Genomic DNA, 57671 nt, shown 5'->3' with positions numbered 1-57671 from the left:
GAGCAAATGAACTGGCAGTTGCCGGACGTTATTTTGTATCCAACCGGAGGCGGAACCGGGCTGATCGGCTTATGGAAAGCGTTTCATGAAATGAAAGCGGCTGGCTGGATCACCGGTAAATTTCCAAAACTGATCGCCGTTCAAACCGAAAATTGTCAGCCCATGGTTTGGTCGTTTGAAGGTAAACATCAAAACGCATCGGCCTATCAGGCCAAACCTTCTGTGGCCAACGGTCTTGTAGTGCCTTCTCCTTTCGCAGAAAGACAGATTATGGAAGTGTTAACAGCGTCGAAAGGATTTGCAGTTTCGGTTACGGAAGATGAGCTACGCGAAGGTGTGAAGATACTTGCTAAAAAAGAGGGCCTGTTTGCAGCGCCGGAAGGCGGCGCGCTCGTACCCGCCATGCGCAAAGCCATGGCTAACAAATGGATCAGCCCGGACGAAACGGTATTGCTGTTAAACACCGGAAGTGGCTATAAATATGCAGAAAAATTGATTTAGCAAGTGGCATACGTTTAAAGCATAACGGTAGGTATATCGATTTTGAAGTAAACCTTCGTATTGTACCGTCGGATTCCTTATTTGTTGAATTTGGCAATATTATTTTGTTAACATCATTTGATGATGTTATTATAAACTTGAGTTTACTATTCAGAGACTCGTTTGATAGCTGTATCGATTGTAATCGGTTGCAATATAGTATTTTATAAAATTTTAAATTTTTCTTGTTCTTTACTTTTTTTTAGATGAAGTTTACATATACTTAACATTATCTCACTATTGGGGTAATGTTGGTTTGCTAGTTTTGCGTTTAACAATAAACCATAAACTCTATATGATCCATTCTTCTACTCATCCCAGGGCCGTATTAATGTTAATGCTGCTCTTCTGCTCTTTTCAGGTATTTGGGCAGGTCAAAGTATCCGGAAAAGTTTCCGATAAAAGTACAGGCGAGCCGGTTCCCGGTGCCAGTGTTATTGTAAAGGGTACCAAGGAAGGTACCGGTACCAATGCGCAGGGAGTTTACGAATTAACTGTTGCCGACGGAAATGCTGTTTTAATTTTTTCTTTTGTTGGGTTTGCAACCGAAGAAGTTGCGCTTAACTCCCGTACCAAACTGGATGTGGTCCTTGGTGTTGATTCCAAGCAACTTAGTGAAGTGGTTGTAACGGCATTGGGTATCAAAAAGGACGTCCGGCGTATTGGTGTCGCGATTCAGTCGGTTGACGGTGCTTCGACCATAAAGGCCCGTGAGCCGAACGCCATCAATGCTTTGGCTGGGAAAGTGGCCGGTTTGACCATCGGTGCACAGCCGGAACTGCTGAGAAAGCCGAATATTAACCTTCGTGGTAACACCGACATACTCTTTGTAGTAGATGGTGTGCCGGTTAATTCGGATACCTGGAATGTCAGTCCGGATGATATCGAAACCTATTCGGTATTGAAAGGTGCCAGCGCGTCGGCACTTTACGGATTCAGAGGTAAAAACGGCGCCATTTTGATCACGACCAAGAGAGGGACAAAAGACAAACGTGGCTTTTTCGTGGATTTTAATTCATCGACGATGATGGACAAAGGCTTTTACTCGATTCCAAAAGTACAGGACGAGTATGGCCCGGGTGATCATGGCCGCTATGCCTTTGGCGATGGAAAAGGTGGTGGTTTGAATGACGGAGATTATGACGGTGGCTGGGGCCCAAAATTTGAAGGACAGCTGATCCCACAGTATGACAGTCCGGTGGATCCTGTAACAAAAGTACGCTCGGCAACACCCTGGATTAACCGCGGAAAGGATAATCTCAGACGTTTTCTGGAACCAGGGATTTTATCGACCAATAACGTGTCGGTTGCTGCATCTGGTGAAAAACACAATATCCGTTTTTCTGTTTCGAATATCTACCAGAAAGGGATTGTTCCCAATACGAAGCTGAATATTACAAACTTCAATATTACAGCGGATTATAAATTCTCGGACCGCTGGAAATTTGAATCTGGCCTGCAATACAACCGCCAGTATTCACCCAATATTCCCGACGTAAATTACGGGCCTAACTCCATTATCTACAACATGATTTTCTGGGCCGGTGCGGACTGGAACGTGGACGATATGCGGAACTACTGGCAGCCGGGTAAAGAGGGTATTCAGCAAATTTATGCGGAATATCAGCGTTACAACAATCCGTATTTTATGAGTTATGAATGGCTGCGCGGTCATCAGAAAACGGATATCATTGGTCAGGCTGCGATGACGTTTAAAATAAACAGCTTCCTGGAAGCCACCTTGCGTACGCAGGTCACCACATGGAATTTGTTCAGGAATGAAAAAATGCCTTACTCCGCTACTTCATACGGAAGGGAAGAAGCCAAGGGTGACTACCGCGAAGACCGCCGGGATTTGTTTGAAAATAATACCGATCTACTGGTTAAATTTGACAAAGATCTTTTTAAAGGTTTCAATGCCAAGATATGGGCTGGTGGTAACCTGCGTACTTTTTCATACAATTCCCAATATGGCTCGACTGATTATTTGAATGTGCCTGGTCTTTACAATTTTAACAACTCTTTAAGGCCGGTTAAAACATCGAATTTTATGTCGGATATGCGTGTGAATTCTGCCTATTATTCGGCTGATTTTAGCTATAAGGATTATTTCACGATTTCAACAACCGGACGTTTGGATAAGCTTTCAACACTGCCAGCGGGAAACAATACCTTCTTTTATCCCTCGGTTGCCGCGTCCACTGTTTTGTCGGATTACCTCCCGGTACCGGAAGTGATTTCTTTCCTGAAACTTCGCGGGTCTTATGCCAATGTGAAAGACGGTCTGACCACCGCAGACATTGGTACTACGCCGGCATTAGGGGGCGGAAATCCGATCGGTTACGGAGATCAGTATTACTCACCTTACGGAGGGCCGAGTTACCAGAATGCCGCGGTGTATTCCACCCCGTTTACCTATAACAATACGCCTGCTGCTTATTTTACAAATACACTAAACAACCCGGGGATTGTACCAAGTACCACTTCGCAAACCGAAATGGGAATTGACATCAGGGTTTTGAAGAACAGGATCGGGCTGGATATGACCTACTTTATTTCCAATGAAGGGCCGCGGATTTATCCTTTGCCGATTTCCTCGACAACCGGTTATAATTCTTACCTGGTTAATGGTGTGAATACCCAAAAAACTGGATTGGAAATTGCATTGACCGGATCAGTGTTAAAAAGCGCTGGCGGACTAAACTGGGATGTTGTGGCCAATTATTCTACCTATAAGGAGGTTTTGAAAAATATTTATCCAGGGGTTAACGAATTAAATACCTTTTTCAAAGAGGGCGACAGGCTGGATAAATTTTACGGTCGCGCCTTTGCTCATACACCCGACGGACAAATTATCAATGATGCATCCGGAAGACCTGTTTATTCGCCTGTGAGTCAGTTCCTGGGTTATATAAACCCCAAGTTTGTGTTTGGTATCAATAACAAGTTTGCTTACAAAAATATCAGTTTCAGCTTTCAGTTCGACGGACGTATCGGTGGGGTTATTTCCAATCATGTGCAGAAACAGACGTTCCGTGGAGGGCGCAATGCACAATTGGGTGAGGGCGCTTTAGGAGAAGCCCGTTTAAAGGATTGGGAAGGATTCAAAGCGGGTTCGAAAGATAGTAAAAACTACCTGGGCGAAGGCGTGCAGATCAGCAATGGCAAAGCACTTAATTTCGATACGGACGGCAAAATTACCAACATGTCGGAGTTGACCTTTGCACCGAATGCAACAAAACAATACGTACAGGATTGGGTGAGCCGCTATTACAATTCGGATGAAGGAAATCTTATGAGCCGTTCTTTTGCCATGCTTAGAGAGGTCGTGATCGGGTATTCGGTTCCAGCAAGCTGGCTGGCGAAATCCAAAATCGTCCGTAACGCTTCAGTTTCTCTGGTAGGTAGAAACCTGCTTTACTTCGCGGAGAAGAAGGATATTGATTTGAACCAGTATATATCTGGCGGAGAATCAAGTCCGCAGACGCCGTCCATGCGCCGTTATGGAATCAATGTTAATCTTACTTTTTAAGTGAATCAGGATACAGATTTAAAAACTTTAACACGACGATCATGCGTTTTCAAAAGATAATATTCCCACTTTTTACGTTCACAGCCTTGTTGCTGACAGGTTGTGAAAAGAGCTTCGAGGAGCTGGAAATTGACCCTAATCGTGCTACTTCTGCACCGGCTTCCCTTATTTTACAGGGGATTGAATTTGATATGTATAATAATACGGGGAGACCTTTCAGTTCGGAAATGCGCTGGAACCAGTTTTATGCCATTAATTATAATTATTATGGCAACAACGAATATCAGTGGTCGGCATTTACGAACCATTATTCCACATTAAAAAACGTGGTGCAGATGGAACTGGAACACAAGAAAACGGGTGCTGCCGATATCAACGGCTATGCAGCTTTGGGTAAATTTTTCAGGGCGTTTTTTATGGACCAGATGTCCGTTCGTACCGGTGATCTGCCGATGAATGAAGCCCTGTTGGGTCGTGAAAATCTTGAACCCAAGTATGATTCACAAAAGGATATTTACATCCAGATACTGAAATGGCTGGATGAGTCTAATAGTGAGATTACGTCTTTGATCGCCAAAGGGGAAACGGATGTTACGGGGGACTTTTATTTTGCGGGCAAATTGGCAAAATGGCAAAAAGTAATCAATGCATTCCGGTTAAGAATGTTGATACGGTTAAGCAAGAAGGAAGCCGAGGCGGGCATGAACGTGAAAGCACAGTTTGCTGAAATGTTAAACAATCCAACGAAATATCCATTACCGGAGGGACTTGCAGATAACCTCGAATTTGTGTCAAACAATTTTAATAAATATCCTTCGAATCCCGATAACTTCGGATTTGACGCAACCCGGCAGAACATGGCCGCTACTTATGTTGGGCTCTTGTCTGAAAGGAAAGATCCACGCGTAATGGTTACTACGGAGCCTGCGGGTGCCCAATTGAAAGCCGGAAAACTTCCATCTGATTTCACCGCGTTCGTCGGAGCGAGTTCAGGAGAGGATTTGGCGGATATGTCGGCCAAGGCGGGTATTGATAATGGGACAGGGTTTGCGCCAGGCGCCTATTCCTTCCAGAGCCGTTCGCGTTATTATACCAATTATATCGGAGAAAGTGCGTATATCATTGGATACCCTGAAATGTGCTTCAACATTGCCGAAGGGATCAATCGGGGATGGGCAACCGGAAGTGCCGAAGAATGGTATCAAAAAGGAATTAAAGCGTCTCTTGGCTTTTACGGGATCAAGGATGGGGCAAATCCCATGCGATATACCAGGACAGGAGGACGGGACGCAGCTGATTTTGTCAGTTATAATGTTAATTTCAACTTTGATGCCTACTATGGCCAGCCCTTGATTAAATATGGCGGCAACAATGTTACCGGACTGGAACAGATTCTGACGCAGAAATACCTGGCTTTCTTTATGAACTCGGGCATGGAGGCTTATTTTAATTTCAGACGAACCGGTTTTCCTAAATTTATGACGGGTGTCGGTACAGGGAATTCGGGACGAATCGCTTCGCGGTGGCAGTATCCTACCTCTGAACGTACTTTCAATCCTGAGAATTACAAAGCAGCAATTGACAGACAATTCGCGGGTAAAGATGATATCAACGATGCGGTGTGGCTGGCTAAATAAACGAAAGAGAAGAAACAGTAATGGGATAGTGACTAGTCCTGAAATAGTGATACAGATTTGAAATAAGCTTAAGTTAGATTAATCGAACCGTTGCATAGTTATTCTTGCAACGGTTCTCTTTTATATGAAAAGTTATCCTAAATTCACGAGAAGTAAACCAATCCATCTAAATTATGAAAAATTTTTACATGGCGATAGCCGTGCTCTTTTGTGTTATCCTTAGTGAAGAAGTACAAGCCCAAGGTAGGCTTTTCCTTAAAGCCACCAAATCGAACGGAAACGTCATCACCACCGGTGCCAGCCCTAATGAGGCTCCCGGGGTGGTCGACGTCGGTGTAGGAGGCAATCCTATTTTGGCTAACTATGCTACGCTTTCAAGTGCGGGATTTGACACAGAGAAGGCCCTCAATATCGGCAGTCCAAGTGCTGGTGCTGGTGCTATCGTTTTTGCACCGCTCACAATTGCCAAGAAAGGCGACCTTTCTTCAGCCAGATTCTTTCTAGCCCAATGCCAGGGGGATTTGATGGACATAGAGATCGTAACCATAGCCTTGGATGGTAGCCCAAAAAGAAATGTGGCCCATAAAATAATTCTAAGAAATGCGGCTGTAAAAGCTTTTTCGACAGACCTTGTAGAGGATTGCAGCTGCCAGGTGGAAGCCATTAGTTTCGAATACGGTAGTTTGGAAATATATCCCTATACTATAAGTAACGCCGGTAAGTTTAGTGCTGGTCAGGCTACGGGATGGAATAGAATCACCAATAAGGTAATAAATCCATGATCCTACTTCAAAAAAGCGCGGGATTATGGGTAACAATACTGGTATTGACTTTGATTTCTACATTCGCAATGTCACAACATTTGCCAAGAGCGGCTGGGCAAATCAAAAACCGAATAACCGGTAGATCTGTTTCAACGGCAAGGCAACCTGGGAATCGATTGGTAGGCAGAAATGAAGCGGGCAATGATAGAATACGTGCCCTAACTGCGCGCAGGAGAAACGTTTTGATCAATGGGCGTGCCAGTGCTACCCAGGATTGTGGTTCTTCCTGTTTACTGGCGTCACCGTTGCCTGTAAAGCTGATTGAATTCAATGGAGTACGCTTGGATCAGTCGCAGGTTTTGCTTAGCTGGACCACCACTGAGGAAGTTAATAATGATCATTTTGACGTTGAGCGAACCTTAAACCCAGCCAATGGTTTTCAGGTTGTTGGTTCTGTGAAAGGCAAAAATTACTCATCCCAAAATGTTTCTTATAAACTAACAGATCCCAATGTGGAGGCAGACTACACTTATTATCGCCTGAAGCAGGTGGATGGGGATGGAAGTAGTTCATACAGCCGCATCATTGGTGTAAAGGGATTCAGTGAAGTGCTTGCTGTGATACCGTTTCCTAACCCTGCACGGGCCAGAGACCTAAAATTCCTTGTCTCAGGTCACACGAAGGGGGAAAGTTTAAGCGTGCAGGTTTGTGATGTGACAGGGAATATCATCTATCAAAATAATGCGTATACCCTTGCGGATGACAAGCAAATTTCCTTGCCTGGCATCAGGAACCAGGCAGGTTCCTTTGTGATTAAAATAAAAAATGCTCAGCAGCAGGCCAGTTCATCATTCGTTATGATGAACTGATTGCCCAGAACCAAGCAAATTCATTATTCATCCGGTATTTAGAAATTGATCGAAACATCAATCTAAATACCGGATGAATGATTTGTAGCATGTATTTACTACAAGATATTAAGTCTTTGGCACATCAATGCGCTTCAAGCCAGTTGGCCCCAACGCCGATTCCTGTTTCCATTTTAACGGCTAACGGAATAGCCGTACGCATCAGCTCGTCCACTTTTTCTTTGATCAGTTCGATTTCATCGCGATGAACATCGAACACCAATTCATCATGCACCTGCAAAATCATGCGCGAACGAAGTTTTTCCTGTTTGATAAAGTTGTGGACGTTAATCATCGCCACTTTGATCATATCGGCCGCGGAACCCTGAATGGGCGCATTGATCGCATTTCGCTCCGCAAAGCCACGGTTGGTCTGATTGCGTGAATTGATGTCGGGCAGATACCTGCGGCGTCCCAAAATCGTCTGGACATAATGATTTTCGCGCGCGTCGATAACCACCTGATCCATATAGCTTTTTACCGCAGGGAATTCTTCGAAGTACGACTTGATAATCTCGGAAGCTTCACCTCGCGGGATGGCAAGGCGCTGTCCCAAACCAAAGGCCGAAATACCATAAATAATACCAAAGTTGACCATCTTGGCCTTCCGCCGCATATCAGAAGTTACATCGGGAAGATCTACTTTAAACACTTTACTTGCCGTTGTCGCGTGAATATCGCGTCCCTGGTTAAAGGCCTCGATCATACTGGCATCTTCGCTGAACGCTGCCATGATACGTAGCTCAATCTGCGAATAATCGGCAGAAAGAATCTGGAAGTCTTCATTATCCGGTACAAAGGCTTTCCTGATTTCTCTTCCGCGCGGCGTGCGGATCGGAATGTTCTGAAGGTTTGGATTGGTCGAACTAAGTCGCCCCGTCGCCGCGACTGCCTGGTTATAGGAAGTGTGGATACGCCCCGTGCGCGGACTAACCAGCGTGGGTAGTGCATCGACGTAGGTTGATTTCAACTTCTGCAACTCACGGTAATCCAGGATTTTTCTTGCAATTTCAAACTGGCCTTCCAGTTCCGAGAGAATTTCCTCGCCCGTCGCATATTGCCCGGTCTTGGTTTTTTTAGGCTTATCGATCAGTTTCATTTTATCGAAAAGCACTTCTCCCAATTGTTTGGGAGAACCGATATTGAAGGATTGTCCTGCTATTTCAAATATCTCGGATTCTGTTTTACGCAAATCGCCTTCCAACACCTGCGACATTTCAGCTAAAGCATTGGTATCGAGTCTTACACCAGTGTTTTCCATCGATGCGAGCACCTGAACCAAAGGCATTTCTACCGTTTCGAACAATTTTTGTGCGTTATACTTTGGCAGCTCTTTGGCAAAAATAGTATTCAACTGTAAGGTAATGTCGGCATCCTCCCCGGCATATTGCGTCGCTTCGGGAATGGAAACGTCACGCATGTTGCCTTGTTTTACGCCCTTTTTGCCGATCAGTGTTGTGATCGAAACGGGTTCATAATTCAGGTAAGTTTCCGCCAGAATATCCATGCCGTGGCGTTTGTCGGGTTCCAGCAGATAATGTGCCAGCATGGTATCCTGCAACTTGCCCTTTACCTCGATGTTATAGTTTTTCAGAACAAGAATGTCATATTTTACATTTTGTCCGATTTTTTCAATGGATTCATTTTCAAATACTTCTCTGAAATATTCGACAATTTCCTGTGCTTTCTCCTTATTTGCGGGAACTGGCACGTAAAAAGCCTCACCGGGAATATAGGCAAAAGACAAGCCTACCAGATCGGCATCGATCGTTTCCAGAGATGTTGTTTCGGTGTCGAAACAAAAAGCCGTCTGAAGGCTCAGGTAGTGCGCCAGGCTTTTCATTGTTTCCGGCGTATCAACCGTGTGATAACGATGGAAGGTATTGTCAATGGTTTTTCTCGGGGCAGTAATCGTAGATTCTTCCTGTTCTTCTCCAGAAGCCTCAAAATTGGAAATATCTTTGTCCTGCTGGGTTGGCGTTGCCATTTCGGCAGCAGCCGGGTTTCCAAACAAATCGTACTGGCCTTTTTTATCCACCACCTTAACCTGCGGCGCTGGGGTACTAGAGGTCGGTGCATCACTTCCGAGAATCCGCTGACGTAGCGTTTTGAATTCAAGTTCGTCAAAGAGTGCATTTACTTTGTCACGGTTCGCACCGCATATCGTCAGGTCTTCCGCATCGAAAGGAACCGGGACCGTGATGTCAATGGTCGCTAGCTTCTTGCTCAGAAGTGCCTGATCCGCATGTTCACGGACTTTTTCACCCAGTTTACCCTTTATTTCATGGCCATGAGCGATCAGATTTTCAATGGTATCGTATTCTGCAATGAGTTTTTGGGCGGTTTTCTCACCAACACCGGGGATCCCGGGAATGTTATCAACGGCATCACCCATCAGCCCCAACATATCAATCACCTGATCGATGCGTTTGATCTGCCAGCGTTCCAGGACTTCATTGACACCCAGCTTTTCGGCTCCTTTACCCATGAAAGCCGGCTTGTAAATATGCACATGCTCTTCCACCAGCTGTCCAAAGTCCTTGTCAGGCGTCATCATGAAAACCTCAAAGTTTTCCTTGGAAGCCTCCTTGGCAATGGTTCCGATAATGTCATCGGCCTCAAAACCGTCCAGAACAAGAATCGGTATGCACATGGCTTCCAACAATTTCTTGACATAGGGAATCGCGACGCTAATATCTTCCGGTTGTGCTTCACGCTGCGCTTTGTAAGCCGGATACTCAATATGCCTGAATGTGGGAGCAGAAGTATCAAAAGCTACACCAATGTGCGTCGGTTTTTCCTTTTGTAAAACTTCCAGCAACGTATTGGTGAAGCCAAATACGGCGCTGGTATTCATTCCCTTGGACGTGATTCTGGGAGCTTTTATAAAAGCAAAATGTGCACGGTAAATCAACGCCATGGCGTCGAGTAAAAATAGCTTTTGGGTGGGTTTCTCCATAAGATTTTTGATAAACGAAAACCAAAGATAATGTAACCCGGACTATTTTGTGACTACCGCGATCCTAAATCCGGCTCATTTTTTGCTTATGACCGGCCAAATCAGCATCTTCGCCTTAATTTTTAGCAGAAAACCATCCGAATAAGAGAAAATGAGAGCAATGAAAAAACAATTTACGTTAGCAATTTTAATAATAGGCTTGGTGTTTGTACAGGCTTGTAAGGGCCCGGAAGGACCACAGGGGCCAGCAGGCGTTAGCACGCCAGGAAAGGATGGAGCCGCAGGACCGGCAGGACCGGCAGGGAGTGCCAATGTTTTTTATTCAAGCTGGGCTAAGGCCGGGACATGGAGCAAAATGGATTTCAACAGCATCGTTCGTTCCTATATTGACGTGACGGCGCCCCGCATCACGCAGGACATTCTGGACAAAGGTGTTGTGCTTGTTTATGCAAAGGTTAACCTGGGCGACAATAACGTTCGTCAGCTTCCATTGAGTATTAAGTCTAAGTTTACAGAAGAATACATCGATTTTTCTTTGAATGTCGAAAAACTAAGAATCTGGTCGACGCCGATTGAGGCGACTGTTGAGCCATCGACAACCTACGAATTCCGTTATGTTGTGATACCTGGAGGACAGGCGGTGCGGATGAATTATGAAAAACTTAGTTATGAGGAAGCAAAGGTTTTGTTCAATATTAAGGACTAAGATTTCGCCTAGCTTTTTTTGAAAATTATTTGTAGGCAGAAAACTGCCGGTTCCGGATATGGAGCCGGCAGTTTTCTTTTTGAGATAACATGCCAAAAAATAGGTGAATGCGAATTTTTTTTGTGATTTTCGCAGTTATCGTTTTTTGATGTAACCCTATTTAAAGTGAAACAAACATATAATTGGCCAAATATAACCCCTCCCGTTGCTGATCAGAAACCCTACGATACGGGTATGCATGGTGATGTACGCATCGATGAATACTACTGGATGGCCGACTTTTTTAGCGAAGGTCCTGATCGTGATCAGGTTGTCGGGTATCTTAGTGAGGAGAATGCGTATAAAGATGCCATGATGGCCGGCACCAAACAATTTCAGGAAGATTTGTTTGCTGAAATGAAGGGGCGAATCAAGGAAAAAGATGAGTCGGTTCCGGTTTTCAAAAATGGCTATTTTTATTATACCAGAAGCGAAGAAGGGGAACAGTATTATAAATATTGCCGGAAAAAGGGCAGCATGGATGCGCCTGAGGAAATACTGCTGGATGTGGATGCTATGGCGAAGGATCATGCCTACTATTCTGCCACAGGATTCAATATCAGTCCGGATAACAAGTTGCTTGCCTATGGCGTAGACACGGTTTCGAGGCGCCAGTATACCATTTTTATCAAGAATCTTGAAACGGGAGAAATCTACAAAGATTCGATATTTCCTGCGAGCGGCGGTTCTGTATGGGGAAATGATAACCGTACATTGTTTTACACGGCGACCAACCCCAAAACGCTGCTGAGTGAAGAAATAAAAAGACATACCCTGGAGCAGGATTCGGAGGAAGATGTGGTGGTGTATAAGGAAAAAGACAACAGTAACTATATCGGCGTTGGGAAAACCAAATCCGGGAAATATATTATTATTGGCTCCTCTGCAACGGTTTCTTCCGAATATTATTTATTGGATGCAGACCAACCGGAGGGAGAATTTACTGTTTTTCAGGAGAGGATCAAAGATGTTCTTTACGATATTGACCACCAGAATGATCGGTTTCTGATCGTGACGAATCAGGATGCGTTGAATTTTAAACTGATGGAAACCCCGCTGGATAAAACCGGCGTAGCGCATTGGAAAGAAGTAATTCCGACCAGCGATGCTGTTTTGATTGAAGGCATTGAGGTTTTTGAAAAATATCTTGTCGTTACTGAACGGGAAAATGGCTTGCTGCAACTCCGGGTCAGAAATATCGAAGCAAATAGCGAATATTATGTTGATTTTGGTGAACCTGCCTATGCAGCCTACATCGGTTCGAACCCTGAGTACACCAGTGAAATGCTCAGGTATTATTACACGTCATTGACCACACCTGGTTCAACCTATGATTATGGGATGGGTTCGAAAGAAAAGGAATTGCTCAAACGGCAGGAAGTAGTCGGTGATTATGATCCTGAATTGTATTTAACGGAAAGATTGTATGCGACTTCACATGACGGGTTGAGAATACCAATTTCTCTTGTCTATAAAAATGGCACTGTGCTGGATGGAAACGCACCTTTATTACTTTATGCATATGGCTCTTACGGAAACAGTATGGATGCCGGTTTTAGCACGAACCGGTTGAGCTTGTTAAACCGCGGATTTATTTTTGCCATCGCACACATACGCGGCGGGCAGGAAATGGGGAGACAATGGTACGAAGACGGTAAATTGTTCAAAAAGAAGAACACGTTCCGCGATTTTATCAGTTGCGCGGAATATCTGGTGGAAAAACAATACACTTCGCCTGCACATTTGTTTGCCGAAGGTGGTAGTGCCGGAGGTTTGTTAATGGGTGCGATTGCCAATCTGCGCCCGGATTTGTGGCGTGGTGTTTTGGCTGATGTCCCTTTCGTTGATGTAGTAACCACGATGCTTGATGAGAGTATTCCATTAACTACCAATGAGTTTGATGAATGGGGGAATCCTAAAAACAAGGATTCTTATGATTATATGAAATCCTATTCTCCGTATGACAATGTTGAGAAAAAAGACTACCCGAATATGCTGGTGACAACGGGGTTGCACGATAGTCAGGTACAATATTTTGAACCTGCCAAATGGGTGGCACGGTTAAGGACGCATAAAACGGATAAAAATGTGCTTCTGCTGCAAACGAATATGGAAGCCGGACACGGTGGCGCTTCGGGAAGGTTTGAATACCTGAAAGAAATTGCGCTGCAATATGCCTTTATGTTTAGTCTGGAAGGTATTCGAGAATAGATTAGTACATGATAAAAAGATTGCCCGGTCGGGTAGTCTTTTTATCACTTTTTCGATATCTGGATTTATTTTAGTTTCAGATTGATTAACGCAAACAGATTTTCCAGAACAAGAGCAAGTGACTGATTCAAAGATCGGTCTATCACTTCTCCATCCGTACCGAGTTTGTGTTTGATGTTCGGGATGGATAAGGAAGATTTTTCATTTTTTACCGTTCCCAGCGCCGTCAGTGTGAGCAGGAGCGAGGCAAGCGCCTTATCTCCTCCACCATTAAGGGGTGATGCACTGATTGCGGCAACCGGTTTATCATTAAGTTCTCCGGTGGAGACGATCCAGTCCAGGGCATTTTTTAAAACGCCGGGAACGCCAAAAGCATATTCGGGCGTGCAGATAATCACACCATCAGCGTTTTGTATTTTTTGACGAAAATCGGCAACATGGACATTGTCTTCATCGAATCCTGGATTAAAATGAGGGAATTTTTCCAGGCCTTCAAAAATCTCAAAGTCGATGCCTTCTCCTGTGATTTTTCCAATATTTTTTAAAATATTTGTATTGGCAGCGTTGCTTCTTAAACTGCCTGAAATGGCAAGAATTTTAATTTTTTTCATGCTTCATTGAATTTAAGGAAGATATTAAACTCTGCATATCCTGGCTGACCGACCGGATTGTGGATTGCAGTTGATTTAGCATCGTGGCCCGGGTGTGAAGGTTATCAGCGTCATAAATCCCTCCGTTTTTGAACAACAACTGCACGGTGGCATCGTCCATATCTTTATCCAGTTCAAATTTATCCCACCTTGACTTAATGGTTTGTACCAGTGGTTCCTGCTGATTATTACTGAAACGTTTTTCTTTGAGCATGTACCACATAAAAGGCGAGTAAATCCGCGATTGTTCCGGCGCGAACCATATATCTTCCAGGACATTTTTAAAACCGAATCTGTATTTTGATAGGGCAAATAAGAAGCATCGTACCGGTAAGGAATCGTTGGTGCGCAGTACTGGCTGGATACGTTCAATTTTAAATGGCTGACCTGTCGCGAATTTTGACACGACGTAATGAAGAAAATCGAGGTTGCAGAGCAAAGAAGTCCTTTCAATAATTTATTCATAAGTGTCAGAATCAAAATCAGCCAGACCTCAATATATTTATTATGGTAAAACTACAACGATTTTAGCTTTTTCATAAACACGCCAAACGTCGGCATCAGCTCTTCAAACAATGGATTGTTACGGTTTTTGATCATGATTTCACTGAACATTTTCAATCCGATCGCGAATTCCACTGCCTGATCTTTATTCTCAAATGGATCTTTTTCTTTCAGAATTTCGATGATCGCGAGTATGTTGTCATGATTTTCGAATTCGATTTGCACGGGATCTGTCTGCTGTTTTTCTCCGTTGTTAGCAGTAAGATAATCGAGTTGCAGACGATATTTATGACTACGTTTTTCCATGGTGAAATCAGTTTGATGGTCCTATAAAAAAGTAACCTGACACAGTTTCTGTTGAACGGCATCAGGTTACTTTCGCGATTGTTTTTCTTAATAGCCGATCACTTTCCCCTTACATTGTAAAAATTATAATCTGTCATAGGCGCGTCGGTAATGCCCAAAATTCGTCCCATCGTTACCACCTGACCGCGATGGTAAGTGCTGTGGTTCATACATTGTACAATATATTCAAAATTAGGATAATTACATTCAAACCATGGATTCACGACCAGATTGTTTTCCTGAACGTTTTCGCTGGTCATTTCTTGAATGTATTGGACCATTTCTTCAGACTGCGCAACGAGTATCTGAAAAACCTCCTCCACCGGGCCGTCGGGCGACTGACTTACGAAGTCAGTGTCCTTTTTAATTACGGAAAACCAGTAACGCTGGGTCTGATAAATATGGATCAGCGTTTGCTTAATCGTTGGGAAACTCGATGTCACATCCTGTGTCATCAATTCAGTCGGCTTTGTTCTTAGCCAGGCTACAAGGGTTTTATTTGCCCAGTGGTTGTATGATGCGTAATTCGTCATCAAATAAGTCAGACTATTTTCCATGGTTTCTATAGTTGTTTTGTGTAACAGATTGCTGTCATTTTTTTGCACATTACAAAGTAAATGCCGAGGCGTGACAAGGGTATGTCAGCAGGTACTGGAAATTTATAGATTATCCAAAATAGTACTCAGACGTTTTTTAAGTTTATCTTTAAGTACCGGGGGTTGTATGATCTGGGCAAAGTCCGCATACATGACAAACCATCTTGAAAATGCTTCGAGCGAAGCACATAGAAAGCTGACTTCAAATTCGTCCCCGGTTTTTTTTTCGGAAACAAACCCATGGAAGTACTTGTCGTTCTGGATGTAAGGCATGATGTGTTTTTTTGCGCGTATCACCACCAGTTCCAGGTTTTCCAGTTTTGGCAAGCTATCCAGATGCTCCTTAAGCGAAGCGTGCTGTTTGCTGAATATCGTTTCTGTTAATTCAATATTTGAAATTCGGTCAGTTCTGAAATTACGATAGCTTTTTCTTAGCAAGCAATATGCGACAACGTACCAGTAATTATTTTCGTGATAGATACCAATGGGCTCTATCTGTCGTTCCGTAGCTTCGTCGGTATTAAAAGCAGCATAGCGCATACGAACGACCTTTTTGTCCGCGACGCTTTTGAGTAGAATTTCCAGCGTATTGTTTAGCGTCGGGTTAAAGGGCTTGTACTTTTGCCGGACTTCAATGTGCTGCTCCATGTCTTCCAGTAAATTCTTTTCGGTACTTTTTAATACTGATTTTACCTTAAACATGGCCGACTGATAGTGCGATTTTGTCGATAAATCGGTAAACTTTTCCATCAGTTTTTCGGCCGTTATGAAAGTTCTTGCCTCTTCTTTCGTAAACATAACGGGTGGGAGCCGGTAACCGTCCATGATGGAATACCCCACACCGGCTTCGCCAATAATGGGCACTCCCGCTTCTGCGAGGGTATTCATGTCCCGGTAAACCGTGCGCAAACTGATCTCAAACCGGTCGGCCAGGTCTTGTGCCTTAACTATTTTCCTGGATTGCAGCTGTATAAGTATTGCTGTGATGCGGTCGAAACGATTCATGTAAACGAAGTTGGTTATTTCAATGGGCTAATTTATCGAAGTTAAAAACTTTCGCTACCAATTCAATAAGAATGTAATCAGATTGGTTTCCCTATTAAAATATCGTTCACGGTGAAACGTTATCTTTCGAACCTGGCAATAGCATTGAGGCTTGTATTTTGGAGAGAAGATTAAAACAAAATGGTTCTTTGTTGATGAATTCGTTTGTAATTTGAATGTCAGTATGTTATGTTTTGAAAATCAATAAGTTAATGACTTGGTAATGTCGGCGTTACTGCCAGTTCTGATTGCCAAGGTATAATGCAAAAATGCCAAACAGCAAACCCGGAATTGCCATGAGCGATACAACCACTTTTGCCCACATAAGTTCGTTGTTGGATTTGAGGATATAGCCAAGACCCATGATCACGGCCGGAATCAGTAGCAGCACAAGCCACAGTCCGATGTTGGAACCCGAAATGGTATTGTCTGCGAGGCCCTCGCCGAAAAAATACAGCACGGTAAGCGCGATAGCGGCGTCGATGCACCAGAATATCCAGAAGAAGATCATTCGTTAACAGGTTTAGTTTTGATATCTGATCGGAGCGCCGTAAGGTTCTGATTCACAGATAATTTTATGAGAATTTATCACCGTATTTTTTCTAAACCTACATGAATTGAGTTAACGGCAAACCACTTGATGATTACCGTATGTTACTTTAAACGAATTGGAATTTCTTCGGATTTATTGGTGATTTCAAAAACAGCTTCATTGAAATTCGCAGCGCGCGTAGCGGGCAGTACGTTATTCGAAAACCCATATTGTTCTTTTGGAATGCCAAGAAAATTTGTATCCATTTCATTGTTTTCGTTTTCGTCCAGATACACGGAAATTGCATATTTACCGGATGGAATATTGTCAAAAACGACGGAAACCTGGGACTGCCTGTCGATAGCAACTTTCTTTTTGAAGATTGGATTTTTCTTTTCATTATAACTGGTTTCATTGTTGTATAAGCCAATCATCAATTGCCCCTTTTTGCTTTTAATATTGCTTACAACAATGGTCTGTTTGCTGTTTTGCGCCAAACAACCGGCAAATGCCGTCGTTGAGAGTACGATCAATAAAAATAATTTTGTGTGTAGCATAAGTAGTTAATCGATAGAAGTTTAATTTTTAACTGCAAAAAACCATACCCAAAAAATAAGTAATAGCTGCATGGGGATACGAAACCACAGATAACCAGGTCCCTGTCCGTCAAAAGTTCCTTTTTGGTAGTCAATGTGATGGATGGCTGCGAAGACATTGGCGGGCAGGACCAGGATAAAAAAGAGTATCAGTAACAATCCTGCGGTCTGGCGCAACGCCGGAAATAGTAAGGCAATACCCGCCAGTATTTCTAAAATGCCGGTGATCAAAACAAATTCTTTTCTGAGCGGAACAAATTTAGGGATCATTTGCTGCATACCTGTTAAAAATTTAAAATGCCCGGCTGCCGTAAAGCAAAGCATCAGGAACATTGCGATGTTGCCGCTGAGGATGTATTGATAATCACCGGAGACAAATTTGTTAATTCCTGCACTTGCCGCAAAAGTGGCAATAAGAATAATAAGTACGATCATGGTTGCAATGTTTGGTTCATGCAAATCTGAGCAAACTAATATTGAGCCGGAATAACATATGTTAGTTTCGTGCAAATTGTTTCCGGATCCTGCTCAAACTCTCCGGCTGAATGCCCAAATAGGAAGAAAGGTGTTTGATGGAAATGCCTTGGATCAGCGTCGGATTGCGTTCCATTAACTTGGCATAACGCTCCTCGGCCGTTAGTGACAACAATTCCATTTCTCTTTGTAGCCTTTTGAGGTATTGCGCTTCGGCAATCAGCCTGCCTATTTTCTCTCCGGTTTTGAATTTGTCATAAAAATCATAGAGAAATTTGCGCGGAATTAAAAATGCGCTTGCATCCGCTATAAGTTCAATTGAAACCGGAGAAGGCTCACGGGTTAGGAAAGAATAATAAGCCGTAATGAACTCATTTTCAAAATGAAAGCCGACCGTGAATTCCTTTCCATCTCGTAGAAAATAATTCCGTGTCGCACCGGTCAAAAGAAAGTAGACGTATTGTTCAACCTGCCCCTCACGGCAAAAAAAATCGCCTTTTTTAAATGACTTGGTTTCCAGGTTCGTACTGAAATACTGAAACTCATCAGTCGAGATTTCGGTAATTCGAGACAATGCCTCTTTCAGTTGATCAACAGGAGTTATTTGCATTTAGGGAAAGTTATTCGTAGATTTTCCGTGTTTACTTGAAGGGATGCAGAGTCATTGTGGAAATGTGAAAAGTTATATTTAGCTAACAGACATTGCTTGCTATTAGCGATATCTGTTACTTTATTCTCCTCATACTAATGATTTTGACGGGCGTTTTTAGCGATTGTATTTTATCTCCTTGTCCTGTTTTTTCTTGCTGAATTTTTAGCACAACATCCATGCCCGAAATTACTTTTCCGAATGCCGCAAATCCTTGTTTGTCAGGGTTTCTTTTTCCGTTGTAATCAAGTTCGGGCTGGTCGTTGATACAGATAAAGAATTCTGAAGTAGCACTTCCTGGGATTGTTCGTGCCATAGACAATGTGCCGTTTACATGTTTAATCCCCGTCATGTTGGTTGACTCGTGAGCAATCGGCGGAAAATTTCCTATGGTGTCGTTTTGAAGGCCGCCTTGGATAACCTCAATTTTTACTTTGTTGGTCGGCTGGTTGTTCAAGCGTACAGCCCGGTAGAAGACTGCGCCGTTGTATTTGTTTTCGTTAACATATTTCAGAAAATTTTTGCAGGTAAGTGGCGCCTTTTCGGGATACAGTTCCAGCTGAATATTTCCTCTGTCCGTGCTGACCATAATTTTCTGGGCAAATGAAATTGAGAAGAAAGCGAGAAAACTGATTAAAAGAATGCCGGAAAATTTGCTGGTTGGTTTCATTTTTAATGGTTAAAGCAATGGATCGGGAATAGTTGCAATTTGAATATTTTTCAGATAACATGCAGCTGATTTTTGGTCTGTTTATTCAGAAAAAAGTCTTTGGTAATAAATGAGTATGTATTGAAATGACTCACTACATTTACAACCGGATTATCACATGTTAAAATTTTGTCATGAATTACCCCCTGATTGCCCAACAAACCAGTATTTCTGAAAAACAGGTACGCAATACCATACAATTATTTGACGAGGGCGCCACGCTTCCTTTTATTTCCCGTTACCGTAAAGAAGCAACCGGAGGGCTCGATGAAGTACAGATCGGCGCCATCAGAGATGCTTATGTGAAACAGCAGGAAGTTGAAAAACGCCGGGAGGCTATTTTGAAAAATATTGAAGAACAGGGAAAGTTAACTCCGGAGTTAAAAAAGCAAATTTCCGGGGTTTTCTCCATGGTTGAATTGGAGGATCTTTATTTACCCTATAAACAAAAAAGAAAAACGCGCGCCTCGATGGCTGTGGAAAAAGGGCTTGAACCTTTGGCTCAGCTTATCTTTGCAGGAAAAGAAGCCGATCCTGAGCGCAAAGCAATGAGTTATCTGAATGATCAGGTTGAAAATGCTGACGCTGCATTGCAGGGAGCGCGGGATATTATTGCCGAATGGATCAGTGAAAATCAGGATGCGCGGAGCCGTGTGCGTTCGGTGTTTCAGCGTAATGCTGTGATTACTTCAAAAGTGAAAAAGAAGAAAGAAGAAGAGGGAGCCAAGTACCGGGATTACTTCGAATTTTCTGAACCACTTTCCAGAATTCCGTCTCACAGGCTTTTGGCTTTAAGACGGGGAGAAGAAGAAGGGTTTTTGAGTGTAGATATTTCACCTGATGAAGATCAGGCAATCGAAAATCTTGACCGGATTTTTTTGAAAGGAACACCCGGAAGCAAAGATCAGTTGGAGTTGGCCATTAGCGATAGTTATAAAAGATTGCTAAAACCCAGTATAGAAACCGAATTTTCGAACCTTTCGAAAGAAAAGGCGGACCAGTATTCAATTCAGATTTTTACCGAAAATTTGCGTCAGCTTTTACTTGCTTCCCCCTTAGGACAAAAAAATGTACTGGCTATTGATCCCGGTTACCGAACCGGGTGTAAGGTCGTGGTTTTGGACAGCCAGGGAAATTTATTGGCAGACAAAGTAATTTATCCGTTTGATAAATCAACAGAGGCAAATTATACCATAGCGGAACTGATTCAAAAATATAAGATTGAGGCGATCGCTGTGGGTAACGGGACTGCCGGAAGAGAAACCGAAGATTTTGTTAAGAAGCTTCTGTCGTCGGCCGGGAAAGAAAATGAAATTGGTTTGTTTATGGTGAGTGAGCAAGGTGCTTCCATTTACTCGGCATCCGATGTGGCTCGGGAAGAATTTCCGGATAAAGATGTAACCGTTCGTGGATCTGTTTCAATTGGCCGCAGATTAATGGACCCTTTGGCGGAACTTGTAAAAATTGACCCAAAGTCAATCGGTGTCGGTCAGTACCAGCACGACGTAGACCAAAATGCATTGAAGAATGCTTTGGATGTAGTCGTAGAAAGCTGCGTAAATTCCGTAGGCGTAAATCTCAACACGTCCAGTAAGCATTTATTGCGCTATGTATCGGGCCTGGGACCCGCTCTGGCGCAAAATATCGTGGATTTTAGGGCAAAAAATGGAAATTTTAAATCGAGGCAGCAACTGTTAAAAGTGCCGAGGCTCGGGGCAAAAGCGTTTGAACAGGCAGCCGGTTTTTTGCGGATTGAAAATGGTATTAACCCGTTGGATAACAGTGCTGTACATCCGGAAAGTTACCCGATCGTTGAGCGTATGGCTAATGATGTCGGTGCAACCGTGAAAGATCTCGTTCAAAAACCGGAATTGCGTAAGCAAATTAACCCGGCGAAGTATGTAACTGATACTGTGGGGCTTCCTACTTTAAAGGACATTTTGCAGGAGCTTGAAAAACCATCGCGCGATCCACGGGCGCCAGTGAAAAAATTTGAATTTGATAGTGCTGTGCGCAAACCTGAGGACTTACGCGTTGGGATGGTGCTTCCCGGAATTGTTACGAACATTACTGCGTTCGGGGCGTTTGTTGATGTTGGGGTTAAGCAGGACGGGCTCGTTCATCTTTCACAGCTGGCTGACCGCTATGTGAAAGATCCGAACGAAGTGGTGAAGTTGCAGCAGGTCGTGACGGTTAAGGTTACGGAGGTTGACTTGGGGCGAAAGAGAATTGCATTAAGTATGAAAGGTGTTTAGCAGCAACTTGCTGAAAAGAGACTCTTTGAGGCCCAAGCGTGAACTCAAACCAAACTTCATTTTCAATGCAGGAATTATATTTTACGCAGCAATTGCCAATTTCATTGGATGAAGCATGGGCGTTCTTTTCGAATCCGGCAAATCTCAAAGAGATCACGCCGGTGCATATGGGATTTGTGGTTACATCTAATCATCATAGAGAAAAAATGTATGCGGGGCAGATAATCCGCTATATCGTAAAACCAATTTTGGGAATTCCTCTCAATTGGTGCACGGAGATCACTCAGGTGGTCGATAAGAAGTATTTTATCGATGAGCAACGTTTCGGCCCTTATGCTTTTTGGCATCATCAGCACCATTTTACAGAAGTTAACGGAGGTGTGTTGATGGAAGATATTCTGAACTATAAACTTCCTCTCGGATTTTTAGGTAAAATCGTTGATGCTGTTTTTGTGAACAATGAAGTAAAAGAAATTTTTGCTTACCGGAAGAAAATCCTGCTGGAACGGTTTGGCGCCTGAAAAATGTCAAACCGGTTTAAACCACAAATGGCTGTAAGCTCATAAATGCTTGCGGCCATTTGTGATTTGCTTGTAACTTTAAAAATTATATTGTACCCGACAGGTAAAAACGTCATCCGGTGCATCGCTGGTAAAACCGGGTAATCCCGATTTTTCATTCTTTACATTTTCGTAATAGAACATAAATTTAAGGGATTCATTGGGACGGTAAACATAACCAACACCCAAGGTATTGTAACGCAAATCACCTTTACTGAACCCATTTGCCGTGCTTATTTCTTTGCCGGAAACTTTTTTATTAGGATCATACCAATCATATTTTAATACGAACTGGTGGTCGACACTGTTGAGATTTTGCAGAAAATAAAAATAAGCGCCGTCGAAGTTTCGTACATAAAGTGGATCCTTGAGGCCATTGCTGACGGGATATATTCCTGGTGTTTCACTGCTAAGTGCCGTTGCCGTTTGTGTTCCTTTGATGTATTCTGCCCTGAATTCTGTTTGACCTCGTTTGTTTGGAATGATAAGCTGGGCGTCGGCCCCGGCATAATTCCGCGGTGTTGCTTTTCCAAGATTCCGTTGCGAAGAATCCCGCATCATCATATAATTTTCATTTTTCTTTTCCACCTTGTATATAACTTCGGACTGGCTGGTGATTCCGCCCGCATATCCGGAAATGGCTGCCGAGAATAGCACAGGTGAAAAATTACTGATCCTTTTTGGTTTCATGCTAACCTTGGCGATAATATCTTTATGACTGTCGTAGTCGTTTGGTCCCGACATCCCTTGCCCGTTAAACACACCAATATCCAATTTGAAATCCGAAGTTTTTCCGTCTTTTCTTCGTTTGTTCAGCGTTAACATCGCTCCAATATCACGTTCGGTTTTCATCAGAATTTGTGACATCCGGCCTCGCTCGGGCGTCTCGCGATTGGCGGAAGAAAGGTTAACTTCGTAGCCGAAAGGACGGGCAAACATACCGGTTGTCAGGGCAAACAGTTTGAACTTGTTTTCATAAAACCTTCCCCAAAAATCCCGGATCGCTACGCCTCTTTCGGTCCCGTCAAACTGGAAAACGAAGTAGGAGGTAGGCTCGCCTTTGTCATTTAAGTGGGCATAGTCGACACGGAGTCGTCCCCGGCGCAGCATAAAACGGTTGTTGGACATGTCGGAGAAATTCCCTCCGTTATAAGTGTCAGCTCCTTTTTCTGTGATGTATTGAAACTGCGGCTGGATGTATCCGCTGATCCGGACACGGTTGTAACGTTCATATATAGATAACATTCCCTTGCCCATCTGGTTGGTTGTATCGACCAGATCCATCAGAAAACGTTGTGCAAAAGTATTATCGGGCTTGCATAATATGAGTAGAAATAGGATTACGGGGATCCATTTTTTCATTGAAAAATAAAATTAACTTAATGGTGGTGTCAGTTATAATTAGGATATGTTCTTGCTAATTATCTGATATTTAGCGAATTAGTTTAAATTGACGTATTGAAAGAAATATACTTTAAATATGTTTTATAAGCATATAAAGTATTTAGCTTTTGATACTTATTTATGTTAATTTAAATACTAAAAGTATAATACTTATTAAATGATATATTCATATAAAATGTATATTATTTATGGTGTCCGTATTAAAAGGTGCAAAGAACTGTATTTAATATTAATAGTATGTTAACTCAGTGTTAAATAATAAATTTCTTTACGAGCATTTTCAATGACGTTTGTTGCCTTTTTACGATGCTTAGTGGAAGTACTACCGCGGATTTTCAGTTGGCAGGTCGCCGAGAAATTTTGATGTACGTGGTTTTCTTAGAAGGCTATAAGTTTTGCTTTTTTGCCGTTTTGGGCGATGCTCTCTTTTTGAAAATCAGGCGCGCTTTCGGAGCTTTCGTTAAGCCAAATGCAGAATCCTTCGTCTGATATGATCAGACTTGCAGACAAAGGAACGGCTTGCTATTAAAAAGGTGAAATAATGTTAAAGCCAGTGCGCTCCAAGTAGGATTTTGGCACCGGCTTTACATTTAATGCGCTTTCAGTTCAAGGATTTTTTTTACTTTTATCAATGTCGCCATCCAGTTTTCTTCTGCTTTGATCACTTTGTCTTCGTCTTCTAAGTTATCCTGAGTGACCGTCAGGGTGGTTTCATCATCGTAGGGAGAAACGTGGTAGGTGATAATCGCGTAATTGTCCTCGAAATCTTCTGTTCCAGATAATGAGCTCCAGTAACTGTAACTTAAAACTCTTTCCGGAATAATATTGACGATCTCGCCCTTATCTACATAAGAAACGCCTTCCCATTCTCCCGTAAAAGTGATCGGGTCGTGCAGTTTCCAGGTCGTGTCTGTTTCGGTTCCGTACATATATTGTTTGATGATCTCGGGGTCTATCAGGGCTTTCCATACTTCGGAAGGGCTTACAAAAATAGAAATTGAGGTCGACGCCATCAGTTTTCGGTTCATGATTTCCTGTTTTTAGTTTATAATGTCTTACAAAATACGAAGAAAAATCATGCGATGGAACGGATTAATCCAGTTAATGCATGGTTGTTTGTGCGAGGTAGTCGTTGAGACTGATGTGATCTGATTTTTTAAAACTGGTACTGGTAGGATATAATTTAATGATACGGGATGCCCGGAAATCCCGGTATTCATTCCGGATCCAGCACCAGGCAATTACATGCCAGTTCATCGCGTAAAATAGTAATCCGATTGGCTCCACTTCGCGTACACTGAGCTCGCTGTTGTAGTTTTGATAGTCCAGGCGGAGTATCGTTTTGTTGGAAATAGCACTTTGTATTTCAGATAAATAGGCAAAATCATTTTGCAGAACGTCCGGTTTGAAGGTTTTTATCTGCTGCGCGAAGTCATGGAGGGAATCTTTCTGTGACGTTTTAAGGACAGAAGTTACCTTTTGCAGTGCTGTTTCGTAATGTTTCTGGATCGAATTGTCCGTAAAACGATGGGCGATTGCACCCATCAGCGCAAGTGCGTTGGCTTCTTCCGTCGTGAAAGTGACGGGCGGTAAAAAGTACCCCTGAACAATGTTGTAGCCCTTGCTGGGTTCAAAAGTAATAGGGACACCGATTTCGTCGAGTGCGCGAATATCGCGGTAAACGGTACGCGTACTTATCTCAAAGCGTGTGGCCAGATACTCGGCTGTTACAAACTTCTTTGACTGTAAAATAGTCAGTATGCCCAATAATCGATCGACTCGGTTCAAAGAGAAAAAATTTAGGTCTTCGGAATTAATTTCCAAAGACCTAAATTACTTAAACACTTACTTTTTTCTAAATTCCTTCGTTTTCTATATTTACCCGATTCGGATAGAAGTCATTGTCAGAGAGCCCATTACTGCTTTGTCATTAAAAATACTGACTGAATCTTTTTTATTTTGGAGGCCCAGCGAATAGAGCAAAGGGTAGTAATGATCTGGTGTAGGGATGGCATATTGTGCTGCGATGCCAAGCTTTTCATAATGGATAAGCGGGTCGTGGTTTCCGTCGAGAATCAGTTCTTTAAATTTTGAATTCAGTTCGATGGCCCAGTCATAACCAAATTCCGGCTCCTGAACTTTATCCCACGCAACCATCCGGAGGTTATGCACCATGTTTCCACTGCCGATTATCAGGACTCCCTTTTTCCTCAGTTCGGAGAGCTCCTGGGCCAGTGCATAATGATAACCCGCAGGCTTTCCATAGTCAATACTCAGCTGCAGTACGGGAATGTCGGCGTCCGGATACATTTGCTTGACGACAGACCAGGTCCCGTGATCCAGTCCCCATTCATGATCCAGGCCTACATGGGTGGTTTTTATAAGACCGGCTGTCTCTTTTGCCAATTCAGGATTGCCGGGTGCGGGATATTCTACGTCAAATAATGCCTGTGGAAATCCGCCAAAATCGTGAATTGTTTTCGGAGAAACCATCGCGGTAACCTTGGTTCCTTTCGTTAACCAATGCGCAGAAATACACAACACCGCCGTTGGTTTCACGATTTCCTGGCCCAGTTTTTTCCAGTAATCCGTGAACTCGTTTTCTTCAATACCATTCATCGGCGAGCCATGTCCTGTGAATAAAACAGGCATCAGATCGCTGCTTTTGAACTCTTCCGTGATATTTTTCAGATCGTTTAATTTCATAGATTGCAATGTAAAAGGTAATAGCGAAACCGTCTTGATAAAATGCGCCCTGTCCATGCCCCGAATCTGTAATGCCGTTTAGTACGCCGCAGTAAAACGTTTTTTAATGTATTTTGGTTGTTCCGTTTCATCCACAATAGCAACAGCCAGATCCTCGACAGAAAGTATACTGCGGCCGTTTTCGTCAAAAACAGGGTTGTTCAAGGCTGTGCGATACGTTCCTCTGCGGACACCTGCTGTTCCCTGGTGCATCTCGATGGCGGGGCTCAGGAATGTCCAGTCAAGTTCCGTTTCGTTTTTCAGGATGTTAAGATATTCCCTCGCAGCGGTTGCGCCTGGTTTGTATGCTTCGGGAAATTCCGGTGTGTCAACAAGTTGCAGGCCCGGAGCGATTTCCAAACTTCCTGCGCCACCCACCGTTAAATACCTTTTTACACCTGATTTTTTGGTAGCTTCCTGGATGGATGCTGACCCTTTCAGGAAGTCGGCATAAATATTTGGATTGGTCCAGCCTGGATTGTAAGCGCTTATGACGATGTCGTTTCCTTTAAAAATAGCTGCAAGTTCCTCTGTATTAAATACATCGCCTTGTTTTACGGTGAGCAACGGACTGCTCAGGGTTACTTTGGACGGGTCACGGACGATGGCTGTAACTTCGTGGCCGCGGTTTGTTAATTCGGTTAAAACATGTGAGCCTACAAATCCTGTTGCTCCGATTAGTGCTACTTTCATTTTGGTCTATTTTTTTTAGTTATAATTTACTACTGAAATGAAAATTGTTACAGTTTTAGGTAAAAAATTAATTGAATTTTTGACAGAATTCAGCCAATGTCATTTTACCTAAACTGGCGAGTAATACCCTTTCGGATTCTCTATAAAGGCCTTCAAGATGCTGATTGATTTGCTGTCCAACAGGGCAGTTGGGATTGGGTTCATTGACACTTTTTCCCAAAAAATGATTGGGACGAACAGCCTCATAAATGTCGGACATGGCAATGGAAGCTGCCGGTTTTGCCAAAGCACTGCCGCCGGATTTACCCTCTTTGCTCAAAACCAATCCATGGTTTCTGAGGTTAATTAATTCTTTACGTACCAGAACGGGGTTGATATTTATGCTGCCAGCCAGATATTCTGATGGACACCATTCGCCGGATTCTCCGGCAAGCAGTGTCAAAATATGTACCGATATTGCAAACCTTCCGTTACTCATACTGTAATTTTAATTATTACAGAACAAAGGTAAAACAACTTTTTATTAAAACAAAAAATGGATGAAAAAAAGATTTAAACCTAGTGGATGTAGCTGAATGTTTTTATTTTTTTTGTCGTAACTTTCTATTAATTAGTGAATTGTATATTTTTAAGTATAGGATGTTTAGTATTTATTATACTATTTATAAATATTAATATAATGAATTTATTAATAATCTAAATTGTATGATAAATATCAAACTAATAATATGTTAAATAAGTATATAAAGTATTGTTAGTTTGATATGTTTTTAATGGTATTTAAATATTAAAAATACTATTAGGTTGTCGATTTGATTCTTGACAAGAACAAATCGACGGCGAAAAAATTGTATTCCTTTTCGAAGATCAGCAGGACAGAAAAGAACGCTACATGAATGAGTTGAGAGCCCAGGGATCCCCATTCTTCGATCATGGTTGTGCCGAAAATAAGCGCGATCATCACAAGTGCTCCTGCAATGAGTGACTGCCTTGTAAACAAGCCGATCAATAAAAATACGCCTACCAGAAATTCGGTAATGGGAAGGATATAACTGAACGGGATTACGACAATGTCCGGCAGCACGGATTTTTCGAATTGGTCAACCATCCAGGCGCTGAATCCGGCCAGTTTGGGGAGCCTGACAAGACCGTGTCCGAACATGCTCATACCGATGGCAAGCCGGCCAAATAGAAAAGATAACTGTTGAGAAGAATTCATAAGGGAATAGAATTGATTTAAACAGTTACAACAGCGAAAATGTACGTGAAGGTTTCGTTGTTTGTTATTAAAAAGAATACGAAAGGAAGATCTTTTTACTTATCAAAAGTTCAATAAGTAATATATTATCTAAATTGAAATAAACATATTATACTTATTCAAAATAATGAAAAGTATAATAAACTAAATTATTATTTAATGTATTATACTTTTCATTATTTTGTATTTATAAATTACTTGTAATCAATCGATTGTGTTTTATGGTAGTGACTAAAATTTCCGCGTATGCTTGCATCTGCTATTTTAAAACAGTCAATCCTCCCTTGTAAGATTGTTGTGTATATTGGATCACATAGAAATAGTAACCCGCGGAAATGGAATCAGGACACCAGCTCTGATTTTTGTTTTTTGTGTAGTAAACCTGTTTTCCCCAGCGGTTAAAAACAGTTATATCCTTAAACTGATCGTTGCAGCTGCCGGTCGGAAGTTCGTTAAATAGCAGGCAATCGTTTTTGTTGTCGCCGTTGGGGGTGATCACATTGGGGAAATTTACCACCGTTTTTGCTGCAAAATCGCTTAGTTTTATGAGAACCGAGGTTGTGTCCCGCGCAGCCGCACAAGTCTTGTCCTGCGTAATAAAATCGACGGTAAACGTCTGGTCTGTGTCTCCGTTCATGATTGCACAATCAGGGTTCCAGGAAAATTGGGACGAGATTTGTTTAACGCCCGACTTACTGGCAAAGTGCATGCCTGTTTTTCCGAGATCAAAGCCTCGTCCCTGAGCCGAAAGCGTAATCGTATTGGTGTCCGGATCGATGGCGGTCACGTCAAAGGTTATTCCGCCGTTGGTTCCTATGGAATAACCCACCGTCGAGGCGTTTAATGATGTACTTACCGCTGGCGGGTGGTTTGGCGATTCGTCAATAATAAAAGAAATTGTTTTGGAGGTTGCCAGGGGATTGCCAGTACAGCGCAGATCTTTTGCCGTAAAATCTACTTTCAAAGTATCACCTGGGGCAGCATTGCAGGGAGGGATCCATGTGAAATTTTGTTGGACCGAAGTCTTTCCGTTGACTGGTTTGAAAACCATGGATTTGGAGGTCAGCGTAAAATTTTGCCCCGCACCCGATAAGCTAAGGCTGTCGGCATCCGCATCCTTCCCGAAAACCGTAAAAGTAACCGGGACACCGGCCGCTACACGCACATAGTCGCTTGGCAGGGAAGTGGTGACAGCCGGCGCATTATTTCCACCGCCTTCACGTCGGATGTAGATCACGAGCGTATCCATAAGCGGAACGGGACAGCTCTCGTCCTGGGCAATCAGTTCGATATGGATGGGGCGGTTGTCATAGGTCACAAAACATTCGTCGAGGCAAATCTGAAAACGCATCGTGTCGTTTACAACGGTGGTCCTGTATTGTGCAGGCAAAAGGGAAAAATAGTTTTTGGAATGATCGATCGCCTGTCCTTGTACGTGTATCAGGTCGTTCAGGGTCGGGTCGGTGACCATGACTTCGAAACAGTTCGGATCGTCTTTTTTTATTGTAAAAATCTGGTTGCTGTTGTAAAAAGTACTTTTTCCTTTTGGCTTGAAAAGTAATTTGGGTTTATCCATTTTCGGGCAGTCGACGACCCTCAGCTGAAAATCCCGTGTCAGCGTTCCAATTTTCACCCCGTTTCTGAATTCATCCACCTGTACCGAAAACACATACAGGCCGATGTTGCCCGGCGTGACCGAAAGCATTCCCGTTTTGCGATCTACGGTCAGGGGTTTTGGGCCGGGAATAATGTTTGCAGTGGTGATGCCGTCGATCCAGTTTAAAGTGGGGTAATTCGATGAACCGATTGCCTGCACATTGGGTTGGGCTTTCGTGGAATATCCCTGCCTGGGTGTAACCAGGGTGTAAGTCAGACTATCGCCATCAGCATCGGTACCGCCAAAATTGAAAAAGAACGGGGAATTGACACAGGCATAATCACCCTGAATGTCCGGGAACTTTGGAGAGGAATTATGGAAGGCTGCGTTGTTTTTGAGAATGGGTGGAAATTCGAGATAAAACAGACTTCCGGCATCACCCGGTGATTTTATATTGGTAATTGTACCATTCCGGCAGCAACGGTCCCAAACCATGTAATACCCCCCAGGATCGTCAAAACTGACCGATTCTGCCCTTACATCCAGGGCATATGTGATCATAATTGTTTCGGTGGATGTTATTCCGCAGAGCGGATTGGTGTAAGAGACAGATTTTCGTCCTATTTTTGGGACTTGAACGGTAGCCATGCGGGCATTGTCCCGCTTGCGAAAAACATAAATGTTAACAAAATCGTCCTCTGCGCCGGGATCACCATTGCGTGCATCGAAGTACATAGTAAGCCCGATGTTGTAGTTGTAATAGGCTCCTTTGTTTTCCGTGAAGAATAATTGTCCGCCAACGATGTGGGTGGCATGAGCTTCGATAAAGCATAGCAGAAGCACGAAGGATAAAATCAATCGGTTTTTCATGGCGGCCGTTACAGTAAAAATTATACGATAGTATTTGAGTTTAGCAATAAAATAGAGAAAAATGTCAAAGGGTACCAGGTATGAATACGTTGAAATTACTGATTTCGCAGCAGAAGGCAAGTGTATTTTCAAATCGGAGGATGGGGTAATTTTTATAGAGGGAAATGTTGCACCGGGGGATATTGTGGACCTGGAAGTGGTAAGGACAAAAAAGAAATTAAAGGAGGCCATTGTTACAAAAGTGCATTCCTACTCTTCTTTGCGTACGGATCCGTATTGCGAGCACTACACGGTTTGTGGGGGATGCAAGTGGCAACATATTGGTTATGAGCATCAATTGCGTTTCAAAAGACAGCAGGTTGTTGATCATTTTCAAAGAATTGGCAAGATTCAAGGCGTTGAAATAAGTCCGATTCTCGCGGGGCCAAAAACGGAATATTATCGTAACAAGCTGGAATTCACGTTCTCTAATTATCGTTGGGTGACAAAAGAACAGCTGGATACCGGGGAGAAATTTTCGAGAAATGCCCTGGGATTTCACGTCCCGAAACGTTTTGATAAGATTTTTACCGTGGATACCTGCCATTTACAGCCGGATCCGTCCAACGCGCTGAGGAACTCGTTGCACCGGTTTGGGGAAGAACAGCAGATCCTGTATTATGATGTAAAATACAATGTCGGGACTTTGAGAAACCTGGTGGTGCGTACGGCAAACACCGGTGATATCATGGTGATCGTTCAGTTTGGCGAGCAAAATGACGAGGCGATAGATAAGGTGATGAACTACATGAAGGACAACCATCCTGAAATAACGTCATTAAACTACATCGTGAACCTGAAAGGAAACGACTCTTATCAGGATCAGGAAGTGATCAATTTTGCAGGTGAGGCTACGATCAGGGAAACGATGGAAGACCTGACCTTCCTGGTTGGCCCGAAATCGTTTTACCAGACAAACTCGGAGCAGGCTTACAACCTGTTTAAGGTGACCAGGGAATATGCAGGCCTGACAGGCAATGAATCTGTTTATGATTTGTATACCGGAACGGGAACGATCGCAAACTTTGTGGCGCGCCAGGCAAAAAAGGTGGTAGGGGTTGAGTATGTTGAGGCAGCGGTAAAAGATGCTCGAATTAATTCTGCTTTAAATGGTATTACGAATACCGAGTTTTTCGCCGGTGATATGCGCAGGATCATGAATGAATCATTCCTGGCAAAACACGGAAGACCTGATGTGATCATCACAGATCCGCCGCGTGCGGGTATGGACCAACCGGTGGTGGAAACGATATTGACAGCCGCTCCGGACAGAATTGTTTATGTAAGCTGCAACACGGCTACGCAGGCGCGTGATTTGGCCCTGATGTCGGACGACTATGAGGTAACCAGAGTTCAGCCGGTTGATATGTTCCCCAATACGCACCACGTAGAAAACGTAGCGTTGCTGGTGAAAAAAGATCGCGGGTGATAGAGATCTATTAATAGTATTATTTCGATACGAATTAAGAAAAATTTCGATAAAACACTTTTTTGAATTGTATTTTACCAATAATTGAGAAAACCTCCGGGAAATATTTCCCGGAGGCTTTCTCAATTATTGGTGTTACTATATTTTTCTAATGTTGATCAGAACGGAGGCTCACTATCGGGGCCTTTGTAATCGAAATTGCTTAGATCATTGGCACGGCTTCTCAGCGTACCACCGGTAGCACTTGGCGGTTGGGCCGTGCTTCTGCTTTGGCTTTCAAAAGAAGAGATAGGATTCGGATTATTGATCGGACGGTCCGTTGTAAAGGGTACCGGCGCGAACTGAGAATCCAGATCGGCAAACTTGGTGTATTTACCAATAAACCTGAGCTGAACGGTTTCAAGAGAACCAGCCCTGTTTTTTGCGATGATTACTTCACCGATACCAGCCACGGAATTCCCGGTTTCGTCTTCTGTAATGCCGTAATATTCAGGTCGATATAGGAATATTACCATATCCGCATCCTGCTCAATCGATCCGGATTCACGTAAATCTGAAAGCTGAGGTCTTTTTTCTCCACCCCTCGTTTCCACGGCACGGCTTAACTGCGAAAGTGCAATCACCGGTACGTCCAATTCTTTTGCAAGGTTTTTTAACGAACGCGAGATCATCGCAATTTCCTGTTCACGGTTTCCGGCTCCTTTTCCACCGGTATCACCGGTCATCAGCTGGAGGTAGTCAATCACGACCATCTGGATATCGTGCTGGGCTTTCAAACGACGGCATTTGGCGCGCAATTCCAGGATGGAAAGGGCAGGGGTGTCGTCAATGTAAATCGGCGCGTTGGTAAGCCTGTGGATACGATGGTGAAGCTGTTCCCACTCATGCGGGGCAAGGCTTCCCTTCCGTATTTTTTCACTATCAATTTCAGCTTCGGCCGAGATAAGACGATTGACCAGCTGCACCGAGGACATTTCGAGCGAGAAAATAGCCACGGCCATATTGAAGTCCACCGCGGCATTTCGGAGTGAGGAAACCACAAAGGCAGTTTTTCCCATACCGGGACGTGCCGCAAGAATCGTCAATTCTGTTTTTTGCCAGCCGGATGTAATTCGGTCCAGCGCACTGAAACCGGAAGGTACACCCGTCAAACCGTCCTTGTTATTTTTCTTCTGATCCAGTTCTTCCAGCGCCTGACGCATCAGCGAACCCATATCCGAATAATTTTTCTTGATATTGGATTCCGAAATCTGGAACAGGGCCTGCTCGGTTTTGTCGAGCAACTTGAAAACATCCGTTGTGTCCTCAAAAGCTTCTTTCTGTATTTCGGAGGAAATGGTGATCAGCTCACGACGAATAGAGGCCTGGGTGATAATCCGGGCGTGAAATTCGATGTTCGCCGCCGAGTTCACCTTTGAAGTCAGTCCCACGATGTAGGAAGAACCGCCAACGAGTTCAATTTCACCTGTATTCCGCAATTTGGAAATTACGGTAAGCATATCGATCGGCTCCGAATCGGCGAATAGAGTCAGGATCGCCGCATAGATGCGCTGGTGCACATCCTTGTAAAAACTTTGTGGTCTTAATATATCTACAACGGCTGTCAGCGCGTCTTTTTCGATCATTAACGCACCAAGAACCGCCTCTTCCAGGTCAATGGCCTGAGGCGGTAATTTGCCGTAATTCTGCTCAAAACTTTGGGTACGTGCAACAGCCGGTTTCCGGTTGGGAATGCCTGATTTATTACCTGTTTTGTTGTACTGATTGGTTGACTTGTCATTTTCCATGTAACACAAAATTAATCATAACAAGACTGTGAGAAAAGAAGTATTTTTTTTAAAATTTTAAAAAGTACCTGTTTGCTTGATTATGAAACAGTTGATCAAAATATATTTATTTTACATTGTTAACTTTGCTATGGAATTTTTAATTGCTGCATCGTTATGGTTTAAATCTTGGTTATTATTACTAAATTTTAGAGTAATTACTTAAACACTAACCGGTCATTCATTTGCTAGAAAAAATAATCACGCTCGAAGACGTCTCAATGGTCGATTTTTTGGGCATTCATAATTCGAATATTAAAGAAGTGTCCGCGGCTTTTCCAAAAAGCAAAATTATTTCACGCGGAAATGAAATCAGGATTCAGGGAACAGCACCTGAAATTATGCGTATCACGGATGTCCTTGAATCCCTGGTCGCTCATTATCAGAAGTATGGAAAGGTAACCAATGAAAATGTCAGGGTTTATTTGAACGGGATTTCAAAACCTGCCGTCCAGCACGCCGAGGATGACGCGGATGTGATTATTTACGGAAATAAAGGGCTGGTGGTAAAGGCCAAGACGGCGAACCAGAAACTTTTGGTGGAAGCAGCTGCAAAATTTGACCTTGTTTTTGCCGTGGGGCCTGCCGGAACAGGAAAGACATATACAGCTGTGGCCATTGCGGTCAGGGCTTTAAAAAATAAAGAAGTACGCAAGATCATCATTACCCGGCCGGCCGTTGAGGCAGGGGAAAACCTGGGTTTTTTACCGGGAGATCTGAAAGAAAAGATCGACCCGTATCTGCGGCCGATCTATGACGCGCTGGACGACATGATCGCGCCTGAAAAGTTGAAACTTTATCTGGAAAGTCGTGTCATTGAAATCGCTCCGCTTGCTTACATGAGAGGAAGGACGCTTAACAATGCTTTTATTTTGCTGGATGAGGCACAGAATACGACGCCGATGCAGATGAAAATGTTCCTTACCCGGATGGGGCCAAGTTCCAAGGCGATTATCACCGGTGATAAATCACAGATCGATCTTCCTAAGAACCAGAAATCCGGTTTGATCGATTCACTGAGCATTTTGAAGGGCATTAAGGGCATCAGCTTTGTCGAATTGGACGGTTCGGATGTTGTACGCCATCGGCTGGTTAAGGATATTCTGGCTGCTTATGAAAAAACGGATCAATAGTTTTACGATTTTTACGGGCATGGTTCTCCTGGGGATTTCTTCTCCCGGGAGAACTTTTGCGCAAGTAACGGACTCTTTGCCGATCCGTTGCGTTACGCACGAACGCGAGGTGTTCCGGGGCAGTAGAAGCCCTGGATTATTACGCGACAGGATCAATACCGAAAATGCGATTCAGGAATATTTGCATGCCAACCGGTCGCGGCTGCGAACGGCGGCTTCGGAAGAAATAATCCGAATTCCCGTGGTGGTGCATGTGGTGCATAACGGAAGGAACGGTGTGATTGGCGGCGCTGATAATCCTAACATCACCGACGAACAGATCAGAAGCCAGATTGCCATTCTGAATGAAGATTATCGCAGAAAAGCGGGTACAAAAGGTTTTAATTCCGATCCGGTGGGAGTCGATACCGGTATTGAGTTTTATCTGGCCGAGTACGATGAAAATGGCAAAGGCACAACGGGCATTACGAGAACTTCTTATCCGTCCAAAGACAGCTTTAACCCGATCACGGACGATGCCCTGCTTTCCGATATTGTTTACTGGCCATCAGATAAGTATCTGAATATCTGGGTGTGCAGGTTAACTGGGACCTATCTTGGTATTGCACAATTTCCTTCCGTTGAAGGTTTGGACGGGCTTAATACTCAGAATGAAAATTATGATAAAACAGACGGTGCTATTATTGACTTCCGTTATTTTGGTAGAAACTCCGCTGCGAATTCCAGTAAAATTTATAATCTGGGAAGAACAACCACCCACGAAATAGGCCATTGGCTGGGACTTGTCCACATCTGGGGTGACACCTTTTGCGGGGACGATTTTTGCGACGATACACCGACGGCCGAAGGCTCAAACCAAACGAGCTTTTGTACGGATAAGTTTTCAAACTGTTCGGGATTCAGAACCCGTAATATGATTGAAAACTACATGGATTATTCGCCCGATTCCTGTATGAATATTTTTACGGCTGATCAGATGGGACGTATGAAAGCGGTTTTGGCGCTAAGTCCAAGACGAATAAAATTGATTGAATCCGCTAAAAAGGGCAGGCTGGATCCCACTGAAAATCTCACGGTCGACGTTTTCCCAAACCCGGCAAGCGAGGAAGTTAACGCCAACATTCGTTTCCGTGATTTTCAGAACTTTAACCTTTCCGTTTACGACCAGCGGGGTAATCAGTTGCAGTCACAAAGTTTTATAGACGTCTGGAGCCGGAAGGTTACCGTTGATATTAATAAATATAATACCGGATTATACATATTTAAAGTGACCACCGACAAAGAAACCGTCACAAAGAAGTTCGTAATTAAATGACAAAAAAGCATGCTCTCGCGCGTACCTTTTGTTGGATTGGTTCTGACTTTAATGACTGGGATTTTAGTTGGTGACTGGTTGCTGACCTATCATCCGGCACTTTATTTTTCTGACCCGAATATTCAGGCGGCTGTGATCATAGCGATTACAGCCGCTTCTGTTTTGTTTTACCGGAGGAAAAAATTTACTGCTTTCAGCATTACGCTTTCGTTGTTTGTGTGCGTGTCGGGGTTCAATGTGCTGTGCTGTCATGATCAGGATTTGCGGAATACTGTCAGTCAGTTATCGCAACTGAAATATGATCTGTACCAGGCGAAGGTGCAGTCTATTCCGGAAAAAAGACAAAAAACCATACGGATTGACGCAGTTGTCAGCCGTATCCGGGTTAAAGGAAAATGGGTCAAGGTGCAAATGCAGGCGTATTTGAGCATCCCTAAAGACGCGGCGCAGGTTCCAGAAGTGGGTGATGATCTCGTTGTTGCCGGAAATTTGGAGCGACCTAAGCCGCCGATGAATCCCGATGAATTTGACTACCGGAAATATTTATGGAATAAGGGTGTCGCCTGGACGGCTTATCTGCCGGATCATACCTATCGTGTTATTAAATCTGCGGATAAACCGGGTGGTATTTATGTCTGGAGTCATTCCATTTCCCAGTGGTCGGACCGGCAGTTTCGTGTTTATGTTGAAAATGATAAATCTTACGGACTGGTTAAAGCGATGCTGCTTGGCAGGCGGGATGATCTGAGATCGGATCAGATTGATGATTATACGACTTCGGGGACGGTCCATATTTTGTCGGTCTCGGGCATGCATGTGGCCGTAATATTCTTTGTGTTAAAAAGTCTTTTGGGATGGCTTAAACATCTCAGAGGAGGGAAATATATTTATCTGACCCTCATCACTGCGCTGCTTGGGTTTTATGCCCTGGTGACCGGCCTGCCTCCCTCCGTTCAACGGGCAACCCTGATGTGTGTCGTCTTTGTGATCGCCGAGGTATTCGGCCGAAAGCACCATGCCATGAACACGCTGGCGCTGTCTGCTTTCATAATCTTGCTGATTGATCCGCGGGCTTTGTTTGACGTAGGTTTCCAGCTGTCATACCTGGCCATGACCGGGATTTTTCTTTTTTACAAACCGCTGTACTCGATTTTGTCACCCGCAAACTGGCTCTTTAAGTATGGCTGGCAGGTTACCGCCATGTCTTTTGCGGCGCAGCTGGCCACCTTTCCGTTAAGTCTTTATTATTTCCACCAATTCCCGTCTTACTTCTGGCTGGTGAATCCGTTTGTCATCACTTTCACGAACTTTTTACTGCCTGCTGCGTTATTGCTCCTTTTTGCCTGCCTGGGGCCATTTTTGTGGATGCAGACGTGGGTTGGCTTATTTGTTGATTTTTGTGGTCGCCTGACAAATGTTTCGGTTTCGCTTCCAAAAATCCTGCCGGGTTATCTCCTTGACAATTTATCACTTGACAAAACTGAGGTTTTATTGCTCTATCTGACCTTGTTTTTGGCCTGGCTGGCTTATGAATTGAGGGCTTATGTCTGGCTAAAATCTAGTGCCGGTCTGGTGGCTTTGTTTGTTTTTTACGCTGTTGCAATCAGTTTGCAAAAATATGTGGTGTCAAAGGGCGTGATACATGCCGTTTCCAAACATACGGTAGTCAGTTTCAAGGAAAGGGACCGGTTGTATATTTATTGCGATGGCGGGTTTCTTGCCGATACAAATGCCTATGATTTTCATATCAAAAATTACGCGGTCAATGCGGGTGTTTTGAAAACGGTCTATCTAAATACAGAAGAAAATAATCTGCCTGAAAGTATTAAAATACAGCATGGTGGTTCGGGAGAATTACTCGCGTGGCAGGGCAAAACAATTTACAAAGGCGGCATTATTTCAGGCAAGTTGGCTACGGACTATCAAATCCTGACTTCATCGGGTTATCCGGAAATTTCGCAAGTCAGCGCAAACCCCATGACCACTTTTTTAATAAGCGGCGAAGTTAAAAAACGGGCTGCGGAACGTTGGTGGCAGATCATTGCTAAGAGTGGAAACAAAACACACGATTTGCTGCGCAATGGTGCGCTGTTATTGCCTTGAGTAAATGTCAGCAATTTCTTTCGCAATTTTTCTTTCCCATTCCGCCTGTGCGGCGTTGTTAAGGCCGTGGTTTGTCGCCCGGTCATAATTTTCCTGCTCGGTATTCATTTCCCGAAATGATTCCAGAAACTGATACTGGATTTCGCTGTCATAATCTTCAATGGTCAGTTCGCCCGATTCGAGGTTCTTTTTGAATCTTTCCACAACAAGCCTGGTGATGTCGAAATGGAGCTGCTCATGTCTTAATGTGCCGTTATTTTTAGCGTCGGATAAAGCCCAGGACATGCTTTTGACCATGAAAATTTTCAAACCAATTTCCAGTATCAAATCGTCATCTTTGGGATAGGAGTATCCTTCATAAGCAAAACTTGTGAAGACGGCGGCGGCATAACGGCTGCCCGGTCTGCTTCGCTGGCCCTGGAAATCGTCCCATACGAGTGGTCTTTTAACACTGTAAAAAACGGTATCAGCCTTATCCGACGGTACGATTTCCTTAAAAACGATTTTGAGGTTTCTAGCAAGTGCCGGATTTTTACCCATATTGGAACCCATCCATTTTTGAAAATGAATAAGCGACTGATCCAGCAATTGCCTGATTAATTTCTGGTGATCGAACTCTTTTTCAGGGCGTGTGTAAGTGGCGGAGGTCTGGTAGGTGGTCAGATCCACCGGTACCATATCCCGATACCAGCGAAATGACACGTTCAGTTTTATTTCTCCGGCAACCCGGTTAGGCCCTAAACGTCTCTCGCTAAGCTGTAAGTCCTTGACGCTGATATACAGGGGCAAAAGATCGTTATTAACTTTTGGTACGGAATAAGACCAATACGCTGTCAGCTCTTTTTCTAATGGATTGGGCATAACAGCGTTTTTTTCTTTTCCCAGAAAGATAACGTTCCCGATGCTGGCTCCCTTTATTTTTCGTTTGTCTTCTACTTCCTGAATGAAAAATTTATTCGCCCGGATAATGGATGACGCGTCCCGGCCAAGTGTGATAACTTCCGGACTGGTTTGCGCAAAAGAAAACTGGTTCAGACCAATAAATAAGCCGATCAGCATCAGTGTCCTGATCTTATTTACTAATCTATATTGAATCCAACGCATGCTTTATCTAAGTTTGCAGGTAATTTAAGTTTTACCAATCGAATGACTTTACTAACAACGAAAAACCGGCCGGAATTTGATGATATTTTCATGGATCTGGCAATAAATCTCGCCAAACGGTCACATTGCATTAAAGCACAGGTCGGTGCGGTCTTAACCAAAGATACCCGTATTATTTCAATTGGTTATAATGGTCCGCCTGCCGGAACGCACAATTGTGATGAGGAATTTCCGGAGGAAGGTTGTCCGCGGGATGCGAAAGGAAGCTGTTCGCTGGCACTGCATGCTGAGCAGAACGCCATTCTTTTTGCCGTGAAAAATGGCTCAAACATTGAAGGCGCAACGCTTTTTGTAACCCTGGCGCCATGCATTGCCTGTGCCCGTGTTATTTATACGATGAAGATCAGTAAAGTGATTTTTCTGCATTCTTATGCAGCTTACAAAGGAATTGGCAGGGAGGAAGGTGTCGAATTTCTGAGAACTTTCGGCGTGGAGGTTGCGCAGTACATTCCTTTAGTTGAAAGTTGAAAGTTGAAAGTTGAGAGTGGTCCGCCACTTTCAACTCTCAACTATTAACTCTCAACTATTAATGATGATGACCACCCTCGCCGTGTACGTGGCCGTGGCTGATTTCTTCATCTGTTGCAGCACGGATTGAAAGAATTGAGCCTTCAAAGTGCATTTCTTTGCCTGCCAACGGGTGATTGAAATTCATTACAACGATATCTTCCTTCACTTCAACGACCTGACCGTGCATGCGTTCTCCGTCTTCGTTGGTCATAGGAACGATATTTCCGATTTCAAGAAGCTCTTCCTGATCCACACCTTCCATCTGGAAAACGGCCTTGGGAAGTTCAACAATTGCCTCAGGATCAAATTCTCCGTAACCTTCTTCAGGTGCCACGACAAAGTCAAAAGTATCTCCGGCAGCAAGTCCTTCGATCTTCTCTTCAAAGCCTTCCGGAAGTCCGCTGATGCCTTGAATAAAATACATCGGCTCTTCTTCCGTTACTACTTCTACGATATCCATTTCGCCGTCATTGTCAGGGATTCTCAGGCTATATATGAGTGCTACGACATTATTCTTTTCGACTTTCATTTGCTTGTTTGGTTAAAATAATGGTTGTTGTAAAATAATTGTTCCATGGTGATTTGGTGAGAACAAACGTACGGGAATTTTGCCAAAATGTCTTTTTTTATGAATTTTTTAGCGCATTTATTGCTTTCCGGAGACGATGAGAAGGTTATTGTAGGAAATTATGTCGGAGATTTTATAAAAGGCAGATTGACGGGTGACAAAATTATCGGCTGGAGTGACCGTTTTTTGCTGGGCGTAAAACTGCACCGGCATATTGACATGTTTACAGATGGACACCCAACCGTCAGAGAAGCAAAGAGAAAGGCGGCGTTGGTGCTTGGAAAAACGGCCGGTATAGCGACAGATATTTATTTCGATTACTTTTTAGCCAAATATTTTAACCAATTTTGCAACGAATCTCTGGAAGATTACAGCGCGCGCATGTATCAGGTGATCCGTGAAAACGATCCGTTGATTCCGGTGCATATGAAGTCAATGGTGCGGACCATGATCAAGCAGGACTGGCTCAATACCTATCAAACGCTGGACGGTATTAGGCTTACATTCAGCCGTTTGTCAGGCAGAGCTGATTTTCTGGCGGTCCTTAATCTGGCTGAGGAGGATTTGGAAGCGAACGAAGCGTTTTATTACGATAAATTCAGTGTATTTTTTCCGCTGCTTCAAGCCGAAGCGTCGCGTTTTATTTCAGAGTATGGAAATTAACCGGATTTTCAGCGCTTATTATTTATTAAAATTCAGATTAAAAAATGGCTCAAACGCCTGATGCTGCCCTTAAAGAAATTAAATCTAAAAAATTCAAACCCGTGTATTTTCTGCACGGAGATGAACCGTTTTATATCGATGTTATTGCCGAGTCGCTCGAAGCACGCGTGGTTCCAGAGTCGGAACGGGGTTTTAACCAGTTTGTACTTTACGGAAAAGACACGGACGTGGCCGGTGTGCTAAGCCATGCCAGAAGATATCCGTTTATGGCAGAGCGCCAGCTGATTATCGTGAAAGATGCCAATAAACTGGGCGGAATTGAACAGAAAGAGCAGCAGGCAAGACTGGAAGATTATGCCCTGAACCCGCTGCATAGTACGGTGCTCGTCCTGTGTTTTCATGCCAATGCCGACGAGCGGAAAACTTTTGTGAAGGCTTTCAATACCCACGGTCATGTTGTGCAGTCGAAAAAGATGTATGACAACAAATTGCCGGACTGGGTTGCGTCTTATTGTCAGTCAGAAGGAGTGAAGATAAGTCCCAAGGCCGTGCAGATGATGGTTGACAACATCGGCAATGACCTGAAACGGCTGACGAATGAAATCCGTAAAATCATGGTAAACCTGCGGGTAGATCAGGGGATTGATGCCGAAGTTGTGGAGCGTTTTGTCGGTATCAGCAAAGAATACAACGTTTTTGAATTCCAGAAAGCATTGCTCATGCGGGATGTTGTTAAGGCAAACCGCATTGCAAACCACTTTTCTGCCAATTCAAAAGATAACCCGCTGGCCCCGATCCTGATCATCCTTTTTGGGTTCTTCTCAAAAGTATTGCTCGTTCATGCGAGTGCGGATAAGTCGGAAAAGGGCCTTGCGACGGCACTTGGCGTCAATCCGTTTTTTGTCAAAGATTATTCACTGGCAGCGCGGAATTATCCTTTGCCCAAGGTTGCACATATCATTCATTATCTACGCGAATCAGACAGCCGTTTAAAGGGGCTAGACGGCGTAAGCACGCCGGAGGGAGAGTTGCTGAAAGAGCTTGTGTTTAAAATCGTTCATTAAACAGATAGCGCAATTGAGGTTTTGTTTAACTCAGGGCGTCATGGAAAATGATGCCCAGGGTATATCGGTTTCCCTCATGGATTTCGCTGACACCGTGTTTCATATTTACCCGATGATATCCTTTGCTCCCTTTTACCGGGCGGAAATTGGTCGTGAACAAAAGTATATCTCCTTTTTTTGGTTTCAGTACAATGGCTTTTGACTGTGCCCGTGGCGTTTGCTGCATAAGTACAAATTCTCCGCCGGTATAATCGATTTCCGGTTCGTTTAAAAATAGCACCAGCTGCATCGGGAAAAATATTTCACCATACAGATCCTGATGCAGTGTGTTGTGACCTCCTTTGCCATATTTCAAAATCAAAACCGTTGGTTTGGTCTGATCGTTTTCGTGGCAAAGTTGCTGAAGCGCGGCAAAAGTATCGGGGAATTTCTTCGGGATATTCAGCACCTTCATCCAGTTGTTGGCGATCGGAGCCAGTTTTGGATAAATAGATTGTCTGATATTCTGGATCAGCTCCGGCAAAGGATATTGAAAGTATTTATACTCACCCAGGCCAAATCGGTATCGCTCCATGACGATGGTTTTTCGGTAAAATTGCGTTGCATTGTACTGATTAATAAGCTGATCGCAGTCTTCGGGTGCGAGCATATCTGAAAGTAATGCATAACCGGTTTTGTTCATGTTCTCAGAAACGTTTTGCCAGTCAATGGTATCCAGGTTGCGGGAGGTCGTGTTCATTTTAGCAGATTTAATGTTTGATAAACAAAACTACCGTGTCGCTTAACCAGAAAAAACCTGAATCTTGCGCAGTTGTACCGGCCCGATTCAGGTTTTCAAATATATGAGCATGTCGTGTTTTTATGCTTCCAGAACATGAACGTCTTTGCGCTCGCCGATCTGTTGCCGCCACATGGCGTAGTAAAGCCCTTTTTCTTCAAGCAGCGCGCTGTGGCTGCCCGTCTCTATAATATTTCCCTTTTCAAGTACGTAAATGCGGTCAGCGTACATAATCGTGGAAAGGCGGTGGGCGATCATCACCGTGATATGCTGGCGCTGACTTGTAATATTCCGGATGGTATTAGAAATTTCCTCTTCTGTCAGCGAATCCAGGGCGGAAGTTGCTTCATCAAAAATCATCAGGTGCGGATTGCGTAACAATGCGCGTGCGATGGACAAACGCTGGCGTTCGCCACCGGACAATTTAAGTCCGCCTTCCCCAATAACGGTGTCGATACCGTTTTCTGCCCTTTGCAGCAAATTATAACAAGCCGCTTTTTTCAATACTTCGGTGATCATTTCATCCGTGGCCGAAGGATTTACAAAAAGCAGATTTTCCTTGATCGTTCCCGAAAAAAGCTGCGTGTCCTGCGTCACAAAACCGATCTGATGGCGTAATTCATCGAAATCTATGCTGCTTTCACTGTGGTCATTGTAGTATATCCCTCCCGTGTTCGGGTGGTATAGCCCGACCAGCAATTTAACCAGCGTCGTTTTTCCTGAACCCGACGGACCGACAAAAGCAATGGTTTCTCCGCGTTTTACTTCAAATGAAATTCCATCGAGTGCAGGTCTTTTTGCGGTTTGGTGCTGGAAATGTACTTTTTCGAAACGAAGTGTTTCCACGGCATCAATTTTTTCAGGATGTTCCGGCTTGCGTTCAATAGGGCGGTTCAATAACTTTTCAAGGTTGCTTAAAGACGCTTCTGCCTCCCGGTAGGACAGGATAATATTGCCCAGTTCCTGCAAAGGCGTAAAAATGAAGAAGGAATAAAACTGCATCATCATCATTTGTCCGACCGTGATCTTATCGTGAAATACGAAAAACAGCAGGGAGAACATAATACATTGTTGTAAGAAATTCACGAAAGTACCCTGGATAAAACTGATGGAACGGATGCTTTTCACTTTCTTTAATTCCAGTTTCAGGATTTTAAACGTGGTCGTATTCAGTCGGCGGATTTCCTGCTGGGTTAACCCAAGACTTTTTACGAGCTCGATATTGCGCAGCGATTCGGTCGTAGAACCCGCAAGTGCCGTAGTTTCCTTGACGATGTTTTTCTGTACTTCCTTTATTTTTCTACTTAACAGGCTGGTAAGCAACGCAAGCACCACCGATCCGACGAGGTAGATCACGGGAAGCATCGGACTTAATTTAAAAGCGACGATGGTTACGAAGACAATCCCGACGATGGTGGCGAACAGTACATTGACAAAATTGGTGATGAATTTTTCACAATCAGCCCGTACTTTTTGTAGCACGGATAATGTCTCGCCACTACGCTGATCCTCAAAATCCTGGTAGGGAAGGCGTAGGGCATGGCGTAATCCATCGGTATATAAATCGGCCCCAAACTTCTGAATGACCACATTGACCACGTAATCCTGGAAAGCCTTGGCGATACGGGAAACCATCGCGGCACCGATGATCATCAGCAATCCCATGGTAATGCCCCGGAAAAAGTCATTGTCCAGGCCGTTATCGCGGAAATGTTTGGCTTTGTTTGCGTAAGGGTCAATCAGCACATTCCCTAAAATGTAGGGGTTGAGCAGTGAAAAAATCTGGTTGATGGAAGCGAGAAGCAGTGCGAGTAAGATAAGCCCTTTGTAACGGCTTAAGTATTGTAATAGTAATTTCATAGCACGGTGTAAGGACTTGAGTATTTGGGCTGGTAAGTATTATTAACTTAAAGTTGGTGAATTTAATTCTTTCGAACGGATGGAAATTCACAGAAAGCAGGCTGTGGTTATAAATATGTTGTTTAGCCCAAAAAAATAGTCACAAAAAACTGACCTATTGATCCGCAAAATCCAATTCCAGACCTTCGTTCAGCAGTTTCTTTCAAGATACCGCAAAGCATGATAACAGTAACATCAGGTTTATGAATATGGAAAATAACATCAACCCACTTTTATGTGATCCGGAAACCGGGTTATGCGAGCTTCCGGGCGCCAGTAATACGTTAGCCGCACATGCGCCCCAGGAGGTTGCCGATAAGGTAAAGATCATTTACTTCACTGATCCTATTTGTTCGTCCTGCTGGGGAATAGAGCCGCAACTCCGTCAACTGGAACTGGAATATGGTCATGCGATCGAGTTCGATATCCGCATGGGCGGATTGTTGCCGGACTGGAGTTATAACAGCGGCGGAATCAGCAAACCAAGCGATGTAGCGCATCATTGGGATGAGGTCAGCCAGCATTACGACATGCCGATCGACGGGGATATCTGGCTGGAAGATCCACTGGATTCTTCCTATCCACCTTCCATCGCCGTCAAGGCAGCGCAGTTTCAGGATCCGAAGAAAGCCGTGGTTTTCCTGAGAAAAATGCGGGAATTTCTGTTTTTGGAAAAGAAGAATATTACACGCTGGGAACACCTTGCAGCCGCAGCCGTGTACGCTGGTCTGGACGAGCAAAAGCTGAAATTAGATTACACAGGGCGGGCCAGGGAATCTTTTCAAAAAGATCTTCAATTGGCTGCGCAGCTTGGTGTGCGTGGATTTCCTACCATGATTTTCGTCGGTAGCAATCAGCGTCAAACCATCATTCGGGGATCGCAGCCTTACCGGGTTTATGAAGACGCTGTGATGGCGTTGGGTGTGGGAACCGTAAAAAAAGAGTACGACAGGTCCGTTGACGGGCTGTTTGCGGAATATCCAACGCAGACTGTAAGAGAATTTGCTGAGTTAAGTGGAAATACGAGAGTTGAGGCGCTTATTCTTTTGAGAACATTGGTTGAATCAGGGGAATTAGCGGAATCGCAATCAAAAAATGGTCCGCTTTATCATGTTGAATTTTGAGACCGGCGTTTTGCCAGGCGGTTCCAAAGTGCTAAATACCTTCCAGTTGCCGGAAAACAGCAATCAGTGTTTTCCCTTTCTCAGACAAATTATACGCAATATGTAAAGGTTTGAGTTTGATCACATGCTTTTCCAGCAAGCCCTCGTGCTCTAATTCCTTTAGAGCCAGGGCTATGCTTTGCTTGTTTGAATTTTCAAGGGTTTTGAGCAAGCTGCTAAAGCGCAAAGGGCCCTCGATTGCCAGTCTGAAAATCTGCGGACGCCATTTGCCTGACATGATTTTGAGTAAATCTTCGGCAGGACAAGTTGGTTGGCTGGGTTTGCAATGCGGTTCCATGGGTCTCGTTACGTTTTAATATATCCTATAAACTCCGGGCAGTTCTGGAAAAATCCTATGCACTCCACAAGTTATTGATTTGATTCCGATTTTCTTGTCCACCCATCGAACACTAAAAAGAATTAAGCAAAAAAGGCATCCATTTGGATGCCTTTTTTCGTAGCGGGGAGCAGAATCGAACTGCCGACCTTAGGGTTATGAATCCTACGCTCTAACCATCTGAGCTACCCCGCCGTACCGTTATCGTGGTGCAAAAGTATATTAAAGGAATTTAGAATGCAAGTGTTTTTGGAAAATTCATTGAAAAAAACTAAATTACAAAAAATCAGAAAATCAGGTTTCTGATTTTTATTAGTGATTTGTGCTATATTACAACTTTTAAGATCAGCAGGTTAACAATTTCGCAATGGAGAAACCCATAACCCCAGTAACAATGGAAAAATTTAAGTTTATTACTGAATTTGAATTACGATCGTCGCCAAAAGTTTTATTTCCATATATCTCCACGCCCTCAGGCCTGGAACAATGGTTTGCAGAAAAGGTAACCGTTTTACCCAATCAGCGATTCGATTTTCAATGGGATGGTGACAGCCATGTGGCCAAACAAACAGGATTAAGGATAAATAAGGCTGTCAAATTTGAATTTGAGAATACCAGTGAAGATGACCTGGATAATAATCATCTGGAAATAAAGCTGGAAGTCAGTGAATTGACACAAACAACGTTTTTACGCGTGGTCGATTATTCATCAAATAAGGATGAAGCTGAACTAATTTCGCTTTGGAATGGGTTTATGGATAATCTTAAAGAAATTGTCGGGAGTTGATGAAAAAGCTGGATAAGCTTATACTAATGTCCTTTTGGGGGCCATTTATAGTTACGATGTCGGTAGTGGTTTTCATATTTTTAATGAAAATCATGATTTTTTATATTGATGATTTTGTGTCGAAAGATCTGGGGCTGTGGGATTACGCACGGCTGTTCTTTTTCTTCAGTCTCATTACAGTCCCCACTGCGCTTCCGCTGGCCATGCTGCTGTCTTCACTGATGGCTTTCGGGAATCTTGGCGAGTTCTTTGAGCTCACGGCGATCAAAAGCGCCGGTATCTCTGTGGTGCGGGCCATGGCACCGTTGTTTATTGTGGCAGTGCTGGTCAGTATTTTTTCCTTCTATTTTAATGACCGGGTCTCGCCCTGGGCGAATTTAAAGGGTTATAGTTTACTCTATGACATCAAAACGACCAAGGCCACGCTTAAAATCAAAGAGGGGATATTCTATAATGATCTTCCGGGGTACAGCATTAAGGTCGATAAAAAAATGGCCGATGCACAGTCGATGAAGGGAATGGTTATTTACAAACACGATAACCGTTCGTACGAGCGCGGAAATACGCAGATCATTCTGGCAGATTCAGGTAAGATGTATACCATCAACGAAAACTCCAATCTGGTTATCGAATTGTATAGTGGCACGATGTATACGGAGGAAAATGACGCGGGAGGCGGAACACCGGCCTATATTTCACCGATGGCGTCGGGAGCGGCCAAGCCGGTAAGTTCGAAGTTTACAAGAAATGCGTTTGATCATTTTAAACTTGTGGAGAGTTTGTCGTCATTTGGCATGAGGCGTACGGATGAAGGGCAGTTCAAGTACCATGAGTTTATGAAAAATATTGATGATTTGAACCACACGGCTGATTCGATCAAGACTTCTTATAATGAAACAAAGAAGAATCTTTTACCGAACAGTCAGCAGTATTTCTCTTATAATTACAAACAGGGAACTGATAAAACACTCAAACCCGGGAAATGGATCGACTCCCTACTGACCCGTCCGGTGACTGACAGTTTAAAGAAAGAAATCCTGACAACTGCCAAAAGTTCGGCGGCCAGTATGCAGAGTTATGTAAAATCCAATCAGGATTACCTTCAGGCGAAATTAAAGGATGCCAGTAAATATGAACTGGAAAAACATCATAAATATACCAATGCGTTATCCTGTCTGATCATGTTTTTGATCGGTGCCCCGCTGGGCGCTATTATTAAAAAGGGAGGGTTTGGGGTGCCCGTTCTCGTGTCCGTGTTGTTTTTTATCCTGCTCTACGTCCTGATCAATCAGGGGGATAAGTGGGTGAAGGAGGGGTTGTTGAGTGTGCCCGTGGGGGCTTGGATGGCCAATACGGTTTTATTTATAGCCGGGGTTTATTTCATAGAGCGTGCCCGCAGCGACTCGCGTCTTTTTGATAAGGACGTTTATCAGATGCGTATCAAAAGAATTAAATCTTTTTTGGCAAGTAGATTTGGAAAAACGCGGCTTATCAATTCATAGTAAAATTATATTTTCGTTATATCAGGAATAATTCTTAATTTTGCGTCCTTGTTTTACAGCATAGTGCTGTAATTTATATTCATTTATTTAATCTGTTGTTACAATCATGTATTTAACTACGGAAAAGAAGAGAGAGATCTTCGAGACCAAAGGTTTTAAAAAAGAAGGCGGTGATACTGGATCTGCCGAGTCACAAATTGCTTTATTTACGTATCGTATCAATTATTTGAACGAACACTTGAAAACGCACAAAAAAGACAACGATACTCGTCTGGGTCTACTTAAAATGGTAGGTAAGCGCAGAAGATTATTGGATTATCTTTACAAAAACGACATCGCTCGTTACCGTGCGATTATCGCGGAATTGAACATTCGTAAGTAATTTACTAAATCAGGGAACTTGCCTTTACAGTAAGTTCCCTGATTTTTTGCGGAATTTAATCAGAAAATTATACAGGAAACGTTCTGGTGACGTTTTCACAGCTACCCAAACATTACATATTCTATGCTATTTAACATAGTGACCAAGACGATACCATTGCCTGATGGTAGAGAAATTACAATCGAAACAGGAAAATTAGCAAAACAGGCAGATGGATCAGTTGTGGTACGTATGGGTAATACCATGCTTTTAGCTACTGTTGTTGCCAATAAAGATATTAGAGAGGGGATCGATTTCTTGCCTCTTTCAGTGGATTATCAGGAGAAATTTGCTTCGGCAGGTAGAATTCCGGGTAGTTTTATGCGTCGTGAAGGTAAACTTTCTGACCATGAAGTATTGGTTAGCCGCTTGGTTGACCGCGTTCTTCGTCCTCTTTTCCCGGATGATTACCACGCAGAAATTCAGGTTAACCTGATGTTGATCTCAGCGGATGCGGAGGCTTTGCCAGATGCATTGGCTGCATTGGCTGCTTCGGCTGCGCTGGCTGCTTCTGATATTCCTTTCGGCGGACCTGTTTCTGAGGTTCGTGTGGCGAAAATTGACGGACAACTGGTCATTAACCCAGGCGCATCTGCGCTTGAGAATGCTACTTTGGAGCTTATGGTAGGTGCTACTTACCAGGATATCACCATGGTAGAAGGTGAAATGGACGAAGTTTCGGAAGAAGACGTGATCGAAGCCCTGAAATTTGCGCATGAAGTGATCAAACAACAGTGTCTTGCGATTCAGGAATTCGAAACGACTGTTGGGAATACGGTAAAAAGAGAATACGTAGGAGATGTACAGGATGAGGCGCTTGAAGCACGCGTTCGTACGTTCTGCTATGATAAGGTTTATGCCGTTGCCCAATTGGGTTCTAAAAACAAAAACGTTCGTAAAGAAGCTGCAAAAGCTGTTTTGGCGGAATTTTTGGAAACAATCGGTGAAGAAGAAGAAATTAATCTTGGTCTGGTAAAAAGATATTTCCACGACCTGGAATACGATGCATCACGTCGTTTGGTACTTGACGAAAGAAAACGTCTTGACGGTCGTGCACTGGATGAAGTTCGTCCTATCGCGTCAGAAATTGACTTCTTGCCAAATGCACACGGTTCTGCCTTGTTTACCCGCGGGGAAACACAGTCATTAACCACGGTGACATTGGGTACGAAAAACGATGAGCAAATCATTGATACGCCTTTGAAATATGGTTACAGCAAGTTCTTGCTTCACTATAACTTCCCGGGCTTCTCCACAGGTGAAGTAAAACCAAACCGCGGACCAGGGCGTCGTGAAGTAGGTCACGGAAACCTTGCTTTGCGTGCTTTGAAAAAAGTATTGCCTGCGGTTGAAGATAATCCATACACCATCCGCATCGTGTCTGATATCCTTGAATCAAATGGTTCGTCATCTATGGCAACGGTTTGTGCCGGTTCTTTGGCGCTTATGGACTCAGGGTTGAAAATCAAGGCGCCTGTGTCAGGAATTGCCATGGGATTGATCTCGGATGAAAAAACAGGCCAATACGCTGTGCTTTCAGATATCCTTGGGGATGAAGATCACCTGGGTGACATGGATTTCAAGGTGACTGGTACTGAAAAAGGTATCACGGCCTGCCAGATGGATATTAAAGTAAATGGTCTTTCGTTTGAAGTATTGTCAGAAGCGTTATTACAGGCAAAAGCCGGCCGTCTGCACATTCTTGGCGAAATGAACAAAACGATTACAGAATCACGTGCTGAACTGAAACCGCATACACCGCGCGCTGTCATTATCAAAATTGACCGTGAGATGATTGGTGCGGTAATCGGGCCAGGTGGTAAAGTTGTTCAGGATATTCAGAAAGAATCCGGTGCTACTGTTTCTATTGAAGAAAAAGATGGTGCAGGATTTGTAAGTATATTTTCGGCAGACAAGACTTCCATGGATAAAGCGGTTGCCAGAATTCGCGGAATCATTCTTGTTCCTGAAATAGGCGAGGTTTATTCAGGTAAGGTGAAGTCTATCATGCCGTTTGGCGCGTTCGTTGAATTCCTGCCAGGAAAAGACGGATTGCTTCATATTTCGGAGATTAAGTGGGAGCGTATTGAAAATATGGATGGTGTTCTCGAAGTGGGAGAGGAAGTTCAGGTAAAATTGGTTGAAGTTGACAAAAAAACAGGTAAATACCGGTTGTCACGCAAAGTATTACTTCCAAAACCAGAGAACAAAAACGCATAAAAATGTGTTTTCATCAACAAGGGCATTTGTAAATGTCGTTATTTATACATATTAATATTTGAATTTAGATGAGACAGCTAAAGATCAGTAAGCAAATTACCAACCGTGAAAGTCAGTCGTTAGATAAATACTTGCAGGAAATCGGGAAGGTAGATTTGTTAACGCCGGATGAGGAAGTGACGTTAGCTCAGAAAATACGGGACGGTGACCAACTTGCGTTGGAAAGGTTGACAAAGGCAAACTTGCGTTTTGTGGTTTCGGTAGCGAAACAGTATCAGAATCAAGGGCTTTCTTTGGGCGACCTAATCAATGAAGGTAATTTGGGGTTGATTAAAGCTGCGCAGCGTTTCGACGAAACGCGTGGTTTTAAGTTCATTTCTTATGCTGTATGGTGGATTCGCCAGTCTATTCTTCAGGCGCTTGCTGAGCAGTCACGTATTGTACGTCTTCCGCTAAACCGGGTAGGTTCTTTAAATAAAATATCAAAGACTTTCTCTGAACTAGAACAGCGTTTCGAGCGTGAGCCTTCTCCTGAGGAGCTTGCCGAAGTGCTTGAAATCTCTTCTTCTGAGGTTGTTGATACCATGAAAATCTCGGGACGTCACGTATCCATGGATGCGCCGTTCGTTCAGGGTGAAGAAAACAGCTTGCTTGACGTTCTTGAAAATGATTTGGAAGACAAACCAGATTCCGGTTTGGTGAACGAATCATTGCGTAAAGAGGTTCAGCGTGCACTTTGTACTTTGACGCAGAGAGAAGCAGACGTTATTGCCCTTTATTTCGGCTTAAATGGCGAGCATGCGATGACTTTGGAGGAGATTGGGGAGAAGTTCAACCTAACCCGCGAACGCGTGCGTCAGATCAAAGAAAAGGCTATTCGCAGATTGCGTCACGTGTCAAGAAGCAAGGCTTTGAAAACTTATTTAGGATAAGTTAAAGAAAGTTAAAAAGTGAATACAGGGATTTTCATCGGTTTTGAAAATCCCTTCTTATATCAGAAATTTAAAATGGCCTCTTTTTGAGGCTATTTTTGTATACGAACAAAATGGCACTATTACAGCCCTTAACAGATTTAGCCGAAATATGCTACGCCCACGGCATGCGGCATGTGGTGATATCGCCCGGATCCAGAAGTGCGGCTTTAACCCTCGCTTTTGCACGCCATGAGGGCTTTAAAAAGCACGTGGTGATGGATGAGAGGTCTGCGGGTTTTATCGCCCTTGGAATGGCTCAGCAATTGAAGGCCCCGGTGATTTTGATCTGTACTTCCGGAAGTGCTGCCTACAATTACGCACCAGCCGTGACAGAAGCTTTCTTTCAGCAAATATCTTTACTGATATTAACCGCCGATCGTCCCTTAGAATGGGTTCACCAGCTGGATGGACAGACAATTTATCAGACTGATATTTACGGAAAACATGTAAAAAAATCCTTTGCAATTCCGTCTGATTACACGCACCAGGATGCCCGTTGGATGATCAACCGGACAGTCAATGAAGCGGCTATTCTAACGCACTCGAAACCCTTCGGTCCGGTGCACATTAATGTGCCCATCCGGGAACCTTTTTATCCGTCAGAAGGTGAGAAAATTTCGGTTTCTCAGGCTATAAGAGTAGTCAGAAAAACGGAATCGGAAGCGATTTTGTCCGTTGAAACCTGGCATGATCTATTGAATGCCTGGGATGATTTTGACCGGATTTTGATCGCAGGCGGACAGCATCGAAGCGATGAAAGGCTGAATACAGCGCTGGCTAAAATCTCGGAAGAACTGGATATTCCTGTTCTTGGAGACAGTCTGGCCAACCAAAAGGGATATCCGGATTTTTTAACGTACCAGGATGTCTTTTTACCTCATGCTAACACCGATAACTTACGTCCGGATTTGCTCATTACCTACGGGTTGTCTTTCATCTCAAAAGCTTTCAAACAATTTTTACAGAAAAATCCGGCGATACAACACTGGCATATCAGCGAAGACAGCCATTTGGTTGATACTTTTCATTCGATAACACACCAGATTCCTGTTTCTGCTGAATATTTTTTCGAAAACTTATTTGAGAAGATTGATTATCAGTTGTTTGTTCAGGGTTCTGATCCGGAAAATGACTCGTCTTACAAGGCCTTATGGAAGCAAAATGATGCAAAGTCAGCGGCAGTTTTAGGTCAATATTTGAATAATCTATCAATGTTAAATGATCTAACATCTGTTAATTTACTCATTAATTCACTTCCTGACGGAGCTCAGCTCCACATTGCCAACAGCATGCCCATCCGGTATGTAAATGCTTTGGGAAATCGGGTTTCTCGGCTCGAAATTTTTGCAAACCGGGGTACAAGTGGTATTGATGGTTGCGTGAGCACTGCCATCGGCGCAGCCATGATTACCAGCAAACCGGTGTATTTACTGGTCGGCGACGTGGCGTTTTTGTATGACCGGAACGGACTGCTGATCCAGCCGTTACCAGACAATTTAAAGATCTTTGTACTGAATAATAGTGGGGGGAACATATTCCGGATGATCGATGGTCCGGCGGCTTTGCCTGAGCTCGAAAATTACTTTGAGACAAGGCACACCTTTACAGCAAAAAGGACGTCTGAAGATTCCCATATTACCTACTTTGAAGCAGGTAATATGGGATCATTTCAGGATGTGCTACCTGCCTTTTTACAGACGGATAAAATAAGTGTTCTGGAAGTGTTTACAGATCCGGTTGAGAACGCAAAAGCCTGGAAAGGACTGAAAAGTTATGTAGGTGAAAATTGGTAAATTACTTGCAGTTTTTAGCCAGCTCTTCTTTCGCGACTGAATCTTTAAGTACGACGCCTTTTTTCCAGACCTCGCAGGCTTTGGCCTTATTGTTCTGGCTGTAATAGAGACGGCCTGTAAAGCCATAGAGCAACTCCACCGGTTCGGCGAGCGCTATGGCTTTATTCATTTCAGCAAGGGCCTTCTCCGGCTCATTACTGGCCTGGTAATAAAGCCCCAGATTACGCAGTGCGTAGCCATTATCAGGCTGCGCTTCCAATGTCCTGTCTATGAGCTTTTTTGCTTCGTTTAAGGCGCCTGTTTGGATCAGGACGTAGCCTTTGTTGTTTAACGCCAAAGGATCGGCAGGATTGAAATTCAGGATCCTGTCAAAATAGAAAACCGCATCTTTCCAGTTCTTGTTGTTTGTGGCAATCAGCCCCAGGTTGTTGAGGGCTTCCGGCTGAGCGGGGTTAAGTTTAATCGCAGCTACAAAATCTTCCTTTGCCAGGGGATAGGAGTGGAGCTTGTAATAGACCGCGCCCCGGTTTACAAACGCTTCAACATTTTTTGGATCAAGCGAAATGGATTTGTCAAAATCTGCAAGTGCTTCCGATGTCCGGCTGACGGCGTCCATCAGATTGCCTCGGATCAGAAAATATTTTGATGAGTCGGCGTATTCTTTTGAAATTTTTTTCAAATCTTCTTCCGCTCCTTTAAAATCACCCAAACGGAGCAAAGATTCGGATCTGACGAGATTTGCCTGTACCAATGTTGGGTCCAGGTTGATTGCTTCTGTCAAAACCTCGCGAGCATCACTTATTTTGCCTATTTTCATTAATGCAATGGCTTTGTTTAGGTATGCATCCGGGAAATCCTGATTTTTGGCAATGGCTTCATCGTACAGACGAATGGCCTCGGTATAATTGTTTTTTTTTAAAGCTACATTCGCTTTTAAAAAAAAGTCGGCCGAATCTTTTTTATCCTGACCACTACAAGATAAAATATTTAGCACTATAAAAATTAGCAAACTATGTTTTAGCAATGAATTCATCCCAATTTTCTATTGATTACTTTTGCAAAAATTTTTTTACCTATGCGATACATTAAAGACATTCCCCATCAACAATTCAAGATTAGTATTTACCAATGGAACAATAAGTACATTATTAAGATCGAAGCCGGTATGTTCGAGCAAACTTACAAAATCGATGAATACGAGATTACAAACCTTGAAGAAATCGAAAAATGTATGGATGTGCCGTTTCTAACGAAAGTCGCGGGCAGGTTCGAGGCTATGCAAGGCGATTTTGGCGATACATTGCAGCGTAACGACGTTGTATTCTAGTCCTTAGGACACGGGAAAGAATATCATTTAACATCAATTATACGGTTTGCAAGGCCTTTACGTTAACTACCAAATAAATATCAGCAGGTAACAGCCGCATGGCTTTGTCTTTACATTATTTATGATTAAACAGATTAAATCACCTCAGAAATCCACAAAACTAACCCCTATGCTTTTAAAACATGGCACTTACGCGCTCGGTTTAGGCTTATGTGTGGGTTCGTATTCGGTTAATGCTCAGAGCACATTGAGTTATACGGAACCGGAAGCGCACTTTCGCAATGGTCTTGAATATTATGAAAAATCCAATTTCGTCGCTGCCAGACAGGAATTCGGAGAATATCTCAATACGAATGATAAACTCCTTAGTACCAGTGATTATAACAAAGTCACGGCAGAATATTACGTGGCAGTCACGGGATTATACCTTAATTATCCGGAAGCGGAAGTTCAGGTGGATCGTTTTGTAAGAAACCATACCGAACATCCCAAGGCCCAACAGATCTACGGCGACCTTGGCCGTTATTATTACGAAGCAGGGCAGTATGATAAAGCGATCACCTACCTTGAAAAGGCTGTAAAGCTTCCTGGTAATGGCGGCAAGAAGATGGAGAACACGTATCAGCTAGCCATGGCCTATTACAATACCAAACAGCCGGACGCCGCTTTACCGTTGTTTAACGAGGTAAAAAAAGACCCATCGTTTGCCAACGCAGGAGACGCGGCATACTATGCTGGGGTAATCAATTACCAGAAAAACAATTTTGAAGAAGCCTACCAGGATTTTTTACAGGTAGAAAACCATCCTTACTACAAAGAGGAAGCTCCAAACTGGATTATTTCTTCTCTCTATCAGCTAAAACAATACGATAAGTTATTAGCATATGGGGAGAAAATTCTCGCTCAGCAACGCGGCGGAACAAAGATTGCCGAAGTAGCATTGTATGTCGCAGAGGTTTACTATGAAAAAGGGGACTACGCTGCGGCCGCAAAAGCCTACGAGCGGTACAATAAAATGAAAGCCGGATCAGTTCCTCCATCTGTTGCTTTACATTACGGACACTCTTTGTTTCGTACAAACAATTATCAGGGAACAATTTCCACACTTAAGGGCGTTTCTGCTGGCAAGGACTCTGTATCGCAGTACTCTTCATATCTACTGGGAATCAGTTATTTAAAGACTAGTAATTTAAGTTATGCTTTAACAGCACTGGACAACGCAGCACGGTTAGACTTCAATCAGGTGGTGAAAGAAGAAGCCACTTATAATCATGCGAAAGTGCAATTGGATCTTGGCAACAACAATGACGCTGTTAAGGAATTCAACGCGTTCATTGCTAAATATCCTAATAGCAAACATCAGGAGGAAGCGTCGGAACTTGTGGCAGAAGGTTATTCAGGAGCAAGCAATAATCTTGGTGCCATCACCTACATCGAAGGCCTGCCAAAAAGGAATACGAAAATCAATACCACCTATCAGCGGCTTACTTTCAACCAGGGTGTTGTTGAGTTTAACCAGGAGCGCTTCGAACAGGCACTGGCCCTTTTCAATAAGTCGATCAAATTCCCGGTTGATGAAGACATTTTCCTGGCGGCCACTTTCTACAAGGCAGAAGCGAATACGGGCTTGAAAAAAATGGATGATGCGGTTTCCATTTACACGCAGCTTTCCAAGAATTCCAAAGCAGGCATTTATGCAAGGAAAAGTTTGTACGCGTTGGGTTACGTTTATTATAACCAAAAAAAATACAGCCAGGCGCTGGGCTACTACCGGGACTTTGTAAGTAATACCGAGGGGATGGAGGCGAATATTATCGAAGATGCCCACGTTCGTCTGGCCGACTGTTACCTGGCTGCCAAAAACTACAATGAGGCGATC

Annotated in this window: 51 protein-coding genes and 1 tRNA gene (2 of these 52 only partly in view); 25 read left to right on the top strand and 27 right to left on the bottom strand. The window is 43.5% G+C overall.

Annotated features, from left to right (window positions below; genetic code table 11):
* From RB622_RS07620 to RB622_RS07600, 5 genes are all read left to right on the top strand, one after another.
* On the top strand, nt 1-501 hold the 3' portion of the coding sequence (locus tag RB622_RS07620; RefSeq protein ID WP_308045960.1) for a threonine synthase. It extends 690 nt beyond the left edge of the window; only the last 501 of its 1191 coding nucleotides appear in the window; the start codon falls outside the window, past its left edge; it ends in the stop codon at nt 499-501.
* A 334-nt stretch (nt 502-835) separates the two neighbouring features.
* Nucleotides 836-4072 (top strand): SusC/RagA family TonB-linked outer membrane protein, encoded by a 3237-nt coding sequence (locus RB622_RS07615; RefSeq protein ID WP_308045959.1) that lies wholly within the window; start codon nt 836-838, stop codon nt 4070-4072.
* A gap of 41 nt (nt 4073-4113) precedes the next feature.
* On the top strand, nt 4114-5709 hold the full coding sequence (locus RB622_RS07610) for a SusD/RagB family nutrient-binding outer membrane lipoprotein (RefSeq protein WP_308045958.1): 1596 nt from the start codon (nt 4114-4116) through the stop codon (nt 5707-5709).
* Nucleotides 5710-5897: 188 nt separating this feature from the next.
* Nucleotides 5898-6491, top strand: coding sequence for a type VI secretion system tube protein Hcp (locus tag RB622_RS07605; protein WP_308045957.1), 594 nt, complete (start codon nt 5898-5900; stop codon nt 6489-6491).
* A complete protein-coding gene (locus RB622_RS07600; RefSeq protein WP_308045956.1) occupies nt 6488-7342 on the top strand; it encodes a T9SS type A sorting domain-containing protein in 855 nt (284 codons plus the stop codon). Before RB622_RS07605 ends, RB622_RS07600 begins: the two co-directional genes overlap by 4 nt.
* 124 nt (nt 7343-7466) lie before the next feature.
* On the opposite strand, the gene polA is transcribed toward RB622_RS07600, so the two are convergent.
* Nucleotides 7467-10340 (bottom strand): DNA polymerase I, encoded by a 2874-nt coding sequence (gene polA, locus RB622_RS07595; protein WP_308045955.1) that lies wholly within the window; start codon nt 10338-10340, stop codon nt 7467-7469.
* A gap of 160 nt (nt 10341-10500) precedes the next feature.
* On the opposite strand from polA, the gene RB622_RS07590 reads away from it, so the two are divergent.
* Nucleotides 10501-11046, top strand: coding sequence for a hypothetical protein (locus RB622_RS07590; RefSeq protein WP_308045954.1), 546 nt, complete (start codon nt 10501-10503; stop codon nt 11044-11046).
* A 165-nt stretch (nt 11047-11211) separates the two neighbouring features.
* Complete coding sequence (locus RB622_RS07585) at nt 11212-13296, top strand: S9 family peptidase (RefSeq protein WP_308045953.1); 2085 nt, start codon at nt 11212-11214, stop codon at nt 13294-13296.
* 65 nt (nt 13297-13361) lie between these two features.
* On the opposite strand, the gene RB622_RS07580 is transcribed toward RB622_RS07585, so the two are convergent.
* The 10 genes from RB622_RS07580 to RB622_RS07535 all read right to left on the bottom strand — a co-directional run bounded on the left by RB622_RS07580 (nt 13362) and on the right by RB622_RS07535 (nt 19356).
* On the bottom strand, nt 13362-13907 hold the full coding sequence (locus RB622_RS07580; RefSeq protein WP_308045952.1) for an NAD(P)H-dependent oxidoreductase: 546 nt from the start codon (nt 13905-13907) through the stop codon (nt 13362-13364).
* Nucleotides 13894-14385 carry a hypothetical protein gene (locus RB622_RS07575; RefSeq protein WP_308045951.1) on the bottom strand — a complete coding sequence of 164 codons (492 nt, stop codon included), beginning with the start codon at nt 14383-14385 and terminating at the stop codon, nt 13894-13896. Before RB622_RS07575 ends, RB622_RS07580 begins: the two co-directional genes overlap by 14 nt.
* A 77-nt stretch (nt 14386-14462) precedes the next feature.
* Entirely contained in the window at nt 14463-14756 is a 294-nt protein-coding gene (locus RB622_RS07570; RefSeq protein ID WP_308045950.1) for a DUF3861 domain-containing protein, read from the bottom strand.
* 98 nt (nt 14757-14854) lie between these two features.
* Nucleotides 14855-15352 (bottom strand): DinB family protein, encoded by a 498-nt coding sequence (locus RB622_RS07565; protein ID WP_308045949.1) that lies wholly within the window; start codon nt 15350-15352, stop codon nt 14855-14857.
* A 102-nt stretch (nt 15353-15454) separates the two neighbouring features.
* On the bottom strand, nt 15455-16396 hold the full coding sequence (locus RB622_RS07560) for a YafY family protein (RefSeq protein WP_308045948.1): 942 nt from the start codon (nt 16394-16396) through the stop codon (nt 15455-15457).
* A gap of 271 nt (nt 16397-16667) precedes the next feature.
* Nucleotides 16668-16946: an osmoprotectant transporter permease gene (locus RB622_RS07555; RefSeq protein WP_308045947.1), complete on the bottom strand. Its 279-nt coding sequence runs from the start codon at nt 16944-16946 to the stop codon at nt 16668-16670.
* Between the two features lie 143 nt (nt 16947-17089).
* Complete coding sequence (locus RB622_RS07550) at nt 17090-17524, bottom strand: DUF2141 domain-containing protein (protein ID WP_308045946.1); 435 nt, start codon at nt 17522-17524, stop codon at nt 17090-17092.
* A gap of 21 nt (nt 17525-17545) precedes the next feature.
* On the bottom strand, nt 17546-17998 hold the full coding sequence (locus RB622_RS07545; protein WP_308045945.1) for a hypothetical protein: 453 nt from the start codon (nt 17996-17998) through the stop codon (nt 17546-17548).
* A gap of 61 nt (nt 17999-18059) precedes the next feature.
* Entirely contained in the window at nt 18060-18647 is a 588-nt protein-coding gene (locus RB622_RS07540) for a Crp/Fnr family transcriptional regulator (RefSeq protein WP_308045944.1), read from the bottom strand.
* Nucleotides 18648-18762: 115 nt separating this feature from the next.
* Complete coding sequence (locus RB622_RS07535) at nt 18763-19356, bottom strand: peptidylprolyl isomerase (protein WP_308045943.1); 594 nt, start codon at nt 19354-19356, stop codon at nt 18763-18765.
* A 173-nt stretch (nt 19357-19529) separates the two neighbouring features.
* Here RB622_RS07535 and RB622_RS07530 point away from each other — a divergent pair, with 173 nt between their 5' ends.
* The gene (locus RB622_RS07530) at nt 19530-21650 is read left to right on the top strand and encodes a Tex family protein (RefSeq protein ID WP_308045942.1); all 2121 of its coding nucleotides are present in this window, start codon (nt 19530-19532) and stop codon (nt 21648-21650) included.
* Nucleotides 21651-21715: 65 nt separating this feature from the next.
* Nucleotides 21716-22171 carry an SRPBCC family protein gene (locus RB622_RS07525; RefSeq protein ID WP_308045941.1) on the top strand — a complete coding sequence of 152 codons (456 nt, stop codon included), beginning with the start codon at nt 21716-21718 and terminating at the stop codon, nt 22169-22171.
* A gap of 78 nt (nt 22172-22249) precedes the next feature.
* Here the strand turns inward: RB622_RS07525 and RB622_RS07520 are convergent, their stop codons facing one another.
* From RB622_RS07520 to RB622_RS07485, 8 genes are all read right to left on the bottom strand, one after another.
* Nucleotides 22250-23572, bottom strand: coding sequence for a porin (locus RB622_RS07520; RefSeq protein WP_308045940.1), 1323 nt, complete (start codon nt 23570-23572; stop codon nt 22250-22252).
* 632 nt (nt 23573-24204) lie between these two features.
* Nucleotides 24205-24642: an SRPBCC domain-containing protein gene (locus RB622_RS07515; protein ID WP_308045939.1), complete on the bottom strand. Its 438-nt coding sequence runs from the start codon at nt 24640-24642 to the stop codon at nt 24205-24207.
* 73 nt (nt 24643-24715) lie between these two features.
* Nucleotides 24716-25402 (bottom strand): YafY family protein, encoded by a 687-nt coding sequence (locus RB622_RS07510; protein WP_308045938.1) that lies wholly within the window; start codon nt 25400-25402, stop codon nt 24716-24718.
* Between the two features lie 90 nt (nt 25403-25492).
* On the bottom strand, nt 25493-26320 hold the full coding sequence (gene ygiD / locus RB622_RS07505) for a 4,5-DOPA dioxygenase extradiol (RefSeq protein WP_308045937.1): 828 nt from the start codon (nt 26318-26320) through the stop codon (nt 25493-25495).
* A 78-nt stretch (nt 26321-26398) separates the two neighbouring features.
* Complete coding sequence (locus RB622_RS07500; RefSeq protein WP_308045936.1) at nt 26399-27052, bottom strand: NAD(P)-dependent oxidoreductase; 654 nt, start codon at nt 27050-27052, stop codon at nt 26399-26401.
* A 67-nt stretch (nt 27053-27119) separates the two neighbouring features.
* Nucleotides 27120-27530: an Rrf2 family transcriptional regulator gene (locus RB622_RS07495; RefSeq protein WP_308045935.1), complete on the bottom strand. Its 411-nt coding sequence runs from the start codon at nt 27528-27530 to the stop codon at nt 27120-27122.
* 321 nt (nt 27531-27851) lie between these two features.
* Nucleotides 27852-28271 (bottom strand): DoxX family membrane protein, encoded by a 420-nt coding sequence (locus RB622_RS07490; protein ID WP_308045934.1) that lies wholly within the window; start codon nt 28269-28271, stop codon nt 27852-27854.
* A gap of 298 nt (nt 28272-28569) precedes the next feature.
* On the bottom strand, nt 28570-30777 hold the full coding sequence (locus RB622_RS07485; RefSeq protein ID WP_308045933.1) for a gliding motility-associated C-terminal domain-containing protein: 2208 nt from the start codon (nt 30775-30777) through the stop codon (nt 28570-28572).
* 61 nt (nt 30778-30838) lie between these two features.
* On the opposite strand from RB622_RS07485, the gene rlmD reads away from it, so the two are divergent.
* The gene (gene rlmD / locus RB622_RS07480; protein ID WP_308045932.1) at nt 30839-32245 is read left to right on the top strand and encodes a 23S rRNA (uracil(1939)-C(5))-methyltransferase RlmD; all 1407 of its coding nucleotides are present in this window, start codon (nt 30839-30841) and stop codon (nt 32243-32245) included.
* Between the two features lie 158 nt (nt 32246-32403).
* Here the strand turns inward: rlmD and dnaB are convergent, their stop codons facing one another.
* The gene (gene dnaB / locus RB622_RS07475) at nt 32404-34032 is read right to left on the bottom strand and encodes a replicative DNA helicase (RefSeq protein WP_308045931.1); all 1629 of its coding nucleotides are present in this window, start codon (nt 34030-34032) and stop codon (nt 32404-32406) included.
* Nucleotides 34033-34256: 224 nt separating this feature from the next.
* Between dnaB and RB622_RS07470 the strand changes: the two genes are divergently transcribed.
* The 3 genes from RB622_RS07470 to RB622_RS07460 are packed head-to-tail and all read left to right on the top strand — an operon-like array spanning nt 34257 to nt 38622.
* Complete coding sequence (locus tag RB622_RS07470) at nt 34257-35204, top strand: PhoH family protein (protein WP_308045930.1); 948 nt, start codon at nt 34257-34259, stop codon at nt 35202-35204.
* On the top strand, nt 35185-36519 hold the full coding sequence (locus RB622_RS07465) for a M43 family zinc metalloprotease (protein WP_308045929.1): 1335 nt from the start codon (nt 35185-35187) through the stop codon (nt 36517-36519). Before RB622_RS07470 ends, RB622_RS07465 begins: the two co-directional genes overlap by 20 nt.
* A gap of 9 nt (nt 36520-36528) precedes the next feature.
* A complete protein-coding gene (locus tag RB622_RS07460; protein WP_308045928.1) occupies nt 36529-38622 on the top strand; it encodes a ComEC/Rec2 family competence protein in 2094 nt (697 codons plus the stop codon).
* Here the strand turns inward: RB622_RS07460 and RB622_RS07455 are convergent.
* Nucleotides 38611-39726 (bottom strand): hypothetical protein, encoded by a 1116-nt coding sequence (locus RB622_RS07455; protein ID WP_308045927.1) that lies wholly within the window; start codon nt 39724-39726, stop codon nt 38611-38613. The genes RB622_RS07460 and RB622_RS07455 overlap by 12 nt on opposite strands.
* 42 nt (nt 39727-39768) lie before the next feature.
* Between RB622_RS07455 and RB622_RS07450 the strand changes: the two genes are divergently transcribed.
* Nucleotides 39769-40254, top strand: coding sequence for a dCMP deaminase family protein (locus tag RB622_RS07450; RefSeq protein ID WP_308045926.1), 486 nt, complete (start codon nt 39769-39771; stop codon nt 40252-40254).
* 58 nt (nt 40255-40312) lie between these two features.
* Here RB622_RS07450 and RB622_RS07445 read toward each other — a convergent pair whose 3' ends face one another.
* On the bottom strand, nt 40313-40825 hold the full coding sequence (locus tag RB622_RS07445) for an FKBP-type peptidyl-prolyl cis-trans isomerase (protein WP_308045925.1): 513 nt from the start codon (nt 40823-40825) through the stop codon (nt 40313-40315).
* A gap of 99 nt (nt 40826-40924) precedes the next feature.
* Here RB622_RS07445 and RB622_RS07440 point away from each other — a divergent pair, with 99 nt between their 5' ends.
* Nucleotides 40925-41527, top strand: a complete 603-nt coding sequence (locus RB622_RS07440) for an ACP phosphodiesterase (RefSeq protein WP_308045924.1) — start codon at nt 40925-40927, stop codon at nt 41525-41527.
* Between the two features lie 44 nt (nt 41528-41571).
* The gene (holA, locus tag RB622_RS07435; protein WP_308045923.1) at nt 41572-42591 is read left to right on the top strand and encodes a DNA polymerase III subunit delta; all 1020 of its coding nucleotides are present in this window, start codon (nt 41572-41574) and stop codon (nt 42589-42591) included.
* Nucleotides 42592-42616: 25 nt separating this feature from the next.
* On the opposite strand, the gene RB622_RS07430 is transcribed toward holA, so the two are convergent.
* Both RB622_RS07430 and RB622_RS07425 read right to left on the bottom strand, forming a co-directional pair.
* Nucleotides 42617-43330, bottom strand: a complete 714-nt coding sequence (locus tag RB622_RS07430) for a 2OG-Fe(II) oxygenase (RefSeq protein WP_308045922.1) — start codon at nt 43328-43330, stop codon at nt 42617-42619.
* Nucleotides 43331-43450: 120 nt separating this feature from the next.
* Nucleotides 43451-45229 carry an ABC transporter ATP-binding protein gene (locus RB622_RS07425; RefSeq protein ID WP_308045921.1) on the bottom strand — a complete coding sequence of 593 codons (1779 nt, stop codon included), beginning with the start codon at nt 45227-45229 and terminating at the stop codon, nt 43451-43453.
* A gap of 248 nt (nt 45230-45477) precedes the next feature.
* On the opposite strand from RB622_RS07425, the gene RB622_RS07420 reads away from it, so the two are divergent.
* Entirely contained in the window at nt 45478-46392 is a 915-nt protein-coding gene (locus RB622_RS07420) for a ClpXP adapter SpxH family protein (protein ID WP_308045920.1), read from the top strand.
* Nucleotides 46393-46423: 31 nt separating this feature from the next.
* Here the strand turns inward: RB622_RS07420 and RB622_RS07415 are convergent, their stop codons facing one another.
* A complete protein-coding gene (locus RB622_RS07415; protein ID WP_308045919.1) occupies nt 46424-46729 on the bottom strand; it encodes a helix-turn-helix domain-containing protein in 306 nt (101 codons plus the stop codon).
* A gap of 160 nt (nt 46730-46889) precedes the next feature.
* Nucleotides 46890-46963 (bottom strand) — tRNA-Met (locus RB622_RS07410).
* A 199-nt stretch (nt 46964-47162) separates the two neighbouring features.
* Here RB622_RS07410 and RB622_RS07405 point away from each other — a divergent pair.
* The 6 genes from RB622_RS07405 to menD all read left to right on the top strand — a co-directional run bounded on the left by RB622_RS07405 (nt 47163) and on the right by menD (nt 54465).
* Entirely contained in the window at nt 47163-47555 is a 393-nt protein-coding gene (locus tag RB622_RS07405) for an START-like domain-containing protein (RefSeq protein ID WP_308045918.1), read from the top strand.
* Nucleotides 47555-49057 (top strand): LptF/LptG family permease, encoded by a 1503-nt coding sequence (locus tag RB622_RS07400; protein ID WP_308045917.1) that lies wholly within the window; start codon nt 47555-47557, stop codon nt 49055-49057. The genes RB622_RS07405 and RB622_RS07400 overlap by 1 nt, the downstream gene beginning before the upstream one ends.
* A 106-nt stretch (nt 49058-49163) precedes the next feature.
* Nucleotides 49164-49439, top strand: coding sequence for a 30S ribosomal protein S15 (rpsO, locus tag RB622_RS07395; RefSeq protein WP_149243904.1), 276 nt, complete (start codon nt 49164-49166; stop codon nt 49437-49439).
* A gap of 123 nt (nt 49440-49562) precedes the next feature.
* Nucleotides 49563-51698, top strand: coding sequence for a polyribonucleotide nucleotidyltransferase (gene pnp, locus RB622_RS07390; RefSeq protein ID WP_308045916.1), 2136 nt, complete (start codon nt 49563-49565; stop codon nt 51696-51698).
* Nucleotides 51699-51766: 68 nt separating this feature from the next.
* Nucleotides 51767-52630: an RNA polymerase sigma factor RpoD/SigA gene (locus RB622_RS07385; RefSeq protein ID WP_015810559.1), complete on the top strand. Its 864-nt coding sequence runs from the start codon at nt 51767-51769 to the stop codon at nt 52628-52630.
* A gap of 113 nt (nt 52631-52743) precedes the next feature.
* Complete coding sequence (gene menD / locus RB622_RS07380) at nt 52744-54465, top strand: 2-succinyl-5-enolpyruvyl-6-hydroxy-3-cyclohexene-1-carboxylic-acid synthase (protein WP_308045915.1); 1722 nt, start codon at nt 52744-52746, stop codon at nt 54463-54465.
* A gap of 1 nt (nt 54466) precedes the next feature.
* Here menD and RB622_RS07375 read toward each other — a convergent pair whose 3' ends face one another.
* Nucleotides 54467-55459, bottom strand: a complete 993-nt coding sequence (locus tag RB622_RS07375; RefSeq protein ID WP_308045914.1) for a tetratricopeptide repeat protein — start codon at nt 55457-55459, stop codon at nt 54467-54469.
* An 81-nt stretch (nt 55460-55540) separates the two neighbouring features.
* Here RB622_RS07375 and RB622_RS07370 point away from each other — a divergent pair, with 81 nt between their 5' ends.
* Together RB622_RS07370 and RB622_RS07365 are read left to right on the top strand one after the other, a co-directional pair.
* Nucleotides 55541-55792 (top strand): hypothetical protein, encoded by a 252-nt coding sequence (locus RB622_RS07370; protein ID WP_308045913.1) that lies wholly within the window; start codon nt 55541-55543, stop codon nt 55790-55792.
* A gap of 169 nt (nt 55793-55961) precedes the next feature.
* Nucleotides 55962-57671, top strand: partial view of a tetratricopeptide repeat protein gene (locus tag RB622_RS07365; protein WP_308045912.1) — the 5' portion only. It continues 1308 nt past the right edge of the window; only the first 1710 of its 3018 coding nucleotides appear in the window; it begins with the start codon at nt 55962-55964; its stop codon lies off the right edge, out of view.

This window comes from Dyadobacter sp. LHD-138 (assembly GCF_030929615.1).
Classification (GTDB): Bacteria; Bacteroidota; Bacteroidia; order Cytophagales; family Spirosomataceae; genus Dyadobacter.
This window is presented reverse-complemented; position numbering and strand designations above follow the sequence as displayed.

Coding starts and splice junctions, on each gene's coding strand:
- RB622_RS07615 (WP_308045959.1), top strand. CDS start 836: ATGATCCATTCTTCTACTCATCCCAGGGCCGTATTAATGTTAATGCTG.
- RB622_RS07610 (WP_308045958.1), top strand. CDS start 4,114: ATGCGTTTTCAAAAGATAATATTCCCACTTTTTACGTTCACAGCCTTG.
- RB622_RS07605 (WP_308045957.1), top strand. CDS start 5,898: ATGGCGATAGCCGTGCTCTTTTGTGTTATCCTTAGTGAAGAAGTACAA.
- RB622_RS07600 (WP_308045956.1), top strand. CDS start 6,488: ATGATCCTACTTCAAAAAAGCGCGGGATTATGGGTAACAATACTGGTA.
- polA (WP_308045955.1), bottom strand. CDS start 10,340: ATGGAGAAACCCACCCAAAAGCTATTTTTACTCGACGCCATGGCGTTG.
- RB622_RS07590 (WP_308045954.1), top strand. CDS start 10,501: ATGAAAAAACAATTTACGTTAGCAATTTTAATAATAGGCTTGGTGTTT.
- RB622_RS07580 (WP_308045952.1), bottom strand. CDS start 13,907: ATGAAAAAAATTAAAATTCTTGCCATTTCAGGCAGTTTAAGAAGCAAC.
- RB622_RS07570 (WP_308045950.1), bottom strand. CDS start 14,756: ATGGAAAAACGTAGTCATAAATATCGTCTGCAACTCGATTATCTTACT.
- RB622_RS07565 (WP_308045949.1), bottom strand. CDS start 15,352: ATGGAAAATAGTCTGACTTATTTGATGACGAATTACGCATCATACAAC.
- RB622_RS07560 (WP_308045948.1), bottom strand. CDS start 16,396: ATGAATCGTTTCGACCGCATCACAGCAATACTTATACAGCTGCAATCC.
- RB622_RS07555 (WP_308045947.1), bottom strand. CDS start 16,946: ATGATCTTCTTCTGGATATTCTGGTGCATCGACGCCGCTATCGCGCTT.
- RB622_RS07550 (WP_308045946.1), bottom strand. CDS start 17,524: ATGCTACACACAAAATTATTTTTATTGATCGTACTCTCAACGACGGCA.
- RB622_RS07545 (WP_308045945.1), bottom strand. CDS start 17,998: ATGATCGTACTTATTATTCTTATTGCCACTTTTGCGGCAAGTGCAGGA.
- RB622_RS07540 (WP_308045944.1), bottom strand. CDS start 18,647: ATGCAAATAACTCCTGTTGATCAACTGAAAGAGGCATTGTCTCGAATT.
- RB622_RS07535 (WP_308045943.1), bottom strand. CDS start 19,356: ATGAAACCAACCAGCAAATTTTCCGGCATTCTTTTAATCAGTTTTCTC.
- RB622_RS07530 (WP_308045942.1), top strand. CDS start 19,530: ATGAATTACCCCCTGATTGCCCAACAAACCAGTATTTCTGAAAAACAG.
- RB622_RS07525 (WP_308045941.1), top strand. CDS start 21,716: ATGCAGGAATTATATTTTACGCAGCAATTGCCAATTTCATTGGATGAA.
- RB622_RS07520 (WP_308045940.1), bottom strand. CDS start 23,572: ATGAAAAAATGGATCCCCGTAATCCTATTTCTACTCATATTATGCAAG.
- RB622_RS07515 (WP_308045939.1), bottom strand. CDS start 24,642: ATGAACCGAAAACTGATGGCGTCGACCTCAATTTCTATTTTTGTAAGC.
- ygiD (WP_308045937.1), bottom strand. CDS start 26,320: ATGAAATTAAACGATCTGAAAAATATCACGGAAGAGTTCAAAAGCAGC.
- RB622_RS07500 (WP_308045936.1), bottom strand. CDS start 27,052: ATGAAAGTAGCACTAATCGGAGCAACAGGATTTGTAGGCTCACATGTT.
- RB622_RS07495 (WP_308045935.1), bottom strand. CDS start 27,530: ATGAGTAACGGAAGGTTTGCAATATCGGTACATATTTTGACACTGCTT.
- RB622_RS07490 (WP_308045934.1), bottom strand. CDS start 28,271: ATGAATTCTTCTCAACAGTTATCTTTTCTATTTGGCCGGCTTGCCATC.
- RB622_RS07485 (WP_308045933.1), bottom strand. CDS start 30,777: ATGAAAAACCGATTGATTTTATCCTTCGTGCTTCTGCTATGCTTTATC.
- rlmD (WP_308045932.1), top strand. CDS start 30,839: ATGTCAAAGGGTACCAGGTATGAATACGTTGAAATTACTGATTTCGCA.
- dnaB (WP_308045931.1), bottom strand. CDS start 34,032: ATGGAAAATGACAAGTCAACCAATCAGTACAACAAAACAGGTAATAAA.
- RB622_RS07465 (WP_308045929.1), top strand. CDS start 35,185: ATGAAAAAACGGATCAATAGTTTTACGATTTTTACGGGCATGGTTCTC.
- RB622_RS07460 (WP_308045928.1), top strand. CDS start 36,529: ATGCTCTCGCGCGTACCTTTTGTTGGATTGGTTCTGACTTTAATGACT.
- RB622_RS07455 (WP_308045927.1), bottom strand. CDS start 39,726: ATGCGTTGGATTCAATATAGATTAGTAAATAAGATCAGGACACTGATG.
- RB622_RS07450 (WP_308045926.1), top strand. CDS start 39,769: ATGACTTTACTAACAACGAAAAACCGGCCGGAATTTGATGATATTTTC.
- RB622_RS07445 (WP_308045925.1), bottom strand. CDS start 40,825: ATGAAAGTCGAAAAGAATAATGTCGTAGCACTCATATATAGCCTGAGA.
- RB622_RS07440 (WP_308045924.1), top strand. CDS start 40,925: ATGAATTTTTTAGCGCATTTATTGCTTTCCGGAGACGATGAGAAGGTT.
- holA (WP_308045923.1), top strand. CDS start 41,572: ATGGCTCAAACGCCTGATGCTGCCCTTAAAGAAATTAAATCTAAAAAA.
- RB622_RS07430 (WP_308045922.1), bottom strand. CDS start 43,330: ATGAACACGACCTCCCGCAACCTGGATACCATTGACTGGCAAAACGTT.
- RB622_RS07425 (WP_308045921.1), bottom strand. CDS start 45,229: ATGAAATTACTATTACAATACTTAAGCCGTTACAAAGGGCTTATCTTA.
- RB622_RS07420 (WP_308045920.1), top strand. CDS start 45,478: ATGGAAAATAACATCAACCCACTTTTATGTGATCCGGAAACCGGGTTA.
- RB622_RS07415 (WP_308045919.1), bottom strand. CDS start 46,729: ATGGAACCGCATTGCAAACCCAGCCAACCAACTTGTCCTGCCGAAGAT.
- RB622_RS07405 (WP_308045918.1), top strand. CDS start 47,163: ATGGAAAAATTTAAGTTTATTACTGAATTTGAATTACGATCGTCGCCA.
- RB622_RS07400 (WP_308045917.1), top strand. CDS start 47,555: ATGAAAAAGCTGGATAAGCTTATACTAATGTCCTTTTGGGGGCCATTT.
- rpsO (WP_149243904.1), top strand. CDS start 49,164: ATGTATTTAACTACGGAAAAGAAGAGAGAGATCTTCGAGACCAAAGGT.
- pnp (WP_308045916.1), top strand. CDS start 49,563: ATGCTATTTAACATAGTGACCAAGACGATACCATTGCCTGATGGTAGA.
- RB622_RS07385 (WP_015810559.1), top strand. CDS start 51,767: ATGAGACAGCTAAAGATCAGTAAGCAAATTACCAACCGTGAAAGTCAG.
- menD (WP_308045915.1), top strand. CDS start 52,744: ATGGCACTATTACAGCCCTTAACAGATTTAGCCGAAATATGCTACGCC.
- RB622_RS07370 (WP_308045913.1), top strand. CDS start 55,541: ATGCGATACATTAAAGACATTCCCCATCAACAATTCAAGATTAGTATT.